We start from the raw sequence: 56,702 nt of genomic DNA, 5'->3' as shown, positions 1-56,702 counted from the left end.
GATGCCAGGCAGCCCGATGGCGCTGCCCCTGGTCGAGCGCAACAGTCAGAGCGGCTACCGGGACGGCTTGTCCGACAGCGAAACGGAAGGCATGGGCTTCAGGGATCTTCTCATGGAGACGGCGCAGGGACGGCGCTGGTTCTCGCGCATCGATATTCCCGTACGCGATACGGCGAGCGACCGGCAACTCGTGCAGACCGTCCTGAGGGATGTCACCGAACGCCGCCTCATCGAGGAAGAGCTGCTTGCCGCCCGTCATTCGGCGGAAAGTTCCAACGAAGCGAAATCCCGGTTTCTGGCGACTGTCAGCCATGAAATCCGCACGCCGCTCAACGGCGTCCTGGGCATGGCGGCGCTTCTGCGCGACACGCGCCTGACCAAGGAGCAGAGCGCCTATATCGAAGCCCTGGAAACCTCGGGCGAGACGCTGCTTTTGCTGATCGACGAAGTCCTGGATTTCTCCAAGGTCGAAGCCGGCAAGCTGGATATCCATGCCGTTCCCGTCAGGGTCGGCGCGCTCGCTGAAAACGTCGTGGAACTGCTGGCGCCCAGGGCGCACGCCAAAAACCTTGAAATCGGCGCCATGATCGACCCCGATCTGCCGGAAGAGGTGACGCTCGATGCCACAAGGGTGCGGCAGATCCTGTTCAACCTGATCGGCAACGGCGTCAAGTTCACCGACGAGGGCGGCGTGGCCGTGGAGCTGACCGGGCGGCCCGATCCGGATGGCGGCAGTTTCCTGGATATCGCCGTGCGCGACACCGGGATCGGCTTCGACAAGGGCGAGGCGGAGCGCCTGTTCCGGGAATTCGAACAGGTCGATCACGGCCCGGCCCGGAAATTCGGCGGGACGGGCCTCGGGCTTGCCATCGCGCAGCGTCTCGCGGGACTGATGGGCGGTGCAATCACCGCCGAACCCTCAGAGACGGGCGGGGCCCTGTTCCGCGTGTCGCTTCCCATTCCCGAGACCCTCGCAACCAATGCCGATCCGCGCCTTGCCGGGCTCGAAGGCGGCAGGATCGTCTTCGTCAGCAACAGCCGGATCGAATGCCCTCTGCTCGCAACGCGTCTGGAACGCCACGCGGCCAGTGTCAGCATACTGACCCCGGGCAAGGCCGATCTCGATGAAACCCTGTCCGCCGCCGACCTGCTGGTCGTTGACAATGCCGCGCTTTCCGACAGCGGCGGCTGGCTTGCCACCGCCCGCCTGACGGGATGCACGGCGCCAGCGGTCATCCTGATCTCGCCGCCGGAGCGCGAACGGCTGGATAACCTGCGTCAGGCCGGCTATGCGGCCTATCTCATCCGGCCCGTCAGGATCGAAACCCTCATCCAGATCTTTTCCGGACTTCTGAATGGCGACGGCATCGATCATGCCTGGGATGTCAGCGCGGAACCGGTCGCCAACGGCTTCCTTGCAAGCCGCAACCGGACCTCCAGCCGTCCCCTGCGGCTCCTGGTCGCCGAGGACAACGACATCAACCGGCTCCTGAGCGAAGCGATGTTACGCAAGCTCGGGCATGTCCCGGTCATGGTCGCCGATGGGGAAAAGGCCGTGGAGGCAGCCGTGAGCGGCGCTTTCGACGCGGTGCTGATGGACCTTCACATGCCCGGTCTGGACGGATTCCAGGCGATCCGGAAGATCCGCGAGGAGGAAAAGGCCAGCGGGCGGGCGCCCGTACCGATCGTCATCGTCACCGCGGATGTCATGAAGGATGCCCGCGACGAGGCCGCCGAAGTCGGCGCGGCCGGCTATCTGACCAAGCCGCTTTCCGTCGAAGCAATCTCGGACGCGCTTGCGGAGATCGGCCGGAGCCAGGCATCCCCTGCCTCAAGGTGAATGACCAGGTGCGCTCCAATGGGCGCAAAAGGGTGGCGCCTGCCAGAGAGGCCGCCATTTTGGCCTGACGCCTGTCCCTTAGGTCCTGCGCGAACCGCATTCCGCGGAGCCGGGCCAGCCGCATCAGATAATGTGATGCCATAAATCCCCATGACGCGTTTCACAAACAGACAAGACTGAGCTAAGCTCGCGCCGTCCCGCCGGTGGAAAGCTCCAGACTATCGTGACGATTGTCATCCAGTTGTCGGATTACTGTGTTCTACGGCAAAATCGACGTACACTAACCGGAAACGGGGTAAATATTCCGGCGAAAGTAAAAATGGCAGGTTTTTCGGGCGCTAATCTGTGACGCCTGACGGTGTGCCTGAAAGAATCAAGAGGGTGGAATGTCCATTATGCGGCAAGGGCTATTTTCTCCAAGGAACCTGGTCCGCAGGTTCACACCGGTCATGCGACCGGGTGCGACCATGGCAAATGTGGCACGTCCGGTTCATCTCATCCGCACACCGGTAAAGACCGGTGAAACGCTCGGCCGCATCGGCACCCTGGAAGTCCGCATGGCGCGGAACTTCAAGGAAGTCAAAAAGGCCCAGCGCCTCCGCTACGACGTTTTCTACGAGGAAATGTCGGCCATCGCGGACGCCCATACTCTTGCGACCCGCCGGGACGCCGATCCCTTCGATGCCTATTGCGATCATCTGCTTGTCGTCGATCACGCCTCGATGAAACGCAACAAGCTCGGTCGGCTGCAACCCGCAATCGTCGGCACGTATCGCATCCTGCGTCAGGAGATCGCGGACCGGCATGGCGGATTCTACACCGCCGGTGAATTCGACATCCAGTCCCTGATCGATGCCAATCCCGGCAAGCGGTTCGTGGAACTGGGGCGCTCCTGCGTCCTCAAACCCTACCGCAACAAGAAAACCGTCGAGCTTCTGTGGCACGGCATCTGGGCCTATGTGCTGCGTCACAAGATCGATGTGATGCTCGGCTGCGCCTCCATCGAGGGCACCAATCCGGAAGCGCTTGCCGGCCAGCTCTCCTTCCTGCACCACAATGCCCGCGCTCCGGAAGAATGGCGCGTGCGCGCGGTGGAAGACAGGTATGTCGAGATGAACCGCCTGCCCGCGGATGCCATCAACGCCAAGGAAGCGCTCCGCGCCCTGCCGCCGCTGGTGAAGGGCTACCTGCGGCTCGGCGCCTTTATCGGCGACGGCGCGGTGGTGGATCGTCAGTTCGGCACGACCGATGTATTGATCATCATGCCCGTCTCCGAGCTGAATACGCGCTATGTCAACTATTACGGCGCGGATGCCAGCCGCTATTCCAGCTAGCACGGTTACCGTTCAACCGGACACAACACGTTTCAGGTTGCAGGAAATCGCCAAAACAGCAGAGACATGGCGCTAGCCTTAACGCCCCCTTAAAGTGGTGCATTCTAGGATCGTCCCCGGGGAACCCGGCAATTTGCCGGACAAGTACGGGACGGATGATCTATGGCGCAACGGGCGAAACGCCAGGCGCGGATTGAGCCGACATTTGGAAATTCAGGCAGCAGCCTGCTCGACCTGCGCCTCAGCCCGCAGGACAGACCGGCTGCGCCCGCGGGAAAATCGCCGTCCAAAGCAAAATCCCGTAAAGCCGCAGGATCGGGCGGCGGCAAAAAGCCCGCGGCCAAAAAACCGACCGCCAAAAAACCAGCCAAGCCAAAGTCCGCGAAGACGAAGAGCGCGCCGCGCGCCCGTCAGGGCGGCCGGTCCGGTGCAAAACGGCGCGGCCAGAAACGGAAAAGCCGCCTTTTCGTCCCCGCCGCGCTTGGCCGCCTGGTCAAACGCGGGCTCTACTGGAGTGCGGTCCTGGGCATCTGGGGCACCGTCGTTGTCGTGTGCATCGTCGGCTACTACGCCGCCTATCTTCCGCCGACTTCCGAATGGCAGGTGCCCGCTCGCCCGCCGAATGTGAAAATCGTCGCGGCCAACGGCCAGCTCATTGCAAACCGGGGCGACACGGGCGGCGAAGCGGTCCGTCTGGAACAGTTGCCGCCTTACCTGCCGAATGCCGTCATCGCGATCGAGGACCGGCGGTTCCGGTCGCATTTCGGTGTCGATCCGATCGGGCTGATGCGCGCGGTCTACACCAATCTGACGGCAAGGCGGCTGTCACAGGGCGGATCGACGCTTACCCAGCAGCTCGCCAAGAACCTGTTCCTTGAACCGGATCGCACCATCAGGCGGAAAATCCAGGAACTGGTGCTCGCCTTCTGGCTGGAGGCGGAATACTCCAAGGACGAAATCCTGGAGATGTATCTGAACCGGGTCTATCTCGGTTCGGGCGCCTATGGCGTCGACGCGGCGGCGCGGCGCTATTTCGGAAAATCGGCGCGGTTGCTTACCATCGCGGAAGCGGCCACCATCGCCGGCCTGCTGAAGGCGCCGTCCCGCTATTCCCCGGCGCGCAATCCGGACCTCGCCGAAGACCGCGCCCAGCTCGTCCTGGCGGCGATGCACGAGGAAGGTTATATCAATTCCGACGAGGCGAAGAACGCCATCGCGGCACCGGCCAAGGTCGTGCGCCGCTACACCACAGCCAGCGAAAATTATGCCGCCGACTGGGTCATGGACGTCCTGCCGCATTTCATCGGCTCGATAGAAACCGACATCGTCGTAGACACCACCATCGACCCGGTCATGCAACAGGCCGCGGAAAAGGCGCTTCGCGCGGCGCTCAAGGAAAACAGGGAAATCTACGCCGTTACACAGGGCGCGGTGGTGACGCTCGATACGGCCGGGGCGGTCAAGGCCCTGGTTGGCGGCGCCGACTATTCCAAGAGCCAGTTCAACCGCGCTGTCTATGCCAAGCGCCAGCCCGGATCGGCCTTCAAGCCGTTCGTCTATCTGGCCGCGCTGGAGAACGGCATGGCGCCGCAGACGGTCCGGCAGGACCAGCCGATCACCATCGGCGGCTGGTCGCCGAAGAACTACACCAAGGAGCACTATGGCCCGGTAACGCTGACCCGCGCGCTGAGCCTCTCGCTGAACACGGTCGCGGTGCAGCTTGCCTACGAAGTGGGGGCGGGGACCGTTGCCAACACCGCCAGGCGGCTTGGCATCGAGTCCGAGATGAACAGGAACCTGTCCCTGGCGCTTGGAACGTCCGAGGTTACTCCGCTGGAAATCGCCGCCGCCTATGTGCCGTTCTCGAACGGCGGCTACGGCGTGCTGCCGCATATCATCCGGCGGATCAGAAGCATCGACGGAAAGACGCTCTATTCGCGCTCCGGCGACGGCCGCGGCCGGGTTGTCGAGCGTCAGATGGTCGGCAACATGAACCTGATGCTGTCGGAAACGCTGCTGACGGGCACCGGCCGCAAGGCCCGGCTGGACAGCGGGCGGCCCGCCGGCGGAAAGACCGGCACCACGCAGGACTTCCGCGATGCCTGGTTCATCGGCTATACGGGCAACCTGACCACGGCGGTCTGGTTCGGCAACGACGACAATTCACCGACCAGAAAGGCAACCGGCGGCGGTCTTCCGGCCGGTGTCTGGAAAGAGGTGATGGATGTGGCCCATCAGGGCCTTCCCGTTGCCGATCTTCCCGGCATCCCGAACCTGCCGGCAAGCGTTGCGGCTCCGCAAAAGCCGGTGCCCTCCCAATCCGTGGGGTCCGGCAGCGAGCCGATCCCGCCGGCACCGGTCGGCGGCGGCGAAAACCGCGAGCGCAAGGGTCCGCTCAACCTCCTGCGCAATCTTTTCGGCGGGGGATAAAACAAAGACGATTCTCCGTAAACGTCTTTGCAGGCGTTAGCAGTCGTGGCTGTAGGTGAAGACCAGGGTGTCGGTGACGTATCGCCCGGTCGGCCTGCACTGCTGGAAGACTTCGCGGGTTCCGCTTACCGTGACCTGCAGCTGGTCTCCGCGCACCGGACCTTCGACAAAATATTCGAATGGATTGCCCGGACAATATCGGGAAAATACCCGCGCCGTGCCGGAATACCAATTACCTTTCTTGACCCCGTTGAACAGCAGTGTACCGGGGAGCACACCGGCGTTGCTCAGGACATTTCTTGGAATTTCGTAGGACAGCCAGCGCTGGTTGCCCTGGGCCTGCAGGCGCATGATCGAACCGTTGTGGTTCCAGCAGCTGTCCGCCGCAGCCGCCCCCGCGGATACCATCGTCAGACCCGCCAGAAGCGGAAAGATCAATCCTCTGACACCGGATTTTTTGAAAATTCGCATGATTTGCCCCCTCTTCCTTGGCGGAAACGAAGCATATTTGCCCTGATTTGTAACTTCTTTTCAGCCGTATCCGTGCAGATGAAGGCCATTTTCCTTCAGCCAGACCCGGGCTTGCGGCGTCTGCGGCGCCAGTTTTTCGCAAAGCTGCCAGAACCGGGCGGAATGGTTCATTTCCTTCAGGTGCGCCACCTCGTGAGCGGCGACATAATCCAGAATGTCGGGCGGGGCGAGAATAAGCCGCCAGGAGAAGGAAAGCCGTCCGTTGGAGGCGCAGGACCCCCAGCGGCTCTTCGTGTCGCGAACGCTGATCGCGGCAATCCTGCCGCCGATCGTTCTTGCGTGGAAACCGGCGCGAAGTGTCAGGTCCGCACGCGCCTGCGCCTTCAGCCAGGCAGTCACCTTGCGCGGAATGTGGTCATCCGCACCGGGCACAAGCAGGGCCGGGTCGCCGGCTTGCGTGCGGCCGGCCGATATCAGTCCCCTCAACTTACCCGTCGGGATGATGACATGGCCGTCGCCGCGCAGGGGCACGATATCGCCCGGCTGAAAGGATACATGGTCCGAGCGGTCCTGCAGGCGCTCGATCAGCCAGTCGATATGCTGGCGGGCGAAGCGTTCCGCGCGCGCCAGATTTCCGCCGCGCGGAACGGTCAGGACTGGACCGGACCTGTCCGCGGGCAGGCGGAGCAGATATCGCTGCGCCCTCGGATTGGCCCGCAGGCGGATACGCACCGCGCTGGTGTCCGTCTCGATTTCGATATGATCTGGCAGTTTGTTTTTGCCGGGGCGTAACAGCATGAACAGCGGGTGTCCGAACGAATCAATTCAGGAAAGTCTAGAGGAAAATACACTGTCGATAAACGGACGAGAGCGGCACCTTTGCAGGCGCCGCTCTCGGTCAGGCCGGCCTCGAACGAGGCCGGAATCGGGGAACAGGATTCAGAGTGGAGCTGCTTCCGACCCGCCAGCACTACGGCCATGGTCGGACATGAAGCGGTCGAACTCTTCCTGATCGCGCGCCCGGCGCAGTTCCCTGAGAAAATCGTCGAAATCGGCGCGCATTGCGTCGAGCTTCGCGCGTTCTTCCTCGAGGCGCTTGAATTCGCGTTCGCGATAGTCGTCGAACGCGACGTTCCCGGTGCGTGCGTAGCCAGTCGTATTTGACATCTGATCAAATGCTCCCTTCAGCGGGCTTCCCCGCCACTGATCCTTTGCGTCACGGAACATTCCCTCGAAGCGGTCACCCCAGAGAATATACGCGAGCATGGCAAGGCCAAGCGGCCAGAACACCACGAACCCCAGGACCATCAGACCGATGGTCGCCGGCGTCCAGGCAGGTTTGATCATGCAACTTTTGGTCGTTGTCATTGTCCCATCCATTTGTGACATCCACCAACCTCAAGTGGGGATTGTCCTTCAAAGCTTCAAGGATTCGCGACAGGACGCGAAACAGCGCCGGATGGGAAAACACCGGGCGGGGCACATCCCCGGCCGGGTTTAAATCCTTGTACTTTCCGGGAAAATGCGGCTTCAGTCGAACGGGCCGTCAATCACATGCTGGGAGGAATAATTCGCCAGAAGCTTTTCGCGGTGCCACTCCGCCGCCATCGGCGCGTTGGCGTATTCGTGAAAGCAGGGCGTGCCGAGCGTGAAATGGAGCAGCTTGGCATCCGGATTGGCGCCAAACTCGTCCGGCAGCCAATTCCACTCGATCGGCAGCTCCCCGACCAGATCGTCCTCCAGCCAGGTGAACCGGTGCAGCTGGGCGCCGGTGGCGTTGGTGACGAATTCGGGTGTCACCGAGCGATTTGCCGGGTGTCCGCAGTTCCACAGAACGACACTCGACCAGTTCTTGCGCGGATAGTTTTCGTTCTTCGAGCCGAGATACTTGGTGGTCTGCCGGGTCTTGTAGTCGTGATGAACGCACATCACCGCCTTGCTTTCGTCCCGCATGGCGAACAGCTTGGCAATGTCGTCCCGCACGATCATGTCCCCGTCCATGAACAGCGCCCAACCGTTGTAGTTCATCAGGTGAGGGATGAGGAACCGGCTGTAGATGAAGTGATTGGACCCGTCCGAATGGGTCTCCTGATAGGTCTTCAAATTGCCGAGCGAGAGGGGCGTGACCGCCAGAACGTCGCTCGACAGCCGCGTCAGACTGTTGACGCAAACATGATAGGCGACCGCTTCCCGCGTATCGAAACCGATAAAAATATTGAGCACTATTAAAACCTCCGGCCACGCTGCTTGACCGGACTTGTATTGGGCGACAGGCACGGAATCAATAGCGGGCGAAGGGTGCCGGAAGAAAACCCGTGCTTCGGGCTCAGGTTTCAAGCGCTCAGCACATTCACCAGAGCATCCTGCGTTCAATTGAACGCAGACAAGATGCTCTGCCAATTTAAGGTCGATCCACTTTCTGAGCTCAAATCGGTCCCGATTGGAGGTCTGTCGATCCGGTATCCGTGAGCACTGCGCTGTTGACGTCAGCTCACCTTTTCAGACAGCTCGCGGGCCTGTCCAATCCATTTGTCGCGGGCGATGCGGCCGCGAAAATCAAGCTTGCTGTCGAGCGCATCGATCTGCTCCGCCGTCAGCGAGGCGATCTGCCAGAAATGGAAGATCCCGGCCTCGTTCAGGGCCGATTCCAGTTTCGGGCCGACACCGCTGATCGCTTTCAGGTCGTCGGCCACGCCGTCCGGCTTGACGAGGAGGATTTTCTCCAGCGGACCACTCTTGGGAGCGGCCTTCGTCTTTCCGGCCGCCGCCGGCTTTTTAACGGCCACCGGCGCGGCCGGTTTTTTCATGGCATTTGGCGCAGCCGGTTTTTTGGTGGCAATTGGCGCGGCCGGTTTTTTAGTGGCGACGGGCGCGGCAGACTTTTTTGCGGTGACGGGCGCAGCCGGTGCCTTTTTCGGGAGATCGGTGCGGTTGGAGCGAATAAAGTCCATCACCCGCGGAGCGATTTCAGCACGCCAGCGCGAGCCGTTGAAGACGCCGTAGTGACCGACATTCGGCTGCTCATAATGCGCTTTCATGTCAGCCGGCAGGCTGGTGCAAAGATCATGAGCCGCCCTGGTCTGGCCGCGGCCGGTGATGTCGTCCTTCTCACCTTCCACCGTCAGCAGCGCCGTCCGCCGGACCTTCGTGCAATCGACCGTGCGGCCGTTATGCTTCATGGTGCCGTTCGGCAGGGAATGCTCGATGAAAACGGTTTCGACGGTCTGCAGATAGAATTCCGCGCTCAGATCCATCACCGCCAGATATTCGTCGTAAAAATCGCGGTGCTTTTCCGCGTTGTCGCCGTCCCCTTCCACAAGATGCTGGAAGAAATCCCGATGGGCGGTCACGTGGCGGTCGAGGTTCATGCTCATGAACCCGGAAAGCTGCAAAAAGCCCGGATAAACGTCTCGCATGAAGCCCGGATGGGGGAAAGGCACCTTCATGATGACGTTGTTCTTGAACCAGTCAATGCCCTTGGAGACCGCGAGATCGTTGACGGCCGTCGGCGCGACGCGCGTGTCGATCGGTCCGCCCATCAGTGTCATGGTCGAAGGAACATACGGGTCTTCCCGGTCCTCCATCACCGCAACCGCAGCCAGAACCGGCACGGACGGCTGGCACACGCCGAGCACATGAGAATCCGGCCCGAGGTAGTGCAGCATCGAGACGATATAGTCGATATAATCGTCGAGATCGAACTTGCCTTCCTGGACCGGCACCATACGGGCATCGATCCAGTCGGTCATGTAGACATCCGCATTCGGCAGCAGCGCCTCGACCGTGCCGCGTAACAGCGTCGCGTAGTGGCCGGACATCGGCGCGACGATCAGGATTTTCGGATCGTTGCGCTGCTTGGTCACCCCGCGTTCGAAGTGAATGAGATCGCAGAACGGCCGGCTCCAGACGATATTTTCGTGTACCGGAACGCGCACACCGCTGACGGACGTTTCCTTGAGGCCGAATTCAGGCTTTCCGTAGCGCCGGGTCGTCCGTTCCAGAACCTCGCAGCCCGCGGCAACCGATCGGCCGTACTCGGTATGGCTCAAGGGATTGAGCGGGTTCTGAAAATAGAGCTTGGTCATGTCGGCCATGGCTCTGAACGGCGCCATCACCGCGTGGTTCATCTCGTAAAGGTGATAAAACGGCAACGGCGCGTCTCCTTTGAGTTCTAAGCCGCCGCCAGCCCCGTTGGCGAATTTTGAAAACATATCCACGGCCTGCCAGTTATCGCAGCTTTTTGAGCATCCCGCGGTCAGGTGAGCGCAGGTTGCCCGAACATTCTTGAATCGATCAGCTTCCGGGTGACCAATCGGTTCCGATTGGACATCCGTCGATCTATTGCATTGCAGCAGGATAGCTTCGCCGGCTGCCGCCCGCAATACTGCTATTTGTTATGCAATCACGCGCCTAAACGCTCAATTTCGCGGAAGAACTCATTTTCACAGGCAAGTTCTGTGCACTGCGAAACAGAGATAGGATATTTAAATCAGTTTGGTAGCATAAATTGCCGGATCGCCGGGTCCGGCTTATGACGCGAGATCCGCGACCACCGCATCGAGCACAAAAAAACCTTCCCGCGTGGCTCTGACCCTGTTTTCCCCCAATACCTCAACCATTCCGTGCTCCAGGAGTGCCTTCAATCGCTCCGGGTCGATGGATCTATGGGAAAACCGCTCATAACGAACCAGATCGATGCCCTCGGTGAGCCGCAGCCCCATCAGCAGAAATTCGTCGCCCTGCTCTTCTTCGCCGAGACCCGCATTTTCGATCATGCCGTGGCCATGCCGCTCGACATTTTCCAGCCAGGTTTCGGGATGAAGCTCCGTGGAAGTCGCGAGCCGGCTGGCACCGACCGTGAGGCGGCCGTGGGCCCCCGGCCCGACGCCGACGTAATCGCCATAGCGCCAGTATACCAGATTGTGACGGCATTCGGCGCCCGGCCGGGCGTGGTTGGACACTTCATAGGCCGGCAGTCCTGCTTCACCGGTGACATCCTGCGTAAGCTCGTAGAATTCCGCCCCGAGATCGGCGTCGGGCATCTCGAGTTTGCCGGCATGATAAAGCGTGTGGAAGCGCGTGCCTTCCTCGATCGTCAGCTGGTAGAGCGACAGATGGTCCGCTGCGAGCGCGATGGCCTCTTGAAGCTCCCGTTCCCAGCCGCCGGGTGTCTGGCCCGGGCGGGCATAGATCATATCGAAGGACAGCCGCGGAAAGGTGTCGCGAGCCGTCTCGATGGCCTTTCGCGCCGTCTGCGCGTCGTGGAGGCGGCCGAGCAGCTTCAGGTCCGTGTCGATCAGCGACTGCACGCCGAGCGATACGCGGTTGACGCCGGCGGCCCGGTACCCCCTGAACCGCTCGGCCTCGACCGATGAGGGGTTGGCCTCCATGGAAATTTCCACGTCCGGATCCAGTGTCCAGTGGCCGGATATCGCGGTCAGGATGCGTTCGACCGTCGCCGGCGCCATCAGCGAAGGGGTCCCCCCGCCCAGGAAGACCGACTGGACGGTCCTGCCTTTCGTCAGTTCCGCGAAATGCGACAATTCGCGTTCGAAGGCAGCGGTAAACCGGGCCTGATCGACCAGCTGGTGACGGACATGGGAGTTGAAATCGCAGTAAGGGCATTTGGCGGCGCAGAACGGCCAATGCACGTAGATGCCGAACCCGCCCTTGATTGTCCCTTGCTTCGGCAACACGCTCACTCTTCCAGACATCCTTCCGCGAACAGCTGGAAGGCGCGTGCGCGATGGGAAAGCGCGGGCGTGTCCCTCGACCAGCCGTGTTTGTCGACCGAGCTCATTTCGCCGAAGGTGCGCTCATGACCCTCCGGCCGGAAAACCGGATCGTAGCCGAACCCCTGGGTGCCACGGGGCGGCCAGACCACCGTGCCTTCGATCTCGCCGCGGAAATATTCCTCGTGTCCGTCCGGCCAGGCCAGACACAGGACAGCCACGAACGAGCCGCGCCGCCGGTCCTCCGCCGTTGCGCCGAGGGATTGCAGCTTTTCCTCGATCGTGCGCATCGCCATGGCGAAGTCCTTGTCCGGGCCGGCCCAGCGCGCGGAATAGATGCCAGGATCTCCATTCAACGCTTCCACACAGAAACCGCTGTCATCGGCCAGGGCCGGAAGACCCGATGCCTGCGCGGCCGCCTGCGCCTTGAGCGCGGCATTCGCCTCGAATGTCAGCCCGGTTTCATCCGGTTCCGGCAAGTCCAGTTCGGCCGCCGAGACGACATCGAACCCGAAAGGCCGAAGAAGCTCGTTTATTTCGCGGATCTTGCCGGTGTTATGGCTTGCGACAACCAGTTTTCCGGGCTCGAGTTTCCGGTGGCTCATTCCCTCAGGTCCTTAAAGTATTGCCATTTTCTGCAGATCGACGAGCCTGCCGATACCTGTCTTCGCAAGGCCAAGCAACTGCCCGAATTCATCTTCGGAAAACGGCGCGCCCTCCGCGGTACCCTGGATTTCGACGATGCCGCCGGATCCGGTCATGACGAAATTGGCATCCGTTTCCGCGGTGCTGTCCTCGGCATAATCCAGATCGAGCACCGGTGCCCCTGCATAGATGCCGCAGGAAATGGCCGCGATGTGGTCCTTGAGGACCTCTTTGGAAACCATCTCGCGGGATTTCATCCATTCCACGCAATCCCTGAGCGCAACCCAAGCGCCGGTGATGGACGCCGTGCGCGTGCCGCCATCGGCCTGGATGACGTCGCAATCCACTGTGATCTGCGCCTCGCCCAGCGCTTCGAGATCGACGACGGCGCGCAGCGACCGGCCGATCAGCCGCTGGATTTCCTGGGTCCGGCCGGACTGCTTGCCGGCACTCGCCTCACGGCGCATCCGGTCACCGGTCGCGCGCGGCAGCATGCCGTATTCAGCCGTTACCCAACCCCGGTTCTGGCCACGCAGCCAGGGCGGAACACGCTCTTCCAGACTGGCGGTGCACAGGACATGCGTGTCTCCGAATTTGATCAGGCAGGAGCCCTCTGCATGTTTGGAGACATCGCGCTCCAGGGTAATGGCACGCAGCTCATCGGCTGCGCGTTTGGACGGACGCATGAATATTCCTTTCAACCTTGGCTCAATGGAAACGGCTGTTTCCTCCCAATCTTACCGGCCTTGTAGACCCCAACTTCGTCCGCCGTAAAGGCCCAGCTTCACGTCGGGCCCATTTTGCGCCTATATCATGTGAGAATGACGTCTTTTGATCCCGCATTGGGGTCAATCAGCCGGAGAACATGCCTTGAGTCTCAGTGAGCTCGACAAAAGATCCCGGGAAATTTTCCGCTCGATCGTGGAAACCTATCTGGAGACCGGTGAACCGGTCGGATCGCGCAATGTTTCCCGCAGCCTGTCCATGTCCCTGTCACCGGCTTCCGTCCGCAACGTGATGACCGATCTGGAACATATGGGCCTGCTGCACTCGCCCCATACCAGCGCCGGGCGTCTGCCGACGGAAGTCGGCCTGAGATTTTTCGTGGATGCTCTCTTGGAAGTCGGCGATCTGACCCAGGAAGAACGCCGCGCCATCGACGTTCAGGTCAGGGCGTCGCAAAAGGCGAATTCCGCCGAACAGGTGCTGACGGAAGCCAGCCAGATGCTGTCGGGCCTTTCCATGGGCGCCGGTGTCGTGCTGACCCACAAGACCGACATGCGGCTGAAGCATATCGAATTCGTGCGCATCGAGCCCCTGAAGGCCCTTGTCATTCTGGTCAGCGAGGACGGCTCGGTGGAAAACCGGGTGATCGCCCTGCCAGCCGGTCTGCCGTCATCGGCGCTTGTTGAAGCGACAAACTATCTGAATGCCCAGATCCAAGGCCGCACCATCGCCCAGATCCGCACGGAGCTGGAGCGGGTTCGCGACGTGGACCAGGCTGAACTCGATCAACTCAGCCAGAAAGTCATCAATGCCGGGCTGGCGGTGTGGGGCGGCGAAAGCGGCGATGACCCGGGCTCGCTGATCGTGCGCGGCCGCTCCAACCTGCTGACCGACCTGGATGGCGTGGAGGATCTGGAACGCATCCGTCTTCTTTTCGACGACCTGGAAAACAAGAAGGACCTCATCCAGCTGCTCGGCCTTGCCGAAAAGGGCGACGGCGTGCGCATCTTCATCGGCTCGGAGAACAACCTGTTCTCCCTTTCCGGTTCATCGCTGGTGGTGTCGCCCTACCGGGACAGCAACCAGCGCATCGTCGGCGTTCTGGGCATCATCGGCCCGACCCGGCTGAACTACGCGCGGGTGATCCCGATGGTGGACTACACCGCCCGGCTGGTGAGCAAGATACTGAGGTAGGTAGCACCCTGCCGCGATCTTCAGCCCTTGACGTGTTTCATTTTGACCAGGACCGGAAATGCTTTCCCCAGCCGAACTTGAACGTTATGCCCGCCACATCGTGATGCGGGAGATCGGCGGCGCCGGGCAGCAGAAGCTGAAAAACGCGCGGGTTCTGGTGATCGGAGCCGGCGGGCTCGGTGCTCCTGTCCTGCAATATCTGGCCGCCACCGGCATCGGCACGCTCGGCATCGTCGACGACGACACGGTGTCGCTCTCCAATCTGCAGCGCCAGGTGATCCATGACACCACCCAGCTTGGCGAACCCAAGGTCGCCAGCGCCGCGGAGGCGATTGCCCGGCTCAACCCGAATGTGAAGGTCAACCCGCATCCGGCGCGCCTGGTCGGGCACAATGCGATATCGCTGATTTCGGCCTATGATCTGGTGGTCGACGGATCGGATAATTTCGACACGCGCTATCTGGTTTCCGATGCCTGCTATTTCGCGAAAAAGCCGCTGGTGACCGCTGCCGTCGGCCAGTTCGACGGGTCCATCACGACGCTGAGGCCGTTCGAGACCGGTCCGGACGGCACTCCCAACCCGACCTATCGCTGCCTCTTCCCGCAAAAGCCGCGCGACGGCCTGCTGCCGACCTGCGAGGAGGCCGGCGTTCTCGGCGCGCTGACCGGCATCATCGGCGCGATGCAGGCCATGGAGGCGATCAAGGAGCTGACCGGGACAGGCGAGGGGCTCGTCGGCCGACTGATGATGTTCGACGCGAGAAGCTTCCGAATGGAGACAATCCGCTACAGGCATTCACCCAAGAACCCGCTTAGCGGCCATAACCCGAAAAGCTGGGCGGAAATGCTGGAAGAGGTATGAGGCGCGTAACCCGGTTCACGGCTTATTGAAGATCAGCAAATAAAAAACCCGCGCTGGTTCACACCGGCGCGGGTCTGAAACTTCATCAATCCGAAAATCTTCAGTTCGGCTTCTGCTCACCGGCCTGCTGGGTCGCGGCCTGCTGGGCCATGTTCTGGCGGTAGAGCTGGGCGAAGTCGATCGGGTCGAGCATCAGCGGCGGGAAACCGCCGTTGCGCGTGGCTTCGGACAGGATGTTGCGGGCAAACGGGAAGATCATGCGCGGGCATTCGATCATCACGAACGGATGCATGTGCTCCTTCGGAACACCGGTGATCTTGAAGATGCCGGCATAGACCAGCTCGATGTTGAACATGACCATGTCCGGACGTTCGGCCTTGGCGTTCAGGGTCAGGACAACCTCGAACTGGTCATCTCCCATCTGCTGTGCGCCGACATTCACATTGATATCGAGCTTCGGCTGTTCGCCCTGGGCCAGCGAACGGGGAGCATTCGGGTTTTCGAAAGACAGGTCCTTGATGTACTGGCCAAGGATGTGCATGCCCGGCGCTGCGTCGCCTTCCGCCTGCGGCTGTGCGCCGCTGTCATTGGTGTCGGTCATCGTGTCTCGTTCCGTTTCGCGGTGCTGATCTGAAATAATGAGCCGGAATATCCTCCAGCCGGCCGCCGGCCCGCGCCAGCCGGGCAACCCTGTCTGCGGCTGGCTACCATCTACGCCGGGCCGGCACAAGTACCACAGCCTTGCCAGCATCCCGATTCAGCTTCAAAAGAACCATATGTCCGATCAACCCGCCTCCCATATCACCTTGCCGCACAGGCGGCTGAAACTCGATACGCTGGTGCGCCTGCGCTGGCTCGCCGTCGGCGGGCAGACGGCGGCGCTCCTGGTGGTGCATGTGGGGCTCGGCTATCCCCTGCCCGCAGGCGCCGCCTTCGCCATGGTGGCGCTCTCGGCCTGGCTCAATATCTTCCTGAAGATCCGCTGGCCCTCGGCCATGCGTCTGTCGGATCGGGCTGTCACCCTGCAGCTCGCCTACGACATCCTGCAGATGAGCGGCCTGTTGCTGCTGACCGGCGGCCTGGGCAATCCATTCGCCTTCCTGCTGATGGCGCCGGTCATGGTCTCGGCGACAGGCCTGTCGGTCAGGCACACGTTCATCCTGGGGATTCTGGCGACCGCCTGCGCCACGTTGCTGGCGGTTTTCCATCTGCCGCTGCCCTGGCCGGAGGACGAGGTGTTCCGGCTGCCGGTGGTCTATTCGGTCGGGATCTGGATTGCTCTCGTCTCGACTCTCGGCTTCATGGCGATCTACGCCTTCAGGGTCGCCGAGGAGGCGCGGCAGCTTGCGGACGCACTGGCCGCGACAGAACTGGTGCTCGCCCGGGAGCAGCATCTCAACGCCCTGGACGGTCTGGCGACGGCGGCCGCGCATGAGCTGGGCACGCCGCTGGCGACCATCTATCTCGTTGCCAAGGAACTTTCCGACGAATTCGACGACGCCGACAGCCGCGCGGAGGACGTGGCGCTGATCCGCTCGCAGTCCGAACGCTGCCGCGGTATCCTGCGGCAGCTCACCAGCCTGTCGAGTGAACAGGACCGCACCTACCAGCGCATGCCCGTGTCACAGCTTCTCGAGGATGTCATCGATCCGCACCGGGGGACGGGTGTCGCCATCCATTGCACCAGTGAGGGCAAGGGGAGCGAACCGGTCGGGACACGAAACGCGGCAATCCGCTACGGCCTCGCCAATCTCGTTGAAAACGCCGTTGATTTCGCGGCCTCCTGCGTCGATGTTTCCGCCAGTTGGGACGACAAGACGCTGTCCATCTCGATCAAGGATGACGGTCCGGGATTTTCCGTCGACATTCTCGGCAAGATCGGCGATCCGTATGTTTCGATACGTGGCGGAAAAGCGCCGCAAAACGGAACCGGCGGCGGGCTGGGCCTCGGCATTTTCATTGCCAAAACCCTGCTGGAACGCACCGGTGCCAAGCTCAGCCTGGACAATCAGGCCCCGCCGCAAACAGGCGCATATATCCGCGTGAGCTGGCCGCGCGACGTATTCGAACATGACGGCAGAGTGGACGAACCGCCCTTTTCACACCATAACAGCAGCAACTGACACATAAAGACGCGATGTGCCGTGTACCGAAGACCGGTCGCCGCACACGCAAGAATATACGGTAACGCGACATGACGGATCAGAATACGTCCTTTCCCGCCACGGAAGACATGAGCCTGCTCATCGTGGACGATGACAAGGCGTTTCAGCAAAGACTGGCGCGCGCCATGGAAAAGCGCGGCTTTGAAACGGAAACGGCGGATGGTGTCCAGGATGCGGCGATCAAGATCGCCCGTCATGCCCCGGCTTACGCGATTGTCGACATGCGGCTGGAGGACGGAAACGGTCTGGACGTAATTGAAAAGATCCATCAGAAACGGCCGGATGCCCGAGCTATCGTCCTGACCGGATACGGCAATATAGCCACGGCCGTGACCGCGGTGAAACTCGGAGCGATCGACTATCTGGCCAAACCCGCGGATCCCGAAGACATCCTCGCCGCCCTGGCCCGCAAACCGGAAGACAAGGCGCAGCCGCCCGAAAATCCCATGTCGGCCGACCGGGTGCGCTGGGAGCACATTCAGCGTGTATATGAGCTCTGCGACCGCAACGTTTCGGAAACCGCGCGGCGGCTCAACATGCACCGGCGCACGCTGCAGCGGATTCTCGCCAAACGCGCGCCGCGCTGAAACCGGGGAAATTTGAGGACAGCCCAGGTCACGGCCGGTGTTGTCCGGTTGCAGGGTTGCCCTTTCCGCGCCACTTTGCCTAAGTAATCCCGTTCGGTGGTTCCCTGGAGCATCCTGCAATCCGGTCAGTGCGGATAAGACGCTCCAATAATTTCAGATCGATCGACTTGCGGCCTTCATGCAGATGAAAGCAGGTCGATCCAGCGCTCCGATGGAGATCGCACATGCGGCACTATGCTGCTCATGCCCGTTTCGCACCCGTGCTGACATCCGGCTTACTCGCGGTTGGCGGTCTTTTCCTGCCGTTTTCCGGCCTTGTTGCCCACGCCCAGTCCGTTCCGGAAACCGTGCGCGTCAACGTGGAACCGCCGGAACCCGGCATCCGTTCGATTACCGTCAACAAGAAGTACCGGCCGATCATCAGCCGGGACGGCAAGGGCGTCGTCATCGACACGATGGGCAGCGACAATAAATTGCCGCCCTGTGACGTGAAGCTGGAAGTCACTCTTGAAAACAGCCGCGTCCTGCACCGTGACGCGGATATCTGCAGCGGCAACACGCTGGTGGTGGATGTCTCCAGCGACGGTAAACCCGGCGCCGCGGCGCGCGTGGTCGGAACCAACTCGGGAACGGCCGCCGGGCCCGTGTCAAGCACTTCACCTGAAACCGCCGCCCGGCCGCAAACGGAGACGCCTTCCTCCCGCAAGCCGGTGGACGACAGCAACGCCACCATCACCGAGATCAGCCCTCCGGCCGAGCCCGGCGGCCTGGAGCCTCTTGAGCGGGTGGACACACCCATTTCGACCCCGGACCAGGAAGGCACCGAAACGGCCCGTATTTCCGGTGATCTGGAGACGATCGTCCGCGACAGACTTTCAGATGGCGGAAGCGGAAATGCCCAACCGGTGCTCGTTACGCCGAGGGAAGACCGGCAATGGTTCGCGGAACCGGGCAGTCAGCCGGGATCCCTGACCGTTCTGCAGCATACGGTTGACCAGACGGACGACCGGGATTTCCGGGCCGAATGCAGCAACCAGTCCGGCTTCGCCAGGCTGACGTTCCAGCAGGCCCCCGCCGGACTTCTCGAAGGGATGCCGCAGGCCGTGCGTATCACCGCCGGTGACTTCGAAAGCAGCTACAACGCGTTTGGCTCCTCGGCGTCAAACGAGGCCGGCCTGTCCCTGCCGGAAGTCAATATCGAAATGGCCGATCCGCTCTGGGAAGAGATGATCCGCCAGAGCGAACTGTCGATCGCCGTGGAAGGCCTGCCCGCATACGCGGTTTCGCTGCGCGGAAGCGCCAATCCGGTGCGCCTGTTCGTGGCGACCTGCGCCCCGCCGCAGCAGATCGTTTCAGACGGCGCCTTCGGTGTTCCGGGGGAAGAGGCAGGGTCCGACGTTTCCTGCGCCGAGCTCGGCCGCATCCGGTCCGTGGAAGCCGTCCGTCCCGGCCAGATCGTCTTCCGCAATGCCAGCCGCCAGCCGATTGAAGTTCACTGGATCGATTATCGCGGTGGAGAGCGGCCCTATGCCCGTCTCGAGCCGGGACAAATTCTCGAGCAGCAGACCTATGTATCGCATGCCTGGTCCGTCCGCGGTGCAAACGGCGAATGCCGCGGGGTCTATGTGACAAAGACCCCTTATCGGGAAGTCGTCATCAACGGTCCCGCGAATTTCAATCCTGGCGGTGGCAATGTCACTAATCCGTTCGGCGATCCGGGGGGATTTCCGAACGCCCCGCAGAACAACGGCTTTCCGGCAGGACCTGTGCCGCCCGGCGATGTCGGCAGTGCCAATCAGCCCGCTATCGGACAGCAGGCCGCCCGCACGAATGTCGCCGACTATCTGTGCACCACCGGTATCGACCTGAATGTGGTCTTTTCTCCGGACGGGCAAAGCGCAACTGTCGCGGAAATGGGATATGGCGCCGTGACCCTGCCGCGGGCAGGCAGCGCAAACACCTTTTACTTCGAATCGCAGGGACATGTGTTGAAAGGCCAGATCCAGAACGCGACCTGGTCGCGTCCGGGCCTCAGGGAGGTTTTCTGCGCCCGCCGATGATCTGCGACACACCGTTTTCCGAATTCGGTCAAAACCTTCCAAGACAGTCGAGTGTTTTGGAAAATTGTGTATTTATACCATTGATTTTTATCACAATATCAGAATGTTTTCTGATTTTGATCGGGCCCTAATTATCTATTTGGTCAGCTTTCTCCGTTAGTCCCTGCCTCAATGTTCCCGAACGGAAGAAAACCATGTCCTTTTTACGTTTGCCCCTGGCCTGGAAAATCTGCGCTCCGGTCGCCGTCATCGCGGTGTTCGCGGTCGCGCTTTGTGTCGTGTCGCTCAATTCGCTCAACACCGCGATGTTGGACGAACGCCTGGCGAAAATCCGCGATATCGCGGAAACAGCGGAAACCATTGTTGCGCGGTATCATGAACACGAGAAATCCGGAGCTCTGACGAAAGAGCAGGCTCAGGAGCGTGCGATCGAAGCGCTTGGAGCGATGCGCTACGAGGATGGTTCCAACTACATGTCCGTCACCAGCTATAACTCGGTCATGGTGTACCATCCGCTTGCGAGACTCGTTGGCACGGATCAATCCGGCCTGAAAGACATCAACGGCGTTGACATAAACGGAAATTTGATTGGTGCCGCTCGCGCCGGTGGTGGCTTCGTAACATATCACTGGCCCCGAAAAGGCGAGGAAACCCCTATCGAGAAGTGGGCCTATGCCAAGGGCTTCGAACCCTGGCAATGGAGCATTTCAACAGGTGTCTACATCGAAGACCTGAGGAATGCCTACTGGAGCCGGGCCTTGATCGTCATTTCTCTCGCGGTTGTCGGCTTCCTGGCTGCGGGCGCAATTGCATTCCTGTCTTTCAGGAGTGTCGTCGGACCCTTGCGCTCCCTTACCCGCAGCATGAGCCGGCTCGCCGAAGGCAATACCGATATTGAAATCATCGGCGCGGACCGCGGTGACGAAGTCGGTGAAATGGCTGCAGCCATGGAAGTCTTCGTCCGCAACGAATCCGCCCGGCGCGAACTTGAAGACCAGCAGAACAACGCTCAGGAGGACGCTGCTCGCAGGGGGGCGGAAATCCAGCAACTCAGCAGCGAGTTCGACCGCCAGATCACGGAGATGATGAGCATCATCGACAGCTCGGTGGAGAACCTGCAAGCGGCCTCGAGCGACATGACCGGCGTTGCCGCCCGGACAACCGAGCAGAGCGGCCTCGTGTCCAGCGCGTCCTCCCAGGCGTCCCACAACGTGGAAACGGTTGCCGCCGCCGCGGAAGAACTGTCCGCTTCGGTCAACGAGATCCGCAGGCAGGTTCAGGCTTCCAGCGAAATTGCCGCCCGAGCCGCGGGCGAAGCCCAATCGACGAACCAGCGCATGAACGGACTGTCGGAAGCCGCCACCCGGATCGGTGAGGTCGTCACTCTCATTCAGGCAATCGCCGAGCAGACCAACCTGCTTGCGCTCAACGCGACCATCGAGGCCGCCCGCGCCGGCGAAGCCGGCAGGGGCTTTGCGGTTGTTGCCTCCGAGGTGAAGGAACTCGCGACGCAGACGTCGAAGGCGACCGAGGACATCTCCAGCCAGATCACCGCGATCCAGGAAGAGACCGGCCACGCCGCAAGCGCGATCTCGTCGGTGACCGAGATCATCAACAACATGAACGAAATCGCCTCTTCCATCGCCTCCTCTGTCGAGGAGCAGGGGGTCGCCACGCAGGAAATCGCAAGCAACGCCACCGAGGCGTCGCGCAGCACGGTCGAGGTGACGACCAACATCGAATCGGTTTCGAAAGCTTCCGAAAACACCCGCGACACCGCGGAGAAGGTGGATTCCTCCGCCCAGCAGCTGAAGGAAAACGCTTCCATGCTGCGCAGCCAGGTCGCCAACTTCCTGCAGGAAGTCAGCAAGCGCTCCGCCGCCTGACAGAAGACCGATACCCGACAAAAAGCGCCCGCGGCTCTGAAAAGCCGCGGGCGTTTTGCATTGGATCGGCGGATCGCCGACCCGAAGAGTTTCAGATCTTGCGCAGCGCGACCTTCAATTGAATGAAAGCAGGTCGATCCAGCGTTCCGATGGAGATCGCACATACGGCACTATGCTGCTCATGCCCGTTTCACACCCGTCCTGACATCATCGAAATGAGCGATCCGCTCTGGGAAGAGATGATCCGTCGGAGCGAACTGTAGATTGCCGTGGAAGGCCTCCCCGCATACGCGGTTTCGCTGAGCGGAAGCGCCAATCCGGTGCGCCTGTTCGTGGCAACCTGCGCCCTTCCGCAGCAGATCGTTTCAGACGGCGCCTTCGGTGTCCCCGGAGAAGAGGCAGGATCCGACATTTTCTGCACCCGCCGATGAAATACAGCAATTATGAGAAGAATTCATTTTTTGAATACCTAGGATTGGCAATATTTTTATTGTCATTTTTGCCTATTAACCAAATTTAATTTGGGTGAACCCCGGTTTTTAAATCTTTAGTCATGTATTTCGCCCACTCCTCTTGGTTAAGTAAACCGAGAGGAAAAACCTGTCATGTCATTCGCACGTTGGCCATTGGCCTGGAAAATCTCTACTCCAGTCCTCGCTATCGCCATTTTCTCAATTGCACTTGCGGGCATTTCACTGAACTCACTCAAGGATGCCATGCTTGAGGAGCGTCTGGTCAAGATCGCCGATATCACCGATACCGCGACGAAGATTGCCGAGCGCTATCACGAACTGGAGAAGTCAGGCGACCTTTCGAAAGAGGAAGCGCAGCAACGCGCGGTCGAAGCGATTTCTGCAATGCGGTTCGAGAACGGAGAAAACTATATCTTCGTTTTCAACTATGACTCCATTGCCGTTTCCCATGCCAAAGCCTCTCTCATCGGCACGGATCTGTCGGGCCTCAAAGATGCGAACGGCGTCAAAATCATTCCTGAACTCGTCAAGCTGGGCCGCAACGGTGGCGGAAACCTGCTGTACCTGTGGCCACGTTCCGGCGACGATGTGCCGATCGAAAAATGGAGTCACGCCAAAGCATTCGATCCCTGGCAATGGATGATCGGCACCGGCGTTTACACCGACGATCTGGAAGCCGCGTTCTGGAACCAGGCGATCATGATCATCGCCCTTACCCTCATCGGCGCGGTGCTGGCCGGCTCGATCGCCTATTTCGCGATCCGCAGCCTCGTCCGGCCGCTGCGCGCTCTGACAGCGAACATGAGTACCCTGGCAGACGGCAATACGGATATCGTGATCGAAGGAACTGACCGCGGTGACGAGATCGGCCAGATGGCTGCAGCCATGGAGGTCTTCGTCCGCAACGAATCCGCCCGGCGCGAACTTGAAGACCAGCAGAACAACGCTCAGGAGGACGCTGCTCGCAGGGGGGCGGAAATCCAGCAACTCAGCAGCGAGTTCGACCGCCAGATCACGGAGATGATGAGCATCATCGACAGCTCGGTGGAGAACCTGCAAGCGGCCTCGAGCGACATGACCGGCGTTGCCGCCCGGACAACCGAGCAGAGCGGCCTCGTGTCCAGCGCGTCCTCCCAGGCGTCCCACAACGTGGAAACGGTTGCCGCCGCCGCGGAAGAACTGTCCGCTTCGGTCAACGAGATCCGCAGGCAGGTTCAGGCTTCCAGCGAAATTGCCGCCCGAGCCGCGGGCGAAGCCCAATCGACGAACCAGCGCATGAACGGACTGTCGGAAGCCGCCACCCGGATCGGTGAGGTCGTCACTCTCATTCAGGCAATCGCCGAGCAGACCAACCTGCTTGCGCTCAACGCGACCATCGAGGCCGCCCGCGCCGGCGAAGCCGGCAGGGGCTTTGCGGTTGTTGCCTCCGAGGTGAAGGAACTCGCGACGCAGACGTCGAAGGCGACCGAGGACATCTCCAGCCAGATCACCGCGATCCAGGAAGAGACCGGCCACGCCGCAAGCGCGATCTCGTCGGTGACCGAGATCATCAACAACATGAACGAAATCGCCTCTTCCATCGCCTCCTCTGTCGAGGAGCAGGGGGTCGCCACGCAGGAAATCGCAAGCAACGCCACCGAGGCGTCGCGCAGCACGGTCGAGGTGACGACCAACATCGAATCGGTTTCGAAAGCTTCCGAAAACACCCGCGACACCGCGGAGAAGGTGGATTCCTCCGCCCAACAGCTGAAGGAAAACGCTTCCATGCTGCGCAGCCAGGTCGCCAACTTCCTGCAGGAAGTCAGCAAGCGCTCCGCCGCCTGACAGAAGACCGATACCCGACAAAAAGCGCCCGCGGCTCTGAAAAGCCGCGGGCGTTTTGCATTGGATCGGCGGATCGCCGACCGGGAGAGTTTCAGATCTTGCGCAGCGCCACCTTGGAAATCCGGTGGCTGGCGTTTTTCGACAGGATCAGATCGGCTCTCGGCCGGGTCGGCAGGATGTTTTCGCGCAGGTTCACCAGATTGATTTCGTTCCAGATCCGGTGGGCGGTCTGCGTCGCTTCCTCATCCGAAATACGGGAATATTTGTGGAAGTAGGAACCGGGATCGCGGAAGGCCGTCTCCCTCAACTGCATGAACCGGTCGACATACCACTTGCGCAGCAGTTTTTCGTCCGCATCGATATAGACCGAGAAATCGAAGAAATCCGAAACGAACGGCACCGCACGGCCGTCCTTGGGCAGTTCCCGCGTCTGAAGGACGTTGAGACCTTCGACGATCAGGATGTCCGGCCTGTCGACTGTCACCGTATGACCCGGCATGACATCATAATAGAAATGCGAATAGACCGGAGCCCTGACATGGCGCTTGCCGGCCTTGATGTCGGACAGGAATTTCAGCAACCGGGGCCGGTCGAAACTCTCCGGAAAGCCCTTCTTGGACATCAGCCCCTCGGCTTCCAGGATCGCATTCGGGTAAAGGAACCCGTCGGTGGTGATCAGATCCACCTTGGGACTTGGCGTCCAGCGGGCCAGAAGTTCGCGCAGCACACGGGACGTCGTGGATTTTCCCACGGACACAGATCCGGCAACGCCGATGATGAAGGGTGTCTTGCCGTCTCGCGTCTGGAGAAAATTCTGGGTGGCCTGGTGAATGCTCACCGTGGCTTCCGCATAAAAGGCGAGCAGCCGGGACAGCGGCAGATAGATCGTCTCGACCTGCTCAATGGACATCGGCGCGTTCAGGCCCTGAAGTTGGGCGACCTCATGGGCGGACAAGGTCATCGGCGTGTCGGCCCGCAAGCGGGCCCACTGGCGTTCGGTGAACACCCGGTAAGGGGACAAATCCATGTCCAGGGCCGTGGCGACTTTCTGATCCATCTCTATCGCAGTCCCTGCTGCGGCGGCTGACCGCCGGAAACGGTTGTTATTCCTGGGGCCGGGACGCCTTTTCCTCAAGTCCGGTCTGTCCCGTACGCCTGCCGAGTTCCTTCATAACATCCCCCAGCGGAACATTGGACACGTTCAGAACCACCAGCAAATGATAAAGCACATCGGCGGCTTCGCCCGTCAATTCCTCGCGGTCCTCGCGGACCGCGGCAATCGCCGCTTCTACAGCTTCCTCTCCCAGTTTCTGGGCGCATTTGGCCACGCCCTTGCTGACGAGCTTGCGCGTGTAGGATGTCTCGTCACCGCTTTTCGCACGTGCGGCCACTATGGCGTCCAGATCGTCCAGAGTGAACTTGGTCATTTGGCTAGGTCCTCAAGTCAGGCATCGAGACGCATCGGCACACCGCCGGAGACCATGTGCTTCTTGGCTTCCTGAATGGTGAATTCGCCGAAATGGAAGATCGAAGCCGCCAGAACCGCGGTCGCGTGGCCGTCCCGGATACCTTCGACCATATGGTCCAGAGTACCGACGCCACCGGAGGCGATGACGGGCACGGGCACCGCATCGGCAATCGCCCGTGTCAGCGCGATATTGTAGCCGGATTTGGTGCCGTCCCTGTCCATGGAGGTGACCAGAAGCTCGCCGGCGCCGAGTTCGACAACCTTTCTGGCGAACTCCACCGCGTCGATGCCGGTCGGATTGCGCCCGCCATGGGTGAAGATCTCGAATTTCTCCGGCTCGCCCGGAGCGTTGACCTGCTTGGCGTCGATCGACACCACAATACATTGCGCGCCGAACTTCTCGGCCGCCGCGCGGACAAAATCGGGATTGTTCACCGCGGCGGTGTTGATGGACACCTTGTCCGCGCCGGCGATCAGGAGCTTGCGGATATCCTCGACCGTGCGCACGCCTCCGCCGACGGTTACCGGCATGAAACAGGCCTCGGCGGTGCGGCGCACCACGTCGAAGATCGTGTCGCGGCCTTCGTAACTGGCGGTAATGTCGAGAAAGCACAGCTCGTCAGCCCCGGCGGCATCATAGGCCTTGGCCGCCTCCACCGGGTCGCCGGCATCCACAAGATCGACAAAGTTGATACCCTTGACGACGCGGCCGTCCTTCACGTCGAGGCAGGGAATGACACGGGCCTTCAAAGTCATGAGGCTTTGCTCCGTCGAGCCGCGATCAGCGCCATCGCTTCTTTCGGATCCAGACGCCCGTCATAAAGCGCCCTGCCGGAGATAGCCCCTTCAAGAATTCCGCAATCCGGCTCCAGCAGACGGTGGATATCCTCAATGGAGGCAAGCCCCCCGGACGCGATGACGGGGATGGAGACGGACCGGGCCAGTTCAAGCGTCGAGGGAATGTTGAGACCCTTGAGAACGCCGTCCCTGTCGATATCGGTGTAGATAATCGCCGAAACACCCGCATCCTCGAAGCGTCTGGCAAGGTCCACGGCGGTGAGTTCCGAGGTTTCCGCCCAGCCTTCAACGGCGACACGGCCGCCCCTGGCGTCGATGCCGACAGCGATCTTGCCGGGAAACCTGCGGCAGGCCTCTTTCACCAGATCCGGATCGCGCACCGCGACAGTCCCGAGAATGACCCGCGTGATGCCTTTGCCGAGCCAGGTCTCGATATGATCCAGGGTCCTGATCCCGCCGCCGAGCTGCACCGGGTTCTTCGTCGCCGACAGAATGGCGTCAACCGCCGCACCGTTGACGCTTTCACCGGCGAAGGCCCCGTTCAGATCGACCACATGCAGCCATTCGAAGCCCTGGTCCTCGAAGGCTTTCGCCTGGGCGCCGGGATCGTCGTTGAAGACGGTCGCCTGGTCCATGTCGCCAAGCTTCAGGCGCACGCACTGGCCATCCTTCAGATCGATGGCGGGAAAGAGGATCATGTTATCTTAAATTCCTTCAACGATGACGATTTCGCCATCGGCAACTTTCTGACGGATTTTCACCGCCTCCTGGTACTCCGGCGAATTATAACAATCGACGGCGTGCTGGAAGCTGGGAAATTCAATAACGACGTTGCGCGCCCGTCCCGGTCCCTCGATGGCGTTGGTCTTGCCACCGCGCACCAGAAAAACCGCTCCGAACCTTTCGAAGGCCGGTTTCGCCGTTTCAACATATTGCGGATATCCGTCCTGGTCGTTCACATCCACCCGCGCGATCCAGTAGGCCTTTGTCATGTCTGTCTCCCAAAATGGTTTTTACGGCGTCCAGTCCAGAAAATTGGCGATCAGCTCCAGGCCCAGACGCTGGCTCTTTTCCGGGTGGAACTGGGTTCCGATCATGTTGTCCTTCGCCACCATCGCCGTGAACGTTCCGGCATAGTCGAAGGTCGCCAGCCGGTCGGTCTCATCGGCGCATTCAAGGTGATAGGAATGGACGAAATAGGCGTGCAGACCGTCCGGACCCGTGTCGATGCCCTTGAACACCGGATGGCCTCCAGGCCGGAGGTTGATGGTGTTCCAGCCCATATGCGGGATCTTCAGGGACGGATCGGAGGGTTTCATCGCCGTGACGTCGCCTTCGATCCAGCCGAGGCCTTCGACCGTCTCGAATTCAAGACCACGGCCAGCCATGAGCTGCATGCCGACGCAAATGCCGAAAAACGGTTTGCCCCTGACGCGGACAGTCTCTTCCAGCGCTTCCGGCATGCCGTCGACCGCCCAGAGGCCGCGCTTGCAGTCCGCGAAGGCGCCGACGCCCGGCAAGACCACATAATCGGCCTTCAGAACCCGTTCCGGATCGGCGGTCACAATCACGTCCGGCACATGGGCATGGGCGCGGGCCGCACGCTCGAACGCCTTTTCCGCCGAGCGCAGATTGCCCGACCCGTAGTCGATAATCGCAATTGTCATTGACGGGTCTCCGGACCGAGCGTCAGGCCGACGACCTGCTCGCTGCCGACCCTGGGGATGATCGGCGCCGGGGCGGGACGCCGGAGTTCCTGTCCGGTTCCGGAGGATATCGCCATTTCGCCGGCCTTGTGCAGAAAGCGCAATTCGGCTTCGGCCACACCTTTGCCTTCGACAATGCCGACCACGCGCCAGCCCTTGCGTTCCAGCGACCAGCGGCGCAGCGCCTGCGCTTCCAGTGCGAACAGGATCGAGACAATCAGCGCCGCAAGTCCCATGGCCCCGCTGCTAACAAACTGCGCCAACACTTCGATGACGAGTGTCACCGCCAGATATGCGAGCAGGATCAGCCACATGCGGTGCACCAGCAGCCAGATGGGCGAAAAGAAAAAGGCAAGGAACGAGAATCCGTCCGGCACGAACGCAAGCCGGTCGGACTGACGGGGATCTCCCGCCAGGTTCTCAAATTCCGGCGGCGCCATCACGATATAGGTGCTCATTCGCCAATTCCGTCCTAGCTGCCGAGCCGGCCCTTGGTGGTCGGAACCCGGTCCGCCTGCCGGGGATCGATTTCAACCGCCTTGCGCAGCGTGCGGGCAACGGCCTTGAAGCAGGTTTCCGCGACATGGTGGCAATTGGACCCGTAAAGATTGGCGATATGAAGGGTGATGCCGGCATTCATCGCGAAAGCCCGGAAAAACTCCTCGAACAGCTCCGTATCGAATTCGCCGATCTTGTCCCGGTCGAAGGTCACGTCCCAGACCAGGAACGGCCGGCCGGACACATCGAGAGCGCAGCGGGTGAGGGCCTCGTCCATGGCAAGGTGGGTGTCGGCATAGCGGTTGATGCCCGCCAGATCGCCCAGCGCCTCGGAAACCGCCTGGCCCAACGCGATGCCGGTGTCCTCAACCGTGTGGTGAAAATCTATGTGCGTGTCACCGTCCGCGCGGACCTTGATATCGATCAGCGAATGGCGCGAAAGCTGCTCCAGCATATGGTCGAAAAAGCCGACGCCGGTCTGGACGTCATACGCGCCCGTGCCGTCCAGGTTGATTTCAACCGAAATGCGGGTTTCTTTCGTATCGCGCGATACGCTCGCAGTGCGCATAAGCTGTTGTCCTCGTTCAGGGTGGCGAACCGGCGGTGTTGTAGCAGCCTGAACCGCCTAATGAAATAGAGACTTCGACGCGAAAGTTCCAGCGGTTGCCCGACCGCCCCTGTTCAAACCCGAATGCAGGAGAGATCGTCCATGTACAAAAAAGCAGTTTCAGAAGGTGGCCTTGCGGTTGTGACCGGCGCCGCGAGCGGCGTCGGACTGGCAGCGGCCATCCGTTTCGCCGAGGCGGGTCTGGGTGTCATTCTCGCCGATCTTCCCGGTGTGGCCCTCGAGGCAGCCACCGCGAAGGTGCGCGCCGCCGCGAAACCGGGTGCCGAGGTGCTCGCCGTTCCCACCGATGTCGCCGACACGGCCCAGGTCGAGGCACTCGCCGGCAAGGCATTCGCGACCGGACCGGTGGCGGTCCTGATGAACAATGCGGGCATCAGCCTGCCGACCACGGCGTGGGGACAGGCCGACAACTGGTCGAAGCTGATAGACGTCAATTTCTTCGGTGTCCTGCGCGGGGTTCAGGCATTCACACAGCGCATGGTCGATGCCGGCCGTCCCGCGGTGATCATCAACACCGGTTCCAAACAGGGGATCACCACACCGCCGGGCAATCCGGGCTACAATGTCACGAAAGCGGCGGTCAAGGTGCTCAGCGAGCAGCTCGCGCATGAATTGCGGGAGGCCGGTGCGCCGATTTCGGTGCATCTCTTCGTGCCGGGCTTCACCTTTACGGGCATAACCGCAGGCAATCACAAGGAAAAACCTGCGGCCGCCTGGACCAGCGCGCAGACGGTCGACTATTTCATCGAACGCATGTCGGCCGACGATTTCTACATCCTGTGCCCCGACAACGACGTCGACAGCGCCCGGGACCGGTTGCGGGCCAAATGGGCGATCGGCGATATTACCGAAAACCGGCCGCCGCTCTCCCGCTGGCATGCGGACTACAAGGACGCCTTTAAGGAATTCGAGAAATCCGGCGGAAACTAGGTTCCAGGCTGCTTCTGGTGTCCGAGGCGATGGAATGGTAAGAACGCGTCATTCTCCAGCTGCAGTCAGGAAACCGAATCATGCCGAAAAGCCGCTTCGCACCCACAAGCTCGCGCGACCGTCTGGTGTTTGCCCTGGACGTTCCCACGGTCGGTCAAGCGGAAGATCTGGTCAAACAGACCGAGGGCAAGGTCGGCGTCTACAAGATCGGCATGGAGCTGCAATTCGCGGGCGGGCTGGAATTCGCGCGCGACCTGGCGGCGGAAGGCATAAAAATCTTTCTCGATGTCAAACTGCACGACATCGACAACACCATCACCAAGGCGGTGCGCAACGTCGCCAAGATGGGGATGACCTTCGTAACACTGCATGCCTATCCGAAAACCATGCGGGCGGCGGTCAAAGGGCTGGCGGAAGAGGGCAATCCGGATCTGTGCCTGCTGGGCGTGACCGTCCTGACTTCGATGGATGAAGCGGACCTTCATGCCGCCGGATACCGCGGCCCGCTCGCGGACGTGGTGGAAGCACGCGCCGGAGACGCGAAAGCCGCCGGTATGGGCGGGATCGTCTGCGCCGCGACCGAATCCCGGAGGTTGCGGCCGATCCTGGGCGACGAGCTGGTCATCGTGAACCCCGGCATCCGACCGGCGGGCAGTGCGGCCGGCGATCAGCGCCGCGTCATGACCCCGTCCGACGCCGTGCGGGCCGGCAGCGACTATCTGGTCGTCGGCCGGCCTATCAGCCAGGCCACGGACCCGGCCGGGGCGGCCGAGGCTGTCGTCGCGGAAATCGACGCGGCGCTGGAAGCTGTTCCGGCCTAGAGGATGTCGCTTTCATTTCATGAATCCGCTTGAACGCGACAGGCCTTAGAGCACGCCCTCGACCGTGAAACCGCATTGCTCGGCAACCTTGCGATAGGATGCCGTGAAGCCGTTCAGCGAGGCGGTGTAGACAAGGCCGCCCGGTCCCACGATGTCGATCTGGCCGTTGCGCTGCATCGCCTGCAGAACACGCTGATTGTCCTCAAAGGGAAAATTTGTCTCCGCGAACGCAAATCCGTCTTCATCGAAACCGGCAAAAACCGCCGCCTGCGCGCTGTCGCCGTCATCGAAGACGAAGTTCACCTTCTGATCGTTCTGCAAGACGGTTGCCTGACCGCGGAAGGCATGTTCGGAGAGCTGGACGCCCGGGAAGAAGTCTGGCGGAAGCGCGTCGCCGTTGGAGATGGAAAAACCAACCGTCGGATCGCCGTCACCGCCTGTCCACATCCGGCATGTGGTTCGCAGATCTTCTCCCGTATCCACCGTCTCAACCAGGACAGTCCAGTCCTTGTAGGTGAAATACTCTTCGCTGGCCTGGGCGACAGAGGCCGTGCAGCACGCAAGGCTCAGGAGAGCAAGAGATCTGAAATTCATGGAATATCCTCAGGTGACCTGACGTTGAAAGAGCGTTCTTTCAACATGGATATTCTTAAGATTTAAAGCACTCTGCCCGGAAGATTTTATCTTCATCGCTCCGGGACGGAGCAAGCTGCCCAGTACCGCATGTACCGGCTCATGCCGCCTTGTCGTCATCGCAGGCGGCGGAGCGCAGCACCATGCCGTAGAGATCGCGGGGGTCGTCCGGATCGGCCAGGAGATCCAGCTTTTCGAAGTGACCGGTTTTCGGCAGGAGATCGCGCACATAGCGCAGGGCGGCGAAATCCTCGATGGCGAAGCCGACGCTGTCGAACAGGGTGATCTGGCCGTCGGAGGTGCGGCCCGGGGCCTTGCCGGAATAGACCTGCCAGAGCTCGGTGACCGGATGGTCCCGGTCGAGTTGCTGGAATTCTCCCTCGATATGGGTCTGGTCGGGAAACTCGACAAAGATGTCCGAGCGCAGAAGGATGTCCCTGTGCAGCTCGGTCTTGCCTGGACAGTCGCCCCCGACCGCGTTGATATGCACGCCCGCCCCGACCATGTTGTCCGTCAGGATGGTGGCCCGTTTCCTGTCCGCCGTCACCGTTGTGATGATCTGCGCCCCTTCGATGGCATCTTCCGGCGTCTTGCAGATGGTTACGTTCAGGCCGGAGTCCAGCAGGTTGCGGGCAAGGCGCAAGCTGGCTGCCTTTTCGATGTCGAAGGCGCGGATTTCGGTAATGCCGAGCAGTTCCTTGAAAGCCAGGCACTGGAAATCGGACTGGGCGCCATTGCCGATCACGGCCATGGTGGTCGCGCGCGGCGGCGCCAGGTATTTCGCGGCCAGTGCCGAGTTCGCCGCCGTGCGCAGGGCGGTCAGGATGGTCATTTCGCTGAAGAGGACCGGATAGCCGGTCTTCAGGTTGGCGAGGACGCCGAAACCCGTCACCGTCTGCAGGCCTTCGCTTGTGTTGCCCGGATGTCCGTTGACATATTTGAAGCCGAAGGTCTCGCCGTCGCTGGTCGGCATCAGCTCGATCACACCCTGCGGCGCATGCGCGGGGATACGCGGTTTCTTGTCGAAGCTTTCCCAGCGCAGGAAATCCTGTTCGATGTAGTCCGCCAGACCGCGCAGGAAGGTTTCGACACCGACGGCGCGCACATTGCGCATCATGTTGTCAACGCTGACAAACGGCACGTAAGCGAGGTCGGACGGTTTCAGATCGATGGTTCCGCGTTGCATTTTTTGTCCTTTAAAAACTTCTTGTCGGCCGGTCGAAGACACGGCGCCCGAAAAGGCTGCCGGCCAGATCGACCATCAGACGCGCGGTTCTTCCGCGTTCATCCAGGAAAGGGTTGAGTTCGACGAGATCGAGGGAGGTCACGAGGCCGCTGTCATGCAGCATTTCCATGACCAGATGCGCCTCGCGGAAGGACGCCCCGCCCGGGACGGTTGTCCCCACGGCCGGGGCGATTTCCGGGTCGAGAAAATCAACGTCCAGAGAGACATGCAACAGGCCGTCGGCGGCCCGCACCCGCTCCAGGAACGGCCTCAGCAGCGGCGCGATGCCTTCCTCGTCGATCCGGCGCATATCGCTGACGCCGACGCCGAGACCGCGCAGCATGTCGCGCTCTTCGCGATCGATGGAGCGGACCCCAAGAATCTCGACATTTTCCGGCTTCAGCGTGTGTTCGAGCGGCGATCCGAGCAGATCGTCGAAACCGGGCAGCCCGCACAGGAATGCGAGCGGCGTGCCGTGCAGATTGCCGCTGGCGGTGCTCTCAAGGGTGTGAAAATCCGAATGGGCGTCGAGCCAGAGAACGAAGAGCGGACGGTTCCGCGCCGCCGCGGCCCTTGCCTGGCCGGAAACCGAGCCCGCGGCCATGGCATGATCGCCGCCCAGATAGATCGGAAAGACGGATGCGGCACCGAGACCGGCGGCCTTGTCATGAAGCGCCCGCGTCCAGCCGACATAGGCCCGGTAATTCTTCAGGACCGGATTGGGAGCGCGGAGGGGGCCGACTTCGGCGGGAGCAAGGTTGCCGTGATCGGCGACCGTGTGGCCCAGCGCCTCAAGCATGCCGGCAAGGCCTGCGGTGCGATAGGCGTCAGGGCCCATGAGACAGCCGCGCTGTCCCGCGCCTTCGTCAACGGGTGCACCGACCAGCACGATCTGTTTCCTGGCAACGTTCACATCATTCTCCGCCTGAATCCGAGTGTTGCAATCCTGCGGAAATATCGCGGCGGAGTAAATCCGGTCACTTGATCAATTGAGTAATCATAATTACCATTCTGATATGTACAATTGATCAAAGTGATAAAATGGACGATCTGGACCTGCGTTTGATAGCCTTGCTTCGCCACGATGGCCGGAGATCGGTATCCGATTTGGCAAGCGATCTGAAAGTCACCCGCGCCACCGTTCGCGCACGGATGGAGAAGCTTGTGGAGACGGGTGAAATCCTCGGCTTCACCGCGGTTCTGCGCGATGACTGGCGGGACCTGCCGATCCGCGCCGTCACCCTCGTCGTGGTGGACGGGCGAAACACCGATCCCGCGATCCGCGCCCTGAGCGCGATGGCTGAGGTCCGGGCCATTCATTCCACCAACGGCAAATGGGATCTTGTCCTCGATGTCGCGACGCGGGACCTTTCCGCTTTCGACGATGCGCTGAACAGGATCCGGCTGATCGACGGCATCGCGGCAACGGAAACCAATCTGCTTCTGACCACGCGCAAGGGACCTGCGGTTTCGCCAAGCGAATTCAAACGGGAAACGGGGTAAGTCCGCGGCCAGTCCCGAGTTCTCGCAAATCGGGTCGCGCCCGCCCCCGGCGGCGGCTAGGATCGGACCGGAATTCAAAAAGTGAAGCAACCGACATGACCAAAGCCATCGATCTTGCCGGCCTTGCGCCGGACCCCAGGCCGATCTCGGTCGGCGAGGAGGCCGCCGAGCATTATGCCGTTGTCCGCCGGACACTGGAGCGGATCACCAGGGACTGGCGCGACCAGCCGTCACTGGAACAACTGGCCAGGGAAGCGGGACTGCAGCCGATCCAGCTGCAAAGGGTGTTCTCGCGCTGGGCCGGCCTGACGCCGAAACAGTTTCTGCAGGCGATCACGCTCGACCACGCCAAGGCACTTCTGAGGGACTCAGCCAGCGTTCTGGACGCGTCTTATGAAGTCGGCCTGTCCGGCTCGTCCCGGCTGCACGATCTTTTCGTTACCCACGAGGCGATGACCCCTGGCGACTATCGGAATCGGGGCGGCGGGCTGACGATCGCCTATGGCTTTCATCCCTCGCCGTTCGGCCAGGTTCTCGTCATGGCGACCGACAAGGGCCTTGCCGGGCTCGGTTTCGCCGATCCGGGCGAGGAACAGGCCGCCCTTGAGGACATGAGCGGCCGCTGGCCGGCGGCGCGCTATGTTCAGGACCAGGAGGCGACGTCCGGTTATGCCGGCCGCGTGTTCGATCCGGAAAAATGGCAACAGGACCAGCCCCTGAACATCGTCATGATCGGCACGGATTTCGAAATCCGGGTCTGGCAGACGCTCCTGAACATTCCCATGGGACAGGTGACCACCTATTCCGATGTCGCAGCGCGCATCGGCAGCCCCAAGGCGTCACGGGTCGTCGGAACGGCGGTCGGCCGCAACCCGATTTCCTTCGTGGTTCCCTGCCACAGAGTGCTCGCCAAGGGCGGTAAACTCGGCGGCTACCACTGGGGCCTCACCCGCAAGCGCGCCATTCTCGGCTGGGAAAGCGGCTTGTCCGGGCCGGTGCTGGAGTGTGTTTGAGGCATTCGCCGGATCGAACGGAAAACGTCGGTTCTGGAGAAAGATTACCCCCACCCCTAACCCCTCCCCACAAGAGGGAGGGGGACCACGCTCAGTATTTGATCAGTTGCTGCGGAAAATCACGAAACGTCGGTAGGGAAGCAATTGGTTTGTTCCGGGTTGGGCGGCATTCCCCTCCCCCTTGTGGGGAGGGGTTAGGGGTGGGGGTTCCTGTCTACCTCAGACCCTGCTTTCACCTGATACTAAAAAGCGCGCCGTACCGGCTTACCTATTCAACGCACCGGGCCCGGCGGCATCGGGTAGTTGCCGGTGATGGACCAGCCGAAGGAGGCGAGGCGTTCCGCCGCCATGGGGGTCAGGTCTCCGGTAATCAGGAAATCCACACCGGAAGGGGGAAACGGCAGGCTGCCGAGGCCTTCATGCATGGCGGAAAAAGCCTGCGCGACGGTCTGGGTCCAGGCCACCATGTCGAGCGGCATGACAATGGCTGCCAGCCCGTCGCGCCGGATGGCGACAGGAATGCCGGAGACCAGCTTGATCTGACTGAGACCGGAGACGGTCCTGTTGTAGGTTTCCAGAAGGACGACGCGGCGGAGCTGGAAATAGGCGATGTCACGGCTGTCGGCGTCGGCGGCCTTGGCGGCGACGAGGTCAAGATCCTGAACCCCAGGCATGGCCAGCAACCGGTAGGCGATTGACGCCTTTTCCCCGTCCGTAAAGAAGGGATTGGCGGCGATTTTCGCTATTGTCGCCTCCACGACACCTGACTTTCGCAACGTTTCCGCCGTGCGTTGTTCGAGCTCGGCCGGGGAGCTGTCGACGATCATCGTGCGGAAATCATCCGCCGTGCGGGCCGTGTTCACGATCAGGCCACCCGGGAGCAGGCTGGTGATCGCCGTGACAGTCCAGTTCCCCGCCGTGGTGACACTGGCGGTTTCATCGAGTTTTTCCGAAAGCGGCCGGTAGAATGTATAGGGATCGACGCCGAGGTCGACGGCGAGTTCACGCCGGGCGCGGGCCTGGCCGGTAATCGACCTGGCGAGCTCCGCCGGAGAGCCGCCCTTGCCGCTCACCACCGCTTCAACGCCTTTCGTCAGGCGTCCGAACATGCGCCCCACGCCGCTGACCGTGCTCTTGGCCGTGCCGACCGGGTCGGTCACCGTGCTCTCGACGAATTCGACCGGTTTCATTGCCGCCTGCTTGAGGCCATCGACGAAGCTCGCATCGTTCTTGAGACTTTCCAGGCCGACCAGCACCGCAATCTCCGACAGCCGAAGCTTCAGGAGGCCGTCGCCTTCGATCCGCTCCACGCCGAGATCCGTCTGGAGCTGGTAGATGCGCAGGAAGCCGTCGCCGCGCACAGGCGCCAGGACGGCATAGCCCGGGCCGAGCTCCCTTCCGTCCAGCACGGCGGCCGGGTCCTCTTCCGGAGGGGTCTCGAACTGCCCGGTGAGCGCAAAGGCTGTCGCGGCCGCCGCAACGGCCCCCGCGAGAGGACCGGCAAACCGGACCAGCGCCTTGAACATCGGATGCATCGAGCTGATCTCCTTCACGCCAGCGCAGGCTTTGGCATTGTAGACCGGCAGCCTATTCCGGCGCCATACCGTTGCGCGCCAAAGCCTCGCCGGCCAGATAAAGCGATCCGCAGATCAGTATCCTCGGCGGCTCGCCATCGTTGGCGGCGCAGGCCGCCACATCGGCGAGCGCCGCGTCCAGCGACTGGAACGGAGTTGCCTCCAGGCCGGCGCAACGGGCGAGATCCGCAAGGTCCTCCGGCGTTCTTGCCGTGTTTGTCGAGGAGATCGGCACTGTACCGACATGCCGGACCAGACCGTGAAAAGGTCTGAAGAAACCGACCGGATCCTTGGTGGTCAGCATGCCGGAGACGAGATAGAGCGGGCGAGGGGCACGTTCCTCCTGCTCACCCATGAACTCGGCAATGGAAATACCCGCGCCCGGATTATGGCCGCCATCCACCCAGACTTCCGCATCGTCCGGACACAGGTCATGGAGCGGCCCGTGGGTGACCGGCTGAAGCCGTCCGGGCCAGTTGACCGATTTCAGGCCCTTGGCAATGGTGGCCTCTTCCGGCAGAAGCCCGGCTGTCTTCAGGGTTGCCAGCGCCAGGCCGGCATTTGCGACCTGATGGCGGCCGTTCAGCACCGGCAAGGGCAGATCGATCAGCTCATCATCGTCCTGATAGGTCATTCGGCCCTGATCCTCCAGAGCCACAAAATCCTGACCGAAAACTTCGAGAGAGGCCCGGTTGCGGGCCGCCTGGCGCCCGATCACCCTGAGGGCCGCGTCTTCCTGAGCCGCGCACACGACCGGAACGCCCTGCTTGATGATGCCCGCCTTTTCCGCGGCGATGTCCGCGACATCGTTGCCCAGGAACTTCTCGTGATCCATGGAAACCGGCGTTATGACGGTTGCCAGCGGCCGGTCGATGACGTTGGTCGCGTCCAGACGCCCGCCGAGCCCGACTTCAAGCAGCAGAATGTCCGCGCGATGTTCCGCGAAAAGCAGGAAAGCCGCGGCGGTGGTGATTTCGAAAAACGTGATTTCCTCACCCGCGTTGGCTTCCTCGCAGCGCTGCAGCGCTTCCTGAAGCATGGGATCGGAGACAAATTTTCCGTCCGTGCCGAGCCGGATGCGTTCGTTGAAGGAAACAAGATGCGGCGAGGTGTAGACGTGGCAGCGTTTTCCGGCGGCTTCCAGCACCGCCCGCAGGGTGGCGGTCACCGATCCCTTGCCATTGGTGCCGGCGATATGGATGACCGGTGGCAGGCGCTTTTCCGGGTGGCCAAGTGCGGCCAGCAACCGGTGCATGCGTCCGAGCGAGAGATCGATCTCCTTGGGATGCAGGGCCAGCAGGCGGTCGAGGATTTTGATGATTTGATCCAATGCGCCCTCCGCGGGTCCCTTTGGTCCCGTGTTCTGCATGAGATACGCGTTTACGAGATGACCGGCCGCCTGACAAGCGGGCAGGCCGAATTTATCCATTCATGCCGCTTTCGCGACAATTCAGGGTGAGCCTGAGCGCCTATTTGGCCACTTCGACCTCTTTGACATTGGCTTCCGCTGGTGCGACGGGTTCTGCCTTTGCCGCAGGTTCGGGTTTTTTCGGTGCTTCGAGCGCCATTTGCGGCAGCTGGACTTCCCGCTTCATGAGGATGCCGCAGATCCGGGCGACCGTGTCTTTCATCTGCTGGCGTGGCACGACCATGTCGATCATGCCGCGTTCGAGAAGATATTCGGCCGTCTGGAAATCGTCCGGCAGTTTCTCGCGGACCGTCTGCTCGATCACACGCCGGCCGGCAAAACCGATCTGCGCGCCGGGCTCGGCTATCTGGACATCGCCGAGCATCGCATAGGAGGCGGAAACACCACCCGTCGTCGGGTTTGTCAGAACAACGATATAGGGAAGCCCGGCTTCGCGCAGCATCTGCACGCCGACGGTGGTGCGCGGCATCTGCATCAAGGACAGGATGCCTTCCTGCATGCGGGCGCCGCCTGAGGCAACGAACATGACAAACGGGGTCTTGTCCTTGACGGCTTTCAACATGCCCGCAAGTATCGCTTCGCCGACGGCCATGCCCAGGGAGCCGCCGATAAAGGTGAAGTCCTGAACGGCGGTGGTGATGTCCATGCCGTTGACCTTGCCCTGGGCGACATGGATGGCTTCATCGTCACCGGTCTTGGACCGGGCATCCTTCAGGCGGTCACTGTAGCGCTTGCTGTCGCGGAACTTGAGCGGGTCGGCATGAACTTCAGGCGTTGCGACACGGGTGTACTGGCCGCCGTCGAAGAAGGATTCCAACCGCCGGCGCGCCGGCATGCGCATGTGATGACCGGAATTCGGAATCACCCAGAGGTTTGCCTCCAGGTCCCGGTGGAACACCATCTCCCCGGTTTCCGGACACTTGATCCAGAGATTCTCCGGAACTTCACGCTTTTTCCAAAGATCCCGGATCTTGGGGCGTACGATAGAATTGATCCAGTTCACGTTTCACGTGTCCGTTGTTTTGAGCTCTTTGAGGAGGTGCAAATCCGTTTGACCAGCTTTCCCGCGAGTGCTCCGGTTACCAACAGGCGGAAAAATCGGGTCCGCCACAATTCCTGCTAATACAATTGCCAAATGGGGCGAGATCAGGACCTGCGGGCCCGGTCGCAGCCGGCCGCCAGTCCGGCGACCACATCCGCAACCGCCTGAACGGTTCTGTCCGTCGCCTTGCCCGTCTCGTCCAGGCTGTCGCGAATGGCATTGACCAGAACCGACCCGACCACAACACCGTCCGCATCCTTGCCGATAACGGCCGCCTGCTCCGCGGTCTTGACACCGAAACCGACGGCAACCGGCAGATCGGTATGACCCTTGATCCGGTTGACGGCATCCGCGACCCGGCCTGTATCGGCGATATCGGCGCCGGTGATGCCGGTCACCGATACGTAATAGACGAAACCGGAGGTATTGGCCAGAACGGCGGGAAGCCGCTTGTCGTCCGTCGTCGGCGTTGCCAGTCGGATGAAATTCAGACCGGCGTCCAGCGCCGGGATGCACAGTTCGTCATCGGCTTCCGCGGGAATATCGACAATGATCAAGCCATCGACACCGGCGTCTTTGGCGATCTGGACGAATTTCACCGGATCGCGCACATAGATCGGATTGTAGTAGCCCATCAGGATGATCGGCGTTTCCTGGTCCTGCTTGCGGAACGCTCGCACCATGTCGAGGGTCTTTTCCATGGTCTGGCCGGCGGCCAGCGCACGCTGGTTGGCGAGCTGGATCGGAATGCCTTCGGCCATCGGATCGGAAAAGGGCATGCCGAGCTCGATGACGTCGGCACCGGCCGCCGGAAGAGCGTTCAATATGGCCTGAGACGTATCCAGATCCGGATCGCCTGCGGTAATAAACGTGACGAGAGCCGGCCGGCCTGCATCCGCACAGGCTTTAAAACGGCGGTCGATGCGCGTTTGCGTCATGCATTGCTACCCTTCCTGCGCCCGCTTCACATCCTCGCAGGCCTTTTCGTCCCTGCGATGTACGGGGGGCATACGCGCCATGTCAATCTATCAATGCACAAACGCATCCGTTCAGGGCCGCACGCGGGACGAACCGGAACCGGAGGTCAGCTCCACCGTTTCTGCATGGCAGGAATACGGGATGCGCAGAAAAACCGACTGGATAAATGCACTATGTGCGCTTAATTTAAGGCCAGTCCTGAGCCATCAAACAACAACAAGGAGCTGAAAATGGCCCATTCCCTTTTCGAACCGGCCCCCACGCCCCTCAGCGAAAAGCTTTGGAGGCGCATGAAGGGTTTCAATATCGGCTTTTCCACGCGCATGGAGCAACCGCATGGACCGGACCGGCCTGGGGAGACCAGGCCGCTGCAGCAGGCCGAACATCTGGATGCCCGTGGCCGGCAACAGCTTCTTGAAGAGGTCCTTGTCGCCCGGCCCATCCATGCAAAAAAGGGCCGCGCGTCCTGAAAACGCACGGCCCGATCCGATTTGGTCGATAGTGGTCAGGCCGCCCTGACTTAAAGGTCGAACCCCAGCATCTCGCCCACCGCGAAGACGTCCTTGTCGCCGCGGCCGCACAGGTTCATGACAATGATCTGATCCTTGTCCATCCGCGGTGCCAGCTTGGTCACATAGGCAAGCGCGTGGGCCGGCTCCAGAGCCGGAATGATGCCTTCGACACGGGTGAGCATCTGGAAGGCCTCCAGAGCTTCGGTATCCATTATCGGTACATATTCCACGCGGCCGATTTCCTTCAGCCAGGAATGTTCCGGCCCGATGCCCGGATAGTCGAGACCGGCGGAAATCGAGTGGCCTTCCAGAATCTGGCCGTCGTCATTCTGCAGCAGATAGGTCCGGTTGCCGTGGAGAACTCCCGGTTTTCCAGCCGTCAGCGAGGCGCAATGCTCTTCGCCCTGCAGGCCGCGGCCACCGGCCTCCACGCCGTACATCTTTATGTTCTTGTCATCGAGGAACGGGTGGAACAGGCCGATGGCGTTGGAGCCACCGCCGACGGCGGCCACCAGCGCGTCGGGGAGACGGCCTTCGGCTTCCATCATCTGCTCGCGCAGTTCCTTGCCGATCACCGACTGGAAGTCGCGCACCATTTCCGGATAGGGATGCGGGCCCGCCGCCGTGCCGATCAGGTAGTAGGTGTCGTCGACATTGGTGACCCAGTCACGCAACGCCTCGTTCATGGCATCCTTGAGCGTGCCGGCCCCGGCGGTCACCGGAACGATCTCCGCGCCCAGAAGCTTCATGCGGAAGACGTTCGGCTTCTGCCGCTCCACGTCGGTCTTGCCCATGTAGACAACGCAGGGCAGGCCGAATCGGGCGCACACGGTGGCGGTGGCGACGCCATGCTGGCCGGCGCCGGTTTCCGCGATGATACGGGTCTTGCCCATGCGCTTTGCCAGAAGGATCTGGCCCAGGCAGTTGTTGATCTTGTGCGACCCGGTGTGGTTCAGCTCGTCGCGCTTGAAATAGACCTTGGCGCCGCCAAGCTCTTCCGTCAGGCGCTCGGCGAAATAAAGCGGCGAGGGACGGCCGGTATAGTGCTTGTTCAGATCCTCGATCTCGGCATGGAAGGCCGGATCGTTCTTGGCGTCATTGTAGTGCTGCTCCAGATCCAGGATCAGCGGCATCAGGGTCTCGGCAACGTAGCGGCCGCCGAAGATGCCGAAGTGACCGCGATCGTCCGGGCCGGTCCGAATGCTGTTTGCCATCTCGTTCACGCTTAAACTCCTAGCCGCAGGCAGGTTTTCTTCCGGATATCAGGCGTTTTTGGCCGCCGCGATAAAAGCGCGGATCAGGTCGTTGTCCTTGACGCCGCGTTCCCGCTCGACAGCGGAAGAAACGTCGACCGCCCTCGCGCCGCTCAAGCGGATGGCCTCCGCGACGTTTGCGACATTCAGCCCTCCGGAAAGCATATAGGGCTTCTTCAGGTCAAGATCTTTCAGCAACGTCCAGTCGAACGAAACTCCGTTTCCGCCAGGCAGATCCGACCCTTGCGGCGGTTTTGCGTCAAACAGGATACGATCCGCCACTATAGCGTAATATTGCGCCTCTTCCAGATCGGCCTTTTCTGAAACCGCCACGGCCTTCATGATTTTGGTTCCCTGCATCACCTTGACCGCGGCGCAGGCTTCCGGAGATTCGCTGCCGTGAAACTGGAAGGTATCGGGCGCCACCAGTTCATTGATCCGCGATAATCCGTCAAGGTCCATATTGACGGTCACCGCCACGATTTCCGCCTTGCCGCGCGCCATATCGGCAAGTTTGCAGGCCTGACTGAGAGACACGTGGCGCGGACTTTTGGGAAAAAACATCAGCCCGACCATATCCGCCCCCGCGTCAAGCGCGGCTTCCATGGTGTCCTCGGTGCTGAGCCCGCAGATTTTGACTTCTATATCCGACATGGCTTCGAGGTATCGCCGGTAGGGCGGGTTTTGTCAAAAGGGAAACGGCGTTTCCCGCGCTGAAATGCCGTGTACCCCCACCCCTGACCCCTCTCCACAAGGGGTGGGGGTACACCGGCCTAATCCAAGCCCAGTTTCCGTCTTATGTCCAAAACGACGCCTTCCAGGTTTTCATCGACATCGCGGGAAGAATATCGGAGCACGGTAAAACCCTGAGACTGAAGCCATTTCTCACGAATCTCATCATGCGTCCGCCGGTCAGGCAGCGCATGAACATCACCGTCAATCTCGACGATCAACCGTCGGGAGAACATCGCGAAGTCCGCAATGTATGGCCCGACCGGGGCTTGACGGCGAACATGCATGCACGCCCTCCGATTTAAGCTCTCGTAGTGCCCGCCAAAGCGCCTTTTCGCCCTTTGTCTGATCAAAACGCAGCTTTCTGGCAATACGCCTCGTGGTACCGTCAATCCGGGAAGGCGCCATTGCTTCTTCTTTCACCGTCCCGTTGTCACGTCACATTGAACGCCGCGATTACCGCCATGTTGACGATGTCACTGTCCTTGGCCCCGAGCGGGACGATCTGGATGGGTTTGTCGAAGCCGACGAGCAACGGGCCGATGACGGTGGCGCCGCCCAGTTCCTGGAGCATCTTCGTGGAGATGGACGCGGAGTGGAAAGCAGGCATGACGAGGACGTTGGCGGGAGCGGTGAGGCGGCAGAAGGGGTAGGCGGCCATGCGGTCCATGTTAAGGGCGACATCGGCGGCCATGTCGCCGTCATATTCGAAATCCACCCGGCGCCGGTCGAGGATCTTCACGGCTTCCTGGACCTTTTCGGAGCGTTCGCCCTTTGGGTGTCCGAAAGTGGAATAGGCCAGCATGGCAACACGCGGCTCGTAGCCCAGCTTGCGGGCGACATGGGCGGCCTCCTCGGCGATATCGGCGAGTTCTTCGGAGGTCGGCATATCGATCACCGCCGTGTCGGCGATCAGCACCGTGCGCCCGCGCGCCAGCGCCAAGGAGACGCCGATGATGCGATGGCCCGGCTTCGGATCGATGCAGGCTTTCACCGTGTCCAGCGCCACGGAATAGTTGCGGGTGACGCCGGTGACCATGGCGTCGGCGTCACCGCGCGCCACCATGATGGCGCCCCAGTAGTTGCGGTCGTTGTTGACCATGCGCTGGCAGTCGCGCAGCAGGTAGCCCTTGCGCTGCAAACGGCCGTAGAGATATTGCGCGTAGTCCGCATTGCGGTCGGAGAGCCGGGCGTTCTGGATGGAGATCCCGGTCCTGTCGATGTCGATCCCGGCCTGCTCGGCCATGGATTTGATCTCGTCCTCGCGGCCGATCAGTATGGCCTCTCCGAGCCCCTGCGACACGAAGCTGGTGGCGGCGCGGATCACCGGTTCCTCTTCGCCTTCCGCGAAGACCACCCGTTTCGGCTGCTGGCGGACCTTGGAGAAGATCCTCTGCAAAGTGCCGGCCACAGGGTCGCGCCGCGCGGAAAGCTGGTGCTTGTAGGCTTCCATGTCGACGATCGGACGGCGGGCAACGCCGGAATCCATCGCCGCCTGGGCAACGGCGGGCGGGATCGCATGGATCAGCCGCGGGTCGAAAGGCACGGGAATGATGTATTCGGGACCGAATTTCGGCCGGTTGCCGCGATAGGCGGCGGCGACCTCGTCGGGAACCTCCTCGCGGGCGAGTTCGGCCAGCGCATGGGCGCAGGCGACCTTCATAGCCTCGTTGATGGTGGTCGCGTGAACATCCAGCGCGCCACGGAAGATATAGGGAAAACCAAGAACGTTATTGACCTGATTGGGATAATCCGAGCGGCCCGTGGCGACGATGGCGTCGTCCCGGACTTCGGCTGCCTCTTCCGGCGTGATTTCCGGATCCGGGTTCGCCATGGCGAAGATGACCGGGTTGGGCGCCATGACCCGCAGCATGTCCGGAGTGAGCGCACCCTTGACCGACACGCCGAAAAAGACGTCCGCGCCTTTCATCGCGTCATAGAGCGAGCGGGCCTGCGTCTCGATGGCATGCGCTGATTTCCACTGGTTCATACCCTCCTCGCGGCCCTTGTAGATCACGCCCTTGGTGTCGCAGAGAGTGACATTCTGATGGGGAACACCCATCGCCTTGATGAGTTCGATACAGGCAATGCCCGCCGCACCCGCGCCATTGCAGACGATCCTGGCATCCTTCATGTCCCTGCCGGTCATGTGCAGGGCATTGATGAGACCCGCGGCGGCGATGATCGCCGTGCCGTGCTGATCGTCATGGAAGACCGGAATGTCCATCAGTTCGCGCAGGCGCTGCTCGATGATGAAGCAGTCCGGCGCCTTGATGTCCTCCAGGTTTATCCCGCCGAAGGACGGGCCGAGATAGCGGACGGCATTGACGAATTCGTCGACGTCCTGGGTGTCGATTTCCAGATCGATGGAATCGACGTCGGCGAAGCGTTTGAAGAGAACCGCCTTGCCTTCCATCACCGGCTTGGAGGCCAGAGCGCCGAGATTTCCCATTCCCAGGATGGCGGACCCGTTGGAAATCACCGCCACGAGATTGCCCTTGGTGGTGTAATCGTAGGCGCGGCTCGGATCCTCGGCGATGGCCCGCACCGGAACCGCCACGCCGGGGGAATAGGCCAGCGACAGGTCGCGCTGCGTGGCCATCGGCTTGGTCGGCGTGATTTCCAGTTTGCCGGGCCGGCCTTCCTGGTGGAATTGCAGCGCTTCCTGATCGGTGAAGCTGACGGATGGTTTGGACGATTTTTTATCGGCGGACATGACGCGGGCGTTTCCTCTAGATCAACGGATGTTCTATCGGAAGCGATTGAACATCCGTTGATCGATCCAAAAGTGTTAGCGCATCTTGTGTGCGTTCAATCGAACGCACGATGCTCTAGAAAACCCGCTCTTGATGGCGGGCGCCTGACCTTATCCGCTGGAAATTGAACCCTCAACCCGCGAAGCGGTACCCTCTTTGCATAATGATGACGTTTGCAAACTACCGCCGGGAGCGCCGAAACAGCACGGGGACGACCGATACCGGAAACAAGGCTCTTTCTCCTTTGGATCGATCAAGTTAACCGTATCGAGGCGCTTTCCCTCGAAAGCCGGTTGATTTAGGTATCAGGCATGAGTGGACAAAGCGCGCAACACGTGGCCCCGGCTGACAGCAAAGTCACGCCGATGATGGCCCAGTATACCGAGATAAAGACCGCCAATCCGGACAGCCTGCTGTTCTACCGGATGGGGGATTTTTACGAGCTGTTCTTCGAGGATGCCGAAATCGCTTCGCAGTCGCTGGGCATCACGCTCACCAAGCGCGGCAAGCATCAGGGCGAGGACATCCCGATGTGCGGCGTTCCGGTTCACGCCGCCGACGATTACCTGCAGAAACTGATCGCGAAGGGTCACCGGGTTTCGGTGTGCGAGCAGACCGAGGACCCTGCTGAGGCCAGGAAGCGCGGCTCCAAATCCGTGGTCCGGCGGGATGTGGTCCGCCTGGTGACGCCCGGCACACTGACTGAAGAGCGGCTGCTCGATGCGGGCGCCAACAACTACCTGATGGCGCTGACCCGCCTGAAGGGTGGCTCGATGGAGGGCGATGCGATTTACGGCCTTGCCTGGATCGACATGTCGACAGGATCGTTCCAGGTCTCCGAAACCGACCACCAGCGCCTTGCCGCCGATCTGGCGCAAGTGTCGCCGCGCGAGCTCATCCTGCCGGACAATCTGCTGCAGGAAAACGAGCTGCGCCTGATTGCCGAGCAACCGGGCGGGGCCCTGTCGCCGGTGCCGCGCGCCTTTTTCGACAGTTCGACCGCAACCGATCGGCTAGGGCATTATTTCGGCGTGAAGACGCTGGACGGTTTCGGCACCTTCAGCCGGGCCGAACTCTCGGCCGCCGCCGGCATTCTGGCCTATATCGAAAAAACCCAGCTTGGAGAGCGGCCGCCGCTCGATCCTCCGGTGCGCGAAGCAGGCACCGGCCGCATGCTGATCGATCCCGCCACCCGCGCAAATCTCGAACTTTCACGGACACTCTCCGGAGAGAAGCAGGGTTCCCTGCTCGCCACGATCGACCGCACGGTCACCGGCGGCGGGTCGCGGCTTCTTGCCAGCCGCCTTGCCGGGCCGCTGGTCAATGTTGACGCCATTCACCGCCGCCACGACGCCGTCGCCTTCTTCCTCGGCAACGAAATCATGCGCGAGGGATTGCGCCAGACGCTGAAAGGCGCGCCGGACATGGCCCGGGCGCTTTCCCGCATCGCGCTGAACCGGGGCGGTCCACGCGACATACTCGCCGTCGCCCAGGGGCTTGAAGCGGCGCGGGCGGTTCTCGATCAGACCGGCTCGGTCGCGGATGCCATCCCTGCGGAAATTGCCGCGGCCCGGGCGAGCCTGGAAGGCGCGCCGCACGATCTGGGGACGGAGCTGGTTTCCGCGCTCCGGGAAGATCCGCCCCTCCTGAAACGGGACGGCAATTTCATCGCCACCGGCTTCAATGCCGATCTCGATGAACTGCGCGCCCTGCGCGATGAAAGCCGCAAGGTGATCGCCAGGCTCCAGGCCAGCTATGCGGAAGAACTCGGCCTCAGATCCCTGAAGATCAAGCACAACAACGTGCTCGGCTGGTTCATCGAAGCCCCCTCGGCGCAGACCGAAAAAATGACTGCGGATCCCGGGCGGTTCATTCACCGCCAGACCATGGCCGGCGCCATGCGCTTCACGACGACGGAGCTGGCGGAACTGGAGTCGAAGATCGCCAGCGCCGGTGAACGCTCGCTTGCCATCGAACTGGAGATTTTCGACCGGCTGGCCAATGCGATCATCGGCACGGGCGAGGCGATCAAGGCGGCCGCGCAGGGTCTTGCCATTCTGGATGTCTCGGCAGCTCTGGCGAAGCTCGCCCAGGAAGAGAACCATGTCCGCCCAACCGTCGATGACAGCAGGGCGTTCGAGATCAAGGGCGGGCGTCACCCCGTCGTCGAACGGGCCCTGAAAAAGGCCGGCGGCGACAGTTTTGTCGCCAATGACGCCAGTCTCGGCCCGGACAAGGACGGGAACACCGGCCATATCTGGCTGATAACCGGTCCGAACATGGCCGGTAAGTCAACCTTTCTGCGCCAGAACGCACTGATTGCCGTCATGGCCCAGATGGGTGCGTTCGTTCCGGCGGCCGAAGCGCATATCGGGGTCGTGGACCGGCTGTTTTCCCGTGTCGGCGCGGCCGACGACCTTGCCCGTGGCCGCTCCACCTTCATGGTGGAAATGGTCGAGACGGCCGCTATCCTCAATCAGGCCGGCGACCGTTCGCTGGTTATCCTGGACGAGATCGGCCGGGGAACGGCGACGTTCGACGGCCTGTCCATAGCCTGGGCAACCATCGAACATCTGCACGAGGTCAACAGGTCGCGCGCCCTGTTCGCCACCCATTACCATGAGCTTACCGCGCTCTCGGCCAGGCTCGAGCGCCTGTCCAACGCAACCGTGTCGGTGAAGGAATGGAATGGCGACGTCATCTTCCTGCACGAGATCGTGCCGGGGGCCGCCGACCGGTCCTACGGCATTCAGGTCGCCAAGCTCGCCGGCCTTCCGGCCACCGTGGTCGAGCGGTCCAAGCAGGTTCTGAGTCAGCTGGAAGAGCAAGACCGCGGGTCTCGCGCCGAAAGCCTGATCGACGAATTGCCTCTGTTCGCGAACCTGACCCCGGTGGCGGCAACAGCTTCGGCAGAGCCGGATCCAGTTCTGGAATCGCTTTGCGATATCAATCCGGACGACATGACGCCACGGGAAGCCCTGGAGGCGCTGTACAGACTGAAGGCACTCAGCGGAAAGAAACCCGCCTGATTGCGCATGTTTCCCGGTGCGAAAAACGGCGCCGCTGTTCCCTCTTGACGCCAATTTCATTCAACTGGCAGTATTGCCGGCAGACTGCCCCCGAAATCCGATTCCGGTTTGCGCTCCCACCCGTTTGCCTCCGCAAACGGCTTTTCGCTCCGGCCCCCGACAATACCTGAATATCCGCTGAAACCTTCAGCCTGCCCCGCATCCATTTGGCTCAATTCCGCATGTACTCACCCTTTCAGCTGCGCCGTCAGGAAGTGCTGATCCTGCTGCTGCAGTTCACCAACAGTCTCGGGACCTCCGCACTCGTTCCGATGATGAGCTTCTTCATTGTCGAAGGGCTCGGCGCGGAGCCGTGGAAGGTCGGCCTGTATACCGGTCTGGTTTTGCCGCTGACGCTTGTCACCAACCGCTGGGCGGGGGAACGCCTGGATCACGGTTTTCCAGTCAAAAGCCTGCTTCTGATGTCCATCTGCGCCTATATCCTGGCGACTGTCCTGCTGACGCAGACCTCGAGTTTTTTCCTGTTGCTCGCGGCGGTGGCGCCGCTCATGGGCGTTGCCAATACGGGGGCAGGCATCATCTTCACATACGGACGCCTGAATGCCGAAAGGCGGAACCTGGATATCGCCCGCATCAATTCATGGCAGCGCATGACCGTTTCATTGGGCTGGATGATAGGTCCGGCACTTTCCTTCACGCTCGTCGCGCAATTCGGCTTCCAAACCGCGTTTATCTGTGCCTTTGGAATTGGGCTGACATATCTGGCGCTCTGGAATGTCGCCGTGCCGAAGGGATTCAGATCCCAGAAGGCAAGAAAAAAGAACGGCAACGACGAACCCGTCAACTGGGGACTTCTGATCGCCGGGCTGACCTGCCTGGGTTTCATAATTACCAACTCCCTGTTCGTGTCCGCAATGCCGCTGTTCTTTGTTCGGGAAACCGGCCTGCCCGGCTCGACACCCGGCCTGTCGCTTTCCGTCAAATGCCTTGTGGAGGTGTTTGTCATATTCGGTTCCGTGCGTCTGGCGGAACGCATCGGCGTCCGGCAAGTGCTCCTGCTGGCAGCCTGTCTTGCAACGGCAAGCATGCTTCTGTTCGCCCAGGTCACGGCGGTCTGGCAGGCGCTGACGATTTCGATGCTGGAGGGCACGTATTACGGATTGTTTGCAGGGGTATCGATCAGCTTCGTTCAAAGTTTCGCCCCGGACCGGCCCGGGCGCGCGACCGCGATCTACATGAACAGCCTGTTTCTTGGCGGCATGATCGGCAGCGTCTCGATGGGCTTCATCGCAAGCGCCACAGATTTCCGGACCGTTCTCTATACGGCAGCCCTTTCTTCCGTGGCAGCTTTGGTCGTGCTGCTTGCGACCCTCAAGGTCCGCCCTCAACCTGCCGGGGCGGATTAGACACCGCCCGCCTTTGCCACCGCCAGGGCGTTGGCCATGGCTCCGGCGAAACTCGTCCGGTCGTCCGGGTTCAGAAAATTACCGAGATCAACACATTCACCGCGGCTCGTCAGACAGATTTTCACGACGCCTTCATCTTCGATCCGCTCAACCGTGAGCCGGACCCAGGCGGGATTGAAGCGGTATTCCTGGTGGTTTTTACCGGGACCGACCTTGCGGATTGCAATTTCATGGCGAGAGACCACGACTTCCTCGAAAGCCCGCGCGGAGCGGTAGTTCATCCGGAAGGCGAACCAGAGAACCGCCACGTCCAGACCGAAAAAGCCGAACACCGGCCAGGCGCCGATGCGCCAGAACAGAAAGCCGGATACGAAACTTATGACCCCGAAACACACCATCAGGACCAGAAAGCCATTGGAACCCAGAGAGCGGTAGGGCGTGAGCACCGCGGAAAAAAACGGCCGGTCCAACTCGGTCAAATCGTCATTTTTATCGGGTTTCAGATTGTTCTCGCTCATGCGCTCAGATTATAGAGTGAATATGACGCAAGCAAAGAGCCCAATTTCCGGCAAGGGATCCAGGCGTTCCGCCAAATCCGCGAAGTCCCGTACCCCCTCTGTCGATAATCCCGGCAAGGTGCTGAAGCGGTCCCGCTACAGCAGGGCCGAGACATATGCGATCTTCCAGAGGTTCCACGCGGACAATCCCGAGCCGAAGGGCGAGCTGAACTACGTCAATGCCTTCACGCTGCTGGTGGCTGTCGTTCTGTCCGCCCAGGCGACCGATGTCGGCGTGAACAGGGCGACGAGACATCTGTTTGAGATCGCGGACACGCCGGAAAAGATGCTGGCCCTCGGCGAGGACCTGCTGCGCGAGGAGATCAAGTCGATCGGCCTTTACAAGACCAAGGCCAAAAATGTCATTCTTCTTTCCCAACAGCTTATCCGCGACCATGGCGGCGAAGTGCCCGATGACCGCGAGGCGCTGGAAATGCTGCCCGGGGTCGGCCGGAAAACAGCGAATGTCGTCCTGAACATCTATTTCGGCCATCCGACCATCGCCGTCGATACACATCTTTTCCGCCTTGGCAACCGGATCGGCATCGCTCCGGGAAAGACGCCGCTGGATGTCGAAAAAGCGCTTGAAAAGGTGGTGCCACCGGAATTCGCGCTGCACGCTCATCACTGGCTGATCCTGCATGGCCGCTACATCTGCAAGGCCCGCAAGCCGGAGTGCCGGCGCTGCGTCATCTACGATCTGTGCAAAAGCACCCAAAAGGAAAAATTCGACGCGGTTCCCGACATCGCCCTGCGCACCAGGGCGCTGACCGACAAGGACACCGCCGCTTGAGCTTTCCCCTGGGACCCTTTCCGACGAGCGAACGGCTGCGCTTCCGGCTTCCTTCCGCCAATGATGCCGGATTTTACCTGAACCTCATGAATGAGCCGGATTACATCCGTTTCATTTCAGACGCGGGCATCCGGACGGCCGAACAGGCGATGCAGTATATCAAGGGCAAATCCCTGGCCCGCTTCGCCGCCCATGGCGTCGGGCTCTGGCTGGTGGAACTGAAGGAGACGGGTGAGCCGATCGGGGTTTGCGGGCTCGTCGTGCGCAAGGAACTCAAGTACCCGGATCTTGGCTTTGCGTTACTTGAGGCGTTTCGCGGCCAGGGTTTTGGACGGGAAGCAGGCCAGGCCGTGCTGGATTTCACGCGGAAAGACCTGAAACTGCGCGCCTTATGCGCCATCACGCATCCGGAAAACACGCGTTCCGCCAATCTGCTTCGCAAAATCGGTTTTGAGGCCGACGGGCAGCGTCACCTCAGCGAAATCGGTGAGACGTCCGATTATTTTGTCTGGAAATTACGATACGTCGAAAGCGGACTTGCGTAGAACCGGAGAACTGTCTCCGGACGAGGTCTCGGACCTATTGCCTTTCGCGTATCCGGACGACCACATCGACCCGAACGACTTCCATGCCTGCCGGCGCTTCGGGAAGCCGGCCGATGCCGACGCCATCGCCTGGAATATCGATCACCCGGTTTTCGCCTTCAATGAAGAAATGGTGATGTTCGGACACATTGGTGTCGAAATAGGTCTTGTTGCCGTCGATCGCGACTTCGCGCAGAAGGCCGGCCTCTGTGAACTGGTGCAGGGTGTTGTAGACGGTGGCCAGGGAAACAGGGACACTTGCCGCGACGGCTTCCTCATGAAGAAGCTCCGCGGAGATGTGACGGTCACCCTTGGAGTAAAGCAGCTCCGCCAGGGAAACACGCTGGCGCGTCGGCCGCAGACCCGCTGTCCGCAGAATGTCGGTCACGTTCTTCCCGGCAGTTTCCGTCGCCATATGCGTCGCCATTCCTCTATAGATCCACTTCCAAGGTCGCGTTTGTAAACAGCAATTTCAAGGTCCGCACCGGCTGTTCAAACCGCTGAATTGTCGGACATCACCCTATATCTGCCATTTCTTGTACTTGAGATGCAAGTTTTAAACACCTCGTTGAAATACGGACAGGCATCACCATCTGCGCTGTTATGAGACAAAAATCTTAAAATACGTCCCGGAAAAGCCAGCAAGTTCGGGCAAGTGAGATCTTTCGGTCGGGGTTCCCCTGTGTTAGGAAGGCGCCTCAAACGACAAAAAAACAAACCCGTTCCGCCTTCGGGAGGTCCCGGGCAGGAAACAAAAAACGGACCTTGTATGACCGAGCGCCGCTCCAGCTACGATTACGAAGACCTTCTCGCCTGCGGCCGAGGCGAGCTGTTTGGCCCGGGCAATGCGCAATTGCCGCTGCCGCCGATGCTTATGTTCGACCGGATCACGGAGATTTCCGAAACCGGCGGCGAGTTCGACAAGGGATATGCCCGCGCCGAATTCGACATCAAGCCGGACCTCTGGTTCTTCCCATGCCATTTCCAGGGCAATCCGATCATGCCGGGTTGCCTCGGACTCGACGCGATGTGGCAGCTGACCGGATTTTTCCTCGGCTGGCTGGGTCTTGAAGGCAAGGGCATGGCGCTGTCGACCGGTGAAATCAAGTTCAAGGGAATGGTTACGCCGGACGTGAAGCTGGTTGAATACGGTATCGATTTCAAACGCATCATGAAGGGCCGCCTGGTGCTCGGCACCGCTGATGGCTGGCTGAAGGCCGACGGCGAGCAGATCTACAAGGCGACCGACCTGCGCGTGGGCCTGGCAAAGTCCTGACACCTTTTTTGCAGGGTTACTTTCGAACCGGTGCTTCTTTGTCATTGGAAGCGCCGGTTTGCACATTATCCTGATCAACCTGACCGCCTTCAAATGGAAGACTGGAGACAGTCAGGTTGATCGATTCTATTGTGGCGGTGCATCCGGCACATCAATTCCGATTGGCTTTCCGGCTTCGCGTGCACCCACGCGAACGCAGGCTGATCCAGAGAGAAAAGGTAGGAGACCGCAATGAGACGCGTTGTCGTCACCGGTATGGGAATCGTTTCGTCCATCGGATCGAACGTTGAAGAAGTGCTGTCGAGCCTGCGGGAAGGCAAGTCCGGCATCAGTTTTGCCCCCGATTATGCGGAGCACGGCTTCCGCAGCCAGATTCACGGCAAACCGGATATCGACATCCCCTCGCTGGTCGACAAGCGCCAGCTTCGCTTCATGGGCGATGGCGCGGCCTATAACTTCATAGCCATGCAGCAGGCCATCAGCGACAGCGGGCTGGAGGAAACGGATGTGTCCAACGTCCGCACCGGGCTGATCATGGGCTCTGGCGGTCCGTCCACCAAGAACCTGTTCCAGGCGCACCGGATCGTTCTGGAAAAAGGCTCGCCGAAACGCATGGGCCCGTTCATGGTGACCCGCGGCATGAGTTCAACCAACTCGGCCTGCCTTGCCACGCCTTTCAAGATCAAGGGCATCAACTATTCCATTACCTCGGCCTGCTCCACCTCGGCCCACTGCATCGGCGCGGCGACGGAACAGATCCAGTTCGGCAAACAGGATGTGATGTTCGCCGGCGGCGGCGAGGAACTGGACTGGACCCTGTCCTGCCTGTTCGACGCCATGGGCGCCATGTCCTCCAAATACAACGACACACCGCAGACGGCGGCGCGTGCCTATGACGCCACCCGCGACGGATTCGTCATCGCCGGCGGCGGCGGGGTGGTCGTTCTGGAGGAACTGGAACACGCCAAGGCACGCGGCGCCAAAATCTATGCCGAAGTCACCGGCTACGCCGCCAATTCCGACGGATATGACATGGTCGCTCCAAGCGGCGAAGGCGGCGAGCGCTGCATGCGCCTTGCCATCCAGACCCTGGGCGACCGCAAGGTGGATTACATCAACTCGCACGGCACATCGACACCGGTGGGCGATATCGGCGAGATCGAAGCCGTCCGCCGGGTCTTCGGCGAAAACCAGCCCCCGGTCTCTTCGACGAAATCCCTGACCGGCCACAGCCTTGGCGCGACGGGCGTGCAGGAGGCCATCTACTGCCTGCTCATGCTTCAGAACGATTTCATTACCGCTTCCGCCAACATCACCCAGCTCGATCCTGCGCTCAAGGAAGGCGAGATCGTCATGGAACGTGTTGACGGCGCCGGGCTCGATACCGTGCTCTCCAACAGCTTCGGCTTCGGCGGCACCAATGCCTCCGTTGCGCTGTCGCGCTACCACGGCTGAGGAGTTTTAAATGACAGAACTGATGAAGGGCAAACGCGGCCTGATAATGGGCGTTGCCAATGACCATTCCATAGCGTGGGGCATTGCCAAGACCCTCTCTGACCACGGCGCGGAACTTGCCTTCACCTATCAGGGCGAGGCCTTCGGGAAGCGCACAAAACCGCTGGCGGATTCCGTCGGCTCAAAACTCCTGCTGCCCTGCGATGTCGAGGATATCAGCTCCGTTGACAGCGTCTTCGACACCTTGAAGGAAGAATGGGGCAGCATCGATTTCCTGGTTCATGCCATCGCATTTTCCGACAAGTCCGAACTGCGCGGCAAATACGCTGACACGACCCGGGAAAACTTCTCCCGCACCATGCTGATCTCCTGCTTTTCCTTCACGGAAATCGCCAAGCGCGCGGCTGCCATCATGCCCAATGGAGGCTCCATGGTCACCTTGACCTATGGCGGTTCCACAAAGGTGATGCCGAACTACAATGTCATGGGTGTTGCGAAGGCGGCGCTGGAATCTTCCGTCCGCTATCTGGCGGTCGATTACGGCGAACAGAATATCCGCGTCAACGCGATCTCCGCCGGACCCGTACGCACTCTCGCCGGCTCCGGGGTGTCCGACGCGCGGCTGATGTTCAATTTCCAGAAACGCAACTCGCCGATGTGCCGGACGGTTTCGCTGGAAGAAATCGGCGGTACCGGGCTTTATCTCCTGTCCGGTCTTTCGGGCGGCGTGACCGGCGAAATCCATTTCGTCGACAGCGGCTACAATATCATGTCCATGCCGCGGCTGAATGAACTCAAGGTTCAGGAAGTCAAGGCGGACTAGAATTTCACGACTTCGACAGCATGCAAAAGGCGGCCGATTGGCCGCCTTTTTCCGGATCAGTCCTCTACCAGCTCGTCCGGATAAACGCCGAAGAGCCTTGTCTGGTCCAGCCAGCCGTCATAATTGTCGCCATTGACGCGGCACCAGCCGCCGGCGCATTCCGTCACAGACGTCAGAACAAAGGGCTCGAGTTCGGCAACGATATCGGCATCCGAACGGGATCGGGCGCGCAGCGGTGTGCGGTCGCTCTTTTCCCACGGGGTGACGAGCGCGGTCCGCCGGCCGGACAGAAGCGAATGGAACACCCAGCCCTGTTTGCCCTCCCAGTCGCGGATCCGGCGCCAGTTTTCAAATTCCTGGATGATTTCCACCGGCAATCCCGACTGCACGAATGTCCAGGCGATATCGTGGTCCCGCGACGGTCCGACGCGGACATTCACCCGGTCCGATTTCAGGCTGACAAAGCGCGGCACCTGGAGCCCGCTGGCTCCGGTCGTCGTGCCTTGCGCCGCGACAGGAAGGGCCGTGTTGCTCAGTCCGGCGAAAAGGGTCATCACACAAACAAGAAGCCTTGCGACAAGCCTGAATGAAAATCGGGCACCTGAGATCGAAAGAGCCATATTGTCCGGTAGTCCAATTGTTATTGATTGTTGACTTGTGGCAAATCTTTACCGAAAAACCGGCGCGAAAACCAGCGGGTCGACTCCGGCCTTCCGGCAATGCACGGTGAATGAAGCCGATCCCTTGTTTCTGGCGGACCATCTGATAAGGAAAAGGGTAAGGTCTTATCCGCTCGCGCTTCGCGCAGCGTCAAGGTGGAACCGTTGAGGTTAACAATTCCTCAACGAAGCGCGAAAGGCAATTTGGTATGGTGAAAAAGAAGCCTGTCGTCGTTGTCACCCGGAAACTTCCGGACGTCGTTGAAACACGGATGCGGGAGCTCTTCGAGACGCGTCTGAATGAAAATGACAGGCCTCTTAGCCAGGCGGAACTGGTGGAAGCGGTCAGAACTGCGGATGTTCTGGTGCCGACGGTGACCGACAGGATCGAT

At 61.1% G+C, this 56,702-nt stretch carries 54 protein-coding genes (2 of these 54 cut by a window edge); 23 read left to right on the top strand and 31 right to left on the bottom strand.

The features are described from left to right. From CLV41_RS08800 to CLV41_RS08790, 3 genes are all read left to right on the top strand, one after another. Positions 1-1,840 carry the 3' portion of a PAS domain-containing hybrid sensor histidine kinase/response regulator gene (locus CLV41_RS08800; protein ID WP_103222033.1) on the top strand. Its footprint begins 611 nt before the window's first position, so only the last 1,840 of its 2,451 coding nucleotides appear in the window; its start codon lies off the left edge, out of view; the stop codon is at positions 1,838-1,840. A 467-nt stretch (positions 1,841-2,307) separates the two neighbouring features. Further along, positions 2,308-3,174, top strand: coding sequence for a GNAT family N-acetyltransferase (locus CLV41_RS08795; RefSeq protein WP_235867094.1), 867 nt, complete (start codon positions 2,308-2,310; stop codon positions 3,172-3,174). 162 nt (positions 3,175-3,336) lie between these two features. Further along, on the top strand, positions 3,337-5,604 hold the full coding sequence (locus CLV41_RS08790; RefSeq protein ID WP_103221929.1) for a transglycosylase domain-containing protein: 2,268 nt from the start codon (positions 3,337-3,339) through the stop codon (positions 5,602-5,604). A gap of 36 nt (positions 5,605-5,640) precedes the next feature. On the opposite strand, the gene CLV41_RS08785 is transcribed toward CLV41_RS08790, so the two are convergent. The 8 genes from CLV41_RS08785 to rph form a co-directional block, all read right to left on the bottom strand. After that, complete coding sequence (locus CLV41_RS08785) at positions 5,641-6,075, bottom strand: hypothetical protein (protein ID WP_103221928.1); 435 nt, start codon at positions 6,073-6,075, stop codon at positions 5,641-5,643. Positions 6,076-6,135: 60 nt separating this feature from the next. Beyond that, positions 6,136-6,873 (bottom strand): M48 family metallopeptidase, encoded by a 738-nt coding sequence (locus CLV41_RS08780; protein WP_103221927.1) that lies wholly within the window; start codon positions 6,871-6,873, stop codon positions 6,136-6,138. A gap of 141 nt (positions 6,874-7,014) precedes the next feature. After that, positions 7,015-7,443 carry a DUF2852 domain-containing protein gene (locus tag CLV41_RS08775; RefSeq protein ID WP_208987382.1) on the bottom strand — a complete coding sequence of 143 codons (429 nt, stop codon included), beginning with the start codon at positions 7,441-7,443 and terminating at the stop codon, positions 7,015-7,017. A gap of 162 nt (positions 7,444-7,605) precedes the next feature. Continuing rightward, positions 7,606-8,298: a glycosyltransferase gene (locus CLV41_RS08770; RefSeq protein ID WP_103221925.1), complete on the bottom strand. Its 693-nt coding sequence runs from the start codon at positions 8,296-8,298 to the stop codon at positions 7,606-7,608. A 263-nt stretch (positions 8,299-8,561) separates the two neighbouring features. Next, positions 8,562-10,226, bottom strand: coding sequence for a polyhydroxyalkanoate depolymerase (gene phaZ / locus CLV41_RS08765; RefSeq protein WP_268952634.1), 1,665 nt, complete (start codon positions 10,224-10,226; stop codon positions 8,562-8,564). Between the two features lie 378 nt (positions 10,227-10,604). Next, complete coding sequence (gene hemW, locus CLV41_RS08760) at positions 10,605-11,789, bottom strand: radical SAM family heme chaperone HemW (RefSeq protein WP_103221923.1); 1,185 nt, start codon at positions 11,787-11,789, stop codon at positions 10,605-10,607. Next, complete coding sequence (gene rdgB / locus CLV41_RS08755; protein WP_103221922.1) at positions 11,774-12,412, bottom strand: RdgB/HAM1 family non-canonical purine NTP pyrophosphatase; 639 nt, start codon at positions 12,410-12,412, stop codon at positions 11,774-11,776. The genes hemW and rdgB overlap by 16 nt, the downstream gene beginning before the upstream one ends. A 12-nt stretch (positions 12,413-12,424) precedes the next feature. Beyond that, positions 12,425-13,138 (bottom strand): ribonuclease PH, encoded by a 714-nt coding sequence (rph, locus tag CLV41_RS08750; RefSeq protein WP_103221921.1) that lies wholly within the window; start codon positions 13,136-13,138, stop codon positions 12,425-12,427. A gap of 145 nt (positions 13,139-13,283) precedes the next feature. Between rph and hrcA the strand changes: the two genes are divergently transcribed. After that, the gene (gene hrcA / locus CLV41_RS08745; RefSeq protein WP_103221920.1) at positions 13,284-14,372 is read left to right on the top strand and encodes a heat-inducible transcriptional repressor HrcA; all 1,089 of its coding nucleotides are present in this window, start codon (positions 13,284-13,286) and stop codon (positions 14,370-14,372) included. Positions 14,373-14,430: 58 nt separating this feature from the next. Then, complete coding sequence (locus tag CLV41_RS08740) at positions 14,431-15,234, top strand: HesA/MoeB/ThiF family protein (protein WP_103221919.1); 804 nt, start codon at positions 14,431-14,433, stop codon at positions 15,232-15,234. A gap of 100 nt (positions 15,235-15,334) precedes the next feature. On the opposite strand, the gene secB is transcribed toward CLV41_RS08740, so the two are convergent. Then, positions 15,335-15,835 carry a protein-export chaperone SecB gene (gene secB, locus CLV41_RS08735; protein ID WP_103222031.1) on the bottom strand — a complete coding sequence of 167 codons (501 nt, stop codon included), beginning with the start codon at positions 15,833-15,835 and terminating at the stop codon, positions 15,335-15,337. Between the two features lie 175 nt (positions 15,836-16,010). Here secB and CLV41_RS08730 point away from each other — a divergent pair, with 175 nt between their 5' ends. From CLV41_RS08730 to CLV41_RS08710, 5 genes are all read left to right on the top strand, one after another. Then, the gene (locus CLV41_RS08730; RefSeq protein ID WP_103221918.1) at positions 16,011-17,357 is read left to right on the top strand and encodes an ActS/PrrB/RegB family redox-sensitive histidine kinase; all 1,347 of its coding nucleotides are present in this window, start codon (positions 16,011-16,013) and stop codon (positions 17,355-17,357) included. A 71-nt stretch (positions 17,358-17,428) separates the two neighbouring features. Next, positions 17,429-17,986 carry an ActR/PrrA/RegA family redox response regulator transcription factor gene (locus CLV41_RS08725; protein WP_103221917.1) on the top strand — a complete coding sequence of 186 codons (558 nt, stop codon included), beginning with the start codon at positions 17,429-17,431 and terminating at the stop codon, positions 17,984-17,986. A gap of 224 nt (positions 17,987-18,210) precedes the next feature. After that, positions 18,211-20,046, top strand: a complete 1,836-nt coding sequence (locus tag CLV41_RS08720; protein WP_103221916.1) for a VHL beta domain-containing protein — start codon at positions 18,211-18,213, stop codon at positions 20,044-20,046. Positions 20,047-20,240: 194 nt separating this feature from the next. Further along, positions 20,241-21,932: a methyl-accepting chemotaxis protein gene (locus tag CLV41_RS08715; RefSeq protein ID WP_103221915.1), complete on the top strand. Its 1,692-nt coding sequence runs from the start codon at positions 20,241-20,243 to the stop codon at positions 21,930-21,932. A 605-nt stretch (positions 21,933-22,537) separates the two neighbouring features. Next, a complete protein-coding gene (locus tag CLV41_RS08710) occupies positions 22,538-24,229 on the top strand; it encodes a methyl-accepting chemotaxis protein (RefSeq protein WP_103221914.1) in 1,692 nt (563 codons plus the stop codon). 91 nt (positions 24,230-24,320) lie between these two features. On the opposite strand, the gene coaA is transcribed toward CLV41_RS08710, so the two are convergent. The 8 genes from coaA to hisB are packed head-to-tail and all read right to left on the bottom strand — an operon-like array spanning position 24,321 to position 29,267. Continuing rightward, on the bottom strand, positions 24,321-25,286 hold the full coding sequence (gene coaA, locus CLV41_RS08705; protein ID WP_103221913.1) for a type I pantothenate kinase: 966 nt from the start codon (positions 25,284-25,286) through the stop codon (positions 24,321-24,323). A 46-nt stretch (positions 25,287-25,332) separates the two neighbouring features. Next, the gene (locus tag CLV41_RS08700) at positions 25,333-25,656 is read right to left on the bottom strand and encodes a phosphoribosyl-ATP diphosphatase (protein WP_103221912.1); all 324 of its coding nucleotides are present in this window, start codon (positions 25,654-25,656) and stop codon (positions 25,333-25,335) included. 17 nt (positions 25,657-25,673) lie between these two features. Further along, the gene (gene hisF / locus CLV41_RS08695) at positions 25,674-26,453 is read right to left on the bottom strand and encodes an imidazole glycerol phosphate synthase subunit HisF (RefSeq protein WP_103221911.1); all 780 of its coding nucleotides are present in this window, start codon (positions 26,451-26,453) and stop codon (positions 25,674-25,676) included. Further along, positions 26,450-27,193 (bottom strand): 1-(5-phosphoribosyl)-5-[(5-phosphoribosylamino)methylideneamino]imidazole-4-carboxamide isomerase, encoded by a 744-nt coding sequence (gene hisA, locus CLV41_RS08690; protein WP_103221910.1) that lies wholly within the window; start codon positions 27,191-27,193, stop codon positions 26,450-26,452. The genes hisF and hisA overlap by 4 nt, the downstream gene beginning before the upstream one ends. A gap of 6 nt (positions 27,194-27,199) precedes the next feature. Beyond that, positions 27,200-27,487, bottom strand: a complete 288-nt coding sequence (locus CLV41_RS08685; protein ID WP_103221909.1) for a DUF1330 domain-containing protein — start codon at positions 27,485-27,487, stop codon at positions 27,200-27,202. A 21-nt stretch (positions 27,488-27,508) separates the two neighbouring features. After that, the gene (gene hisH, locus CLV41_RS08680) at positions 27,509-28,162 is read right to left on the bottom strand and encodes an imidazole glycerol phosphate synthase subunit HisH (RefSeq protein ID WP_103221908.1); all 654 of its coding nucleotides are present in this window, start codon (positions 28,160-28,162) and stop codon (positions 27,509-27,511) included. Continuing rightward, positions 28,159-28,659 (bottom strand): DUF2628 domain-containing protein, encoded by a 501-nt coding sequence (locus CLV41_RS08675; protein ID WP_103221907.1) that lies wholly within the window; start codon positions 28,657-28,659, stop codon positions 28,159-28,161. The genes hisH and CLV41_RS08675 overlap by 4 nt, the downstream gene beginning before the upstream one ends. Before the next feature lie 14 nt (positions 28,660-28,673). Then, positions 28,674-29,267 (bottom strand): imidazoleglycerol-phosphate dehydratase HisB, encoded by a 594-nt coding sequence (hisB, locus tag CLV41_RS08670; RefSeq protein ID WP_103221906.1) that lies wholly within the window; start codon positions 29,265-29,267, stop codon positions 28,674-28,676. 141 nt (positions 29,268-29,408) lie between these two features. On the opposite strand from hisB, the gene CLV41_RS08665 reads away from it, so the two are divergent. Both CLV41_RS08665 and pyrF read left to right on the top strand, forming a co-directional pair. Next, positions 29,409-30,257 (top strand): SDR family NAD(P)-dependent oxidoreductase, encoded by an 849-nt coding sequence (locus CLV41_RS08665; RefSeq protein ID WP_103221905.1) that lies wholly within the window; start codon positions 29,409-29,411, stop codon positions 30,255-30,257. An 80-nt stretch (positions 30,258-30,337) separates the two neighbouring features. Beyond that, positions 30,338-31,078, top strand: a complete 741-nt coding sequence (gene pyrF, locus CLV41_RS08660) for an orotidine-5'-phosphate decarboxylase (protein ID WP_103221904.1) — start codon at positions 30,338-30,340, stop codon at positions 31,076-31,078. Between the two features lie 45 nt (positions 31,079-31,123). Here the strand turns inward: pyrF and CLV41_RS08655 are convergent, their stop codons facing one another. From CLV41_RS08655 to rocF, 3 genes are all read right to left on the bottom strand, one after another. Further along, positions 31,124-31,672 carry a hypothetical protein gene (locus CLV41_RS08655; protein WP_103221903.1) on the bottom strand — a complete coding sequence of 183 codons (549 nt, stop codon included), beginning with the start codon at positions 31,670-31,672 and terminating at the stop codon, positions 31,124-31,126. A gap of 139 nt (positions 31,673-31,811) precedes the next feature. Next, a complete protein-coding gene (locus CLV41_RS08650; RefSeq protein WP_103221902.1) occupies positions 31,812-32,897 on the bottom strand; it encodes an ornithine cyclodeaminase in 1,086 nt (361 codons plus the stop codon). Between the two features lie 10 nt (positions 32,898-32,907). Then, positions 32,908-33,849 carry an arginase gene (gene rocF / locus CLV41_RS08645; RefSeq protein WP_103221901.1) on the bottom strand — a complete coding sequence of 314 codons (942 nt, stop codon included), beginning with the start codon at positions 33,847-33,849 and terminating at the stop codon, positions 32,908-32,910. Positions 33,850-33,977: 128 nt separating this feature from the next. Between rocF and CLV41_RS08640 the strand changes: the two genes are divergently transcribed. After that, a complete protein-coding gene (locus tag CLV41_RS08640; RefSeq protein WP_103221900.1) occupies positions 33,978-34,439 on the top strand; it encodes an Lrp/AsnC family transcriptional regulator in 462 nt (153 codons plus the stop codon). A gap of 95 nt (positions 34,440-34,534) precedes the next feature. After that, positions 34,535-35,452: a methylated-DNA--[protein]-cysteine S-methyltransferase gene (locus CLV41_RS08635; RefSeq protein WP_103221899.1), complete on the top strand. Its 918-nt coding sequence runs from the start codon at positions 34,535-34,537 to the stop codon at positions 35,450-35,452. A gap of 272 nt (positions 35,453-35,724) precedes the next feature. On the opposite strand, the gene CLV41_RS08630 is transcribed toward CLV41_RS08635, so the two are convergent. The 4 genes from CLV41_RS08630 to trpA all read right to left on the bottom strand — a co-directional run bounded on the left by CLV41_RS08630 (position 35,725) and on the right by trpA (position 40,435). Next, entirely contained in the window at positions 35,725-36,987 is a 1,263-nt protein-coding gene (locus CLV41_RS08630) for a hypothetical protein (protein WP_208987381.1), read from the bottom strand. Between the two features lie 52 nt (positions 36,988-37,039). After that, positions 37,040-38,356, bottom strand: a complete 1,317-nt coding sequence (locus tag CLV41_RS08625) for a bifunctional folylpolyglutamate synthase/dihydrofolate synthase (RefSeq protein WP_235867093.1) — start codon at positions 38,354-38,356, stop codon at positions 37,040-37,042. Positions 38,357-38,495: 139 nt separating this feature from the next. Then, a complete protein-coding gene (gene accD, locus CLV41_RS08620) occupies positions 38,496-39,458 on the bottom strand; it encodes an acetyl-CoA carboxylase, carboxyltransferase subunit beta (protein ID WP_103221898.1) in 963 nt (320 codons plus the stop codon). A 143-nt stretch (positions 39,459-39,601) separates the two neighbouring features. Then, complete coding sequence (gene trpA / locus CLV41_RS08615) at positions 39,602-40,435, bottom strand: tryptophan synthase subunit alpha (RefSeq protein WP_103221897.1); 834 nt, start codon at positions 40,433-40,435, stop codon at positions 39,602-39,604. Between the two features lie 270 nt (positions 40,436-40,705). Between trpA and CLV41_RS08610 the strand changes: the two genes are divergently transcribed. Then, a complete protein-coding gene (locus CLV41_RS08610; protein ID WP_103221896.1) occupies positions 40,706-40,945 on the top strand; it encodes a hypothetical protein in 240 nt (79 codons plus the stop codon). 50 nt (positions 40,946-40,995) lie between these two features. Here the strand turns inward: CLV41_RS08610 and trpB are convergent, their stop codons facing one another. From trpB to CLV41_RS28080, 4 genes are all read right to left on the bottom strand, one after another. Further along, complete coding sequence (trpB, locus tag CLV41_RS08605; protein ID WP_103222028.1) at positions 40,996-42,201, bottom strand: tryptophan synthase subunit beta; 1,206 nt, start codon at positions 42,199-42,201, stop codon at positions 40,996-40,998. 48 nt (positions 42,202-42,249) lie between these two features. After that, positions 42,250-42,894, bottom strand: a complete 645-nt coding sequence (locus CLV41_RS08600; RefSeq protein ID WP_103221895.1) for a phosphoribosylanthranilate isomerase — start codon at positions 42,892-42,894, stop codon at positions 42,250-42,252. Between the two features lie 119 nt (positions 42,895-43,013). Then, positions 43,014-43,259: an endonuclease domain-containing protein gene (locus CLV41_RS08595; RefSeq protein WP_103221894.1), complete on the bottom strand. Its 246-nt coding sequence runs from the start codon at positions 43,257-43,259 to the stop codon at positions 43,014-43,016. A gap of 146 nt (positions 43,260-43,405) precedes the next feature. Further along, positions 43,406-45,688 carry an NADP-dependent malic enzyme gene (locus tag CLV41_RS28080; protein WP_103221893.1) on the bottom strand — a complete coding sequence of 761 codons (2,283 nt, stop codon included), beginning with the start codon at positions 45,686-45,688 and terminating at the stop codon, positions 43,406-43,408. 351 nt (positions 45,689-46,039) lie between these two features. Here CLV41_RS28080 and mutS point away from each other — a divergent pair, with 351 nt between their 5' ends. Both mutS and CLV41_RS08580 read left to right on the top strand, forming a co-directional pair. Further along, positions 46,040-48,757, top strand: a complete 2,718-nt coding sequence (mutS, locus tag CLV41_RS08585) for a DNA mismatch repair protein MutS (protein ID WP_103221892.1) — start codon at positions 46,040-46,042, stop codon at positions 48,755-48,757. 221 nt (positions 48,758-48,978) lie between these two features. Beyond that, on the top strand, positions 48,979-50,163 hold the full coding sequence (locus CLV41_RS08580) for an MFS transporter (RefSeq protein WP_103222027.1): 1,185 nt from the start codon (positions 48,979-48,981) through the stop codon (positions 50,161-50,163). Here the strand turns inward: CLV41_RS08580 and CLV41_RS08575 are convergent. Beyond that, positions 50,160-50,681, bottom strand: a complete 522-nt coding sequence (locus CLV41_RS08575) for a DUF2244 domain-containing protein (protein ID WP_103221891.1) — start codon at positions 50,679-50,681, stop codon at positions 50,160-50,162. The genes CLV41_RS08580 and CLV41_RS08575 overlap by 4 nt on opposite strands. 22 nt (positions 50,682-50,703) lie before the next feature. Between CLV41_RS08575 and nth the strand changes: the two genes are divergently transcribed. Continuing rightward, positions 50,704-51,513: an endonuclease III gene (gene nth / locus CLV41_RS08570; RefSeq protein WP_103221890.1), complete on the top strand. Its 810-nt coding sequence runs from the start codon at positions 50,704-50,706 to the stop codon at positions 51,511-51,513. Then, complete coding sequence (locus CLV41_RS08565) at positions 51,510-52,058, top strand: GNAT family N-acetyltransferase (protein ID WP_170107150.1); 549 nt, start codon at positions 51,510-51,512, stop codon at positions 52,056-52,058. Before nth ends, CLV41_RS08565 begins: the two co-directional genes overlap by 4 nt. Positions 52,059-52,092: 34 nt before the next feature. Here CLV41_RS08565 and irrA read toward each other — a convergent pair whose 3' ends face one another. Next, positions 52,093-52,512: an iron response transcriptional regulator IrrA gene (gene irrA / locus CLV41_RS08560; RefSeq protein WP_208987379.1), complete on the bottom strand. Its 420-nt coding sequence runs from the start codon at positions 52,510-52,512 to the stop codon at positions 52,093-52,095. A 354-nt stretch (positions 52,513-52,866) separates the two neighbouring features. Between irrA and fabA the strand changes: the two genes are divergently transcribed. The 3 genes from fabA (at position 52,867) to fabI (ending at position 55,651) form a co-directional block, all read left to right on the top strand. Beyond that, the gene (gene fabA, locus CLV41_RS08555; protein ID WP_103221887.1) at positions 52,867-53,373 is read left to right on the top strand and encodes a 3-hydroxyacyl-[acyl-carrier-protein] dehydratase FabA; all 507 of its coding nucleotides are present in this window, start codon (positions 52,867-52,869) and stop codon (positions 53,371-53,373) included. A 231-nt stretch (positions 53,374-53,604) separates the two neighbouring features. After that, positions 53,605-54,828 carry a beta-ketoacyl-ACP synthase I gene (fabB, locus tag CLV41_RS08550; RefSeq protein ID WP_103221886.1) on the top strand — a complete coding sequence of 408 codons (1,224 nt, stop codon included), beginning with the start codon at positions 53,605-53,607 and terminating at the stop codon, positions 54,826-54,828. A gap of 10 nt (positions 54,829-54,838) precedes the next feature. Beyond that, on the top strand, positions 54,839-55,651 hold the full coding sequence (fabI, locus tag CLV41_RS08545) for an enoyl-ACP reductase FabI (protein WP_103221885.1): 813 nt from the start codon (positions 54,839-54,841) through the stop codon (positions 55,649-55,651). Positions 55,652-55,707: 56 nt separating this feature from the next. Here fabI and CLV41_RS08540 read toward each other — a convergent pair whose 3' ends face one another. Further along, positions 55,708-56,205, bottom strand: a complete 498-nt coding sequence (locus CLV41_RS08540; RefSeq protein ID WP_103222026.1) for an SH3 domain-containing protein — start codon at positions 56,203-56,205, stop codon at positions 55,708-55,710. A gap of 314 nt (positions 56,206-56,519) precedes the next feature. On the opposite strand from CLV41_RS08540, the gene CLV41_RS08535 reads away from it, so the two are divergent. Then, positions 56,520-56,702, top strand: partial view of a 2-hydroxyacid dehydrogenase gene (locus CLV41_RS08535; protein ID WP_103221884.1) — the beginning only. It continues 804 nt past the right edge of the window; the window shows 183 of its 987 coding nt (coding positions 1-183); it begins with the start codon at positions 56,520-56,522; its stop codon lies off the right edge, out of view.

It is taken from the genome of Roseibium marinum (genome assembly GCF_002906165.1).
GTDB lineage: Bacteria > Pseudomonadota > Alphaproteobacteria > Rhizobiales > Stappiaceae > Roseibium > Roseibium marinum.
The sequence above is the reverse complement of the archived record's forward strand: the minus strand, read 5'-3'. Positions and strand labels throughout refer to the sequence as shown.

Coding starts and splice junctions, on each gene's coding strand:
- CLV41_RS08795 (WP_235867094.1), top strand. CDS start 2,308: ATGGCAAATGTGGCACGTCCGGTTCATCTCATCCGCACACCGGTAAAG.
- CLV41_RS08790 (WP_103221929.1), top strand. CDS start 3,337: ATGGCGCAACGGGCGAAACGCCAGGCGCGGATTGAGCCGACATTTGGA.
- CLV41_RS08785 (WP_103221928.1), bottom strand. CDS start 6,075: ATGCGAATTTTCAAAAAATCCGGTGTCAGAGGATTGATCTTTCCGCTT.
- CLV41_RS08780 (WP_103221927.1), bottom strand. CDS start 6,873: ATGCTGTTACGCCCCGGCAAAAACAAACTGCCAGATCATATCGAAATC.
- CLV41_RS08775 (WP_208987382.1), bottom strand. CDS start 7,443: ATGACAACGACCAAAAGTTGCATGATCAAACCTGCCTGGACGCCGGCG.
- hemW (WP_103221923.1), bottom strand. CDS start 11,789: ATGTCTGGAAGAGTGAGCGTGTTGCCGAAGCAAGGGACAATCAAGGGC.
- rdgB (WP_103221922.1), bottom strand. CDS start 12,412: ATGAGCCACCGGAAACTCGAGCCCGGAAAACTGGTTGTCGCAAGCCAT.
- rph (WP_103221921.1), bottom strand. CDS start 13,138: ATGCGTCCGTCCAAACGCGCAGCCGATGAGCTGCGTGCCATTACCCTG.
- CLV41_RS08740 (WP_103221919.1), top strand. CDS start 14,431: ATGCTTTCCCCAGCCGAACTTGAACGTTATGCCCGCCACATCGTGATG.
- secB (WP_103222031.1), bottom strand. CDS start 15,835: ATGACCGACACCAATGACAGCGGCGCACAGCCGCAGGCGGAAGGCGAC.
- CLV41_RS08730 (WP_103221918.1), top strand. CDS start 16,011: ATGTCCGATCAACCCGCCTCCCATATCACCTTGCCGCACAGGCGGCTG.
- CLV41_RS08725 (WP_103221917.1), top strand. CDS start 17,429: ATGACGGATCAGAATACGTCCTTTCCCGCCACGGAAGACATGAGCCTG.
- CLV41_RS08720 (WP_103221916.1), top strand. CDS start 18,211: ATGCGGCACTATGCTGCTCATGCCCGTTTCGCACCCGTGCTGACATCC.
- CLV41_RS08715 (WP_103221915.1), top strand. CDS start 20,241: ATGTCCTTTTTACGTTTGCCCCTGGCCTGGAAAATCTGCGCTCCGGTC.
- CLV41_RS08710 (WP_103221914.1), top strand. CDS start 22,538: ATGTCATTCGCACGTTGGCCATTGGCCTGGAAAATCTCTACTCCAGTC.
- coaA (WP_103221913.1), bottom strand. CDS start 25,286: ATGGATCAGAAAGTCGCCACGGCCCTGGACATGGATTTGTCCCCTTAC.
- CLV41_RS08700 (WP_103221912.1), bottom strand. CDS start 25,656: ATGACCAAGTTCACTCTGGACGATCTGGACGCCATAGTGGCCGCACGT.
- hisF (WP_103221911.1), bottom strand. CDS start 26,453: ATGACTTTGAAGGCCCGTGTCATTCCCTGCCTCGACGTGAAGGACGGC.
- hisA (WP_103221910.1), bottom strand. CDS start 27,193: ATGATCCTCTTTCCCGCCATCGATCTGAAGGATGGCCAGTGCGTGCGC.
- CLV41_RS08685 (WP_103221909.1), bottom strand. CDS start 27,487: ATGACAAAGGCCTACTGGATCGCGCGGGTGGATGTGAACGACCAGGAC.
- hisH (WP_103221908.1), bottom strand. CDS start 28,162: ATGACAATTGCGATTATCGACTACGGGTCGGGCAATCTGCGCTCGGCG.
- CLV41_RS08675 (WP_103221907.1), bottom strand. CDS start 28,659: ATGAGCACCTATATCGTGATGGCGCCGCCGGAATTTGAGAACCTGGCG.
- hisB (WP_103221906.1), bottom strand. CDS start 29,267: ATGCGCACTGCGAGCGTATCGCGCGATACGAAAGAAACCCGCATTTCG.
- CLV41_RS08665 (WP_103221905.1), top strand. CDS start 29,409: ATGTACAAAAAAGCAGTTTCAGAAGGTGGCCTTGCGGTTGTGACCGGC.
- pyrF (WP_103221904.1), top strand. CDS start 30,338: ATGCCGAAAAGCCGCTTCGCACCCACAAGCTCGCGCGACCGTCTGGTG.
- CLV41_RS08655 (WP_103221903.1), bottom strand. CDS start 31,672: ATGAATTTCAGATCTCTTGCTCTCCTGAGCCTTGCGTGCTGCACGGCC.
- CLV41_RS08650 (WP_103221902.1), bottom strand. CDS start 32,897: ATGCAACGCGGAACCATCGATCTGAAACCGTCCGACCTCGCTTACGTG.
- CLV41_RS08640 (WP_103221900.1), top strand. CDS start 33,978: ATGGACGATCTGGACCTGCGTTTGATAGCCTTGCTTCGCCACGATGGC.
- CLV41_RS08635 (WP_103221899.1), top strand. CDS start 34,535: ATGACCAAAGCCATCGATCTTGCCGGCCTTGCGCCGGACCCCAGGCCG.
- CLV41_RS08630 (WP_208987381.1), bottom strand. CDS start 36,987: ATGCATCCGATGTTCAAGGCGCTGGTCCGGTTTGCCGGTCCTCTCGCG.
- trpA (WP_103221897.1), bottom strand. CDS start 40,435: ATGACGCAAACGCGCATCGACCGCCGTTTTAAAGCCTGTGCGGATGCA.
- CLV41_RS08610 (WP_103221896.1), top strand. CDS start 40,706: ATGGCCCATTCCCTTTTCGAACCGGCCCCCACGCCCCTCAGCGAAAAG.
- trpB (WP_103222028.1), bottom strand. CDS start 42,201: ATGGCAAACAGCATTCGGACCGGCCCGGACGATCGCGGTCACTTCGGC.
- CLV41_RS08600 (WP_103221895.1), bottom strand. CDS start 42,894: ATGTCGGATATAGAAGTCAAAATCTGCGGGCTCAGCACCGAGGACACC.
- CLV41_RS08595 (WP_103221894.1), bottom strand. CDS start 43,259: ATGCATGTTCGCCGTCAAGCCCCGGTCGGGCCATACATTGCGGACTTC.
- CLV41_RS28080 (WP_103221893.1), bottom strand. CDS start 45,688: ATGTCCGCCGATAAAAAATCGTCCAAACCATCCGTCAGCTTCACCGAT.
- mutS (WP_103221892.1), top strand. CDS start 46,040: ATGAGTGGACAAAGCGCGCAACACGTGGCCCCGGCTGACAGCAAAGTC.
- CLV41_RS08580 (WP_103222027.1), top strand. CDS start 48,979: ATGTACTCACCCTTTCAGCTGCGCCGTCAGGAAGTGCTGATCCTGCTG.
- CLV41_RS08575 (WP_103221891.1), bottom strand. CDS start 50,681: ATGAGCGAGAACAATCTGAAACCCGATAAAAATGACGATTTGACCGAG.
- nth (WP_103221890.1), top strand. CDS start 50,704: ATGACGCAAGCAAAGAGCCCAATTTCCGGCAAGGGATCCAGGCGTTCC.
- irrA (WP_208987379.1), bottom strand. CDS start 52,512: ATGGCGACGGAAACTGCCGGGAAGAACGTGACCGACATTCTGCGGACA.
- fabA (WP_103221887.1), top strand. CDS start 52,867: ATGACCGAGCGCCGCTCCAGCTACGATTACGAAGACCTTCTCGCCTGC.
- fabB (WP_103221886.1), top strand. CDS start 53,605: ATGAGACGCGTTGTCGTCACCGGTATGGGAATCGTTTCGTCCATCGGA.
- fabI (WP_103221885.1), top strand. CDS start 54,839: ATGACAGAACTGATGAAGGGCAAACGCGGCCTGATAATGGGCGTTGCC.
- CLV41_RS08540 (WP_103222026.1), bottom strand. CDS start 56,205: ATGACCCTTTTCGCCGGACTGAGCAACACGGCCCTTCCTGTCGCGGCG.